The organism is Marinomonas fungiae (assembly GCF_001418205.1).
Lineage (GTDB): Bacteria > Pseudomonadota > Gammaproteobacteria > Pseudomonadales > Marinomonadaceae > Marinomonas > Marinomonas fungiae.
In genome coordinates this window covers 173,015-230,685 of record NZ_LIQF01000006.1, presented here as the reverse complement: position 1 = coordinate 230,685, position 57,671 = coordinate 173,015, and the positions used below count along the sequence as shown (strand labels likewise).

Here is a 57,671-nt window from a genome sequence, read left to right as displayed (position 1 = left end):
TCGTGAGGCATTGTCTCAAGGTCTTAATGTGGCGTTTCTTTGTGAGGGGGATCCACTGTTTTTTGGCTCCTTTACCTATTTGATGGAGCGCTTAAACGGCGAGTGCCAGATTCAAGTGGTGCCTGGCATTTCCAGTATTCATGCCGCAGCAGCAGAGTTACAGCATCCGCTTACCGTATTAAAAGAGTCGTTTTGTGTGGTCAGTGGTCGTCATACGAAAGAGCAGCTTATCGACGCACTGCGTAACCATGGTTCCATTGTGATTATGAAAGCTGGACGAGCTCGGCCTACGATTTTAAAAGCACTTGAGCTAACCGGACGAATGGAAGACGCTAAATACGTGGAATATGTCGGCCGAGACAACCAGTTTGTCGAAAACGATGTACGTCTTTTACAAAACGAGCAGGGTCCATACTTCTCGCTGTTTATTGTCTCCCGTAAAGAGCGTGGTACCCGATGATTCGTATTATCGCTCTGACCGACGCGGGTCAAGCACTGGGCATGCGCTTACAGACGCTGCTGCCGAATAGTGCGCTACATTTTAAGCCCAAGCCATTTGCCGACACTGTGCAGCACTTTTTTCGAGAAGGTGACCCATTGCTGTTTATCTGCGCTACGGGCATTGTGATGCGTACTCTAGCGCCTGTTATAGAAAGCAAGCTACAAGACCCGCCGGTCCTGGTGTTGGATGAGTTAGGACGCTTTGTGATTCCCTTGTTATCTGGTCATGAAGGTGGCGCAAACCAATGGGGCAGTGAGGTAGCTGAGGCGATCAATGCGCAATTAGTGATGACCACGGCCAATGCTTATCTCAATCCCGTTTATACCCTTGGTATGGGCTGTGAACGTGATTGCCCGTTAGAGTATTTGGAAAGTCTGATGCTGGAAGCGATAGAGACAGTTGGCCTGCAGCCAGATCAAATTGCAGGACTATATAGTATCGATATCAAAGCCGATGAAACGCATTTGATTGAGCTGGCTGAAAAATATCAGTGGCCCTTTATGACCTATTCCGCAGATGCCCTGAAACAGGTCGAGCCTTTATTAAGCACTCGCTCAGAATATGTATTTAACACAGTGGGCGTTTATGGCGTAGCGGAATCAGCCGCATTACTGGGGGCGCAGAAACTGACGCATGCTAGCCCTGAGCTATGTTTGAATAAGATTAAGAACCCGAAAGCCACCTGCGCGGTGGCTCGGGCGTATCAGGCTTAAAGTCTAACCAGTTGCTGCGTTGCAGCGCTTAGAGTGGCAGCTTGTTTGGCAAAGCAGAAGCGCACTAGGCGCATGTCCTCTGGTGGTGTTTGATAAAACACGGAAATCGGAATGGCCGCGACACCTGCCGTTTCGATTAGCCATAAAGCAAACTCTGTATCGGGCACATCTTTGATGGCGCTGTAATCCATCAGCTGGAAATAGGTGCCGGGCGAAGGCGTGAAAGTGAAGCGACTTTCGCTCATAGCTTCATTGAAGAAATCACGCTTTTGCTGATAGAAACTTGGTAAAACTTCATCGTGCTCAGGGTGAGCGCTTAGGAAATCTGCTAACGCCAACTGCATCGGTGTGCTAGTACTGAAGGTTAGGTACTGATGCACTTTACGAATTTCAGCCATTAATGGTGCTGGTGCCACACAGTAGCCAATTTTCCAACCGGTAGTGTGGTATGTCTTACCAAAGGATGACACTGCCACACTGCGTTTTGCTAACTCTTTATGGCGTAATACGCTTTGGTGTTTAACGCCTTCAAACACAATATGCTCGTACACTTCATCAGATAACACCAACAAATCATGCTGATCGGCAATAGCGTACAGCGCTTCTAGATCATGGGCGGAAAATACGGTCCCCGTTGGGTTGTGGGGTGAATTAACAATAATGGCTTTGGTGTTTGGGGTGATGGCGTTTGCTACCACTTGCCAATCGACAGCAAAGCTTGGTGGTAGTAAAGCAATATGTACTGGTGTTCCGCCGTTCAAGCGAATGGCAGGATCGTAAGAGTCATAAGCCGGATCAAACACAATGACTTCGTCACCCGGGCGAACGAAGGCTGAAATAGTCGCAAATAGAGCTTCGGTCGCACCGGATGTTACCGTGATCTCGCTGTCAGCGTTTACTTGATGGTCGTAACAGCGGGCAATTTTTTGGCTAATAGCTTGGCGTAAAGAGGGGATGCCGATCATAGGCGCATATTGGTTGGCACCTTGTTGAATATAATGATCGACACGGTTCAACAGCTCGCTAGGCCCATCAAAGTCTGGAAAGCCTTGTGACAAGTTGATGGCTTGATGCTTAGCGGCCAGTTCTGACATTTGTGTAAAAATAGTCGTGCCGGTACTGGGAAGTTTACTGTCGAATTGGCGCATAGGGCGTTCCTTTCTACAACAAGTTAAAAGCGAAGCGCTCATGCTAATGCAGCTCTTACGCTAGATAAAGCGCAGATTGAATAGGTTTGGCGAAATCTTGGTGATGAAATTGAATGACTGCATTCTTTTTACTGAATATGTTGTGAAGCTTTGTTATAACAGTGGGCATAATCGGAACGAAGGAGAGCAGTCATGTCCGAAGAAATGAAAACGAAGGGGCGATTGACGACCCGAACGGTTGCTATGCCTGGCGATACAAACCCGGCAGGGGATATTTTTGGCGGATGGGTGGTCTCTCAGATGGACATCGCCGCGGGTATTTGTGCTGGTCAGCGTGCGCAATCTCGTGTGGTGACCGTAGCGCTCGACAGTATGAGCTTTATTCGCCCTGTCAAAGTAGGGGATATTTTAGGCGTTTACACCTACGTAAAGTCAGTGGGCCGTACCTCTATGAATATTCATGTTGAGGCGTGGGTTCGTCGAGGCCGTATTGGCATTCGTGAAAAGGTTACCGAAGGCATCTTTAAATTCGTATCTATTGATGACGAAGGTAAGCCGAAGCCGATTCCTGCAGAGGAAGATTTGCCAGATTATGTGAATGAATCAATGCATGAATGGTAAAACAGCGTTTTTGTTTGGCCAGTACTAAATATAAAAAAAGCAGCGATCAGCTGCTTTTTTGCTTAGGATGGTTGCCGGATAATTAGAGCATGCCAATAGCAAGCTGCTCATTATCTGAATCAATCATTTTATTCAGATCTAATAGGATAACTAGCTCTTCGTCTTTTTGGTAAACGCCTTGGATGAACATCAGGGCTTCGTCATTACCGACACTTGGGCTCTGTTCGATTTCACCTTGGTATAGGTAGAAAACTTCTTGAACCGCATCGACCAACATGCCGATTTGTTCGCCATCGTGCTCAATGATGATGATACGAGTATCATCGGTGATCGTGCATTCAGGAAGGCTAAAACGTACGCGAGTGTCAATAACCGTTACTACGTTACCGCGTAGGTTAACGATACCAAGTACATAAGATTGGGCGCCTGGAACTGGAGCAATCTCACTGTAACGTAATACTTCTTTGATTTGCATTACGTTGATGCCGTAAGTTTCATCCAGTAACTTGAAAGTAAGGTACTGCAATAACTCGCCTTTTTTGCTTTCAGCTGGCAGTTTTCCTGTTTCTTTGATTGTCGCTAATTCAGACATGGGCTCTACACCTATTATCAATCCGGTGATACGCGCTAATGCGCTGCTCGTTTATTCAAACAAGAATAGACGAAATACAGCGCATTGGCTTGATAAATTAAGTAACAATTAGTTGTCTTGTTGAATACCAACAATTGTCCAATTGCCACGTGCATCCTCTAGGTTTTTCTCAAGGTGCCATACTTCATTGGTTTCACTGGTTTGATCGCCTTCTTTGATCCAACCGGTAAAGCGTAAAGAAATGGATGCCGTTGAGCCGATAAATTCACCGCGAACCAAGTCTACCATTAGGGAAACGACTTCAGTTCGGGCTTTATCAGCACCGTATTTTGCACGCTCTTGACGCAACATATCACAAAGATCTGGACTAAAGTAGTCACTGATCTCCTCGAAGTTATTGTCATCCCAAGCTTTTTGCAAAGTGATGTAGTGATTTTTCGCTTCCGCGATAAAGGCTTGTTCGTTGAAGCCTGGCGGCAATTGGATGTCTGGTTGTGCGCCAAAACCCGACATGCCCGCCATTGGCGAAGGCTGTACGTTATCGCGCGTTGAATTTGGCATTTCACGGTACATGCCTTGCGCACCCGCAGTTTGCGCTGCTTGACGTTTCTTCGCAAAGAACAACTTGTAAATCAAGAAACCGATCACGGCGAACAATAGAATGTCGCCAAACGCAAGACCATCAAATGCACCGCTACCCATTAGCGCAGCAAACAAGCCGCCTGCCAATAGACCACCTAAAAGGCCGCCTGCTAAACCACCAAACATACCTGGTTTTTTAGTGGCACCTGCCGCAGCAGTGCTGGTGCTGTTGGTTGCTGTACTAGAGCTGGTTGGGGTTTTGCTAGTGGAGTAGTTTTTGCCAAAGCTGCCGCCACCGCCCAATTTTTTGGCATGAGCATCGGCTGCAAAGCCGCCCGTACCAATGACTAAAACAAATGCCATTAAAAAGGCATAAACTGCTGATTTCACGTCGTTTCTCCAAAGTTAGACGAAGTTAACCAAACCTACTGCGTTTCGAAGGTCAGAGATCAGAGCTCGTGCTCGGGCACGGGCTTTTTCAGCACCGGCCTGTAAAACTGCTTCGATTTCGGCAGGGTTCGCCATAAGCTCAAGATATTTTTCTCTTGGCTCAGCTAGTTGACCATTGATCAGTTCAAAAAGTTCCTTCTTCGCTTCACCCCAAGCGATGCCATCAGCAAATTTTTGACGCATTTCTGCGGTTTGCTCAGGCGTCGCAAAGGCTTTATAGATATCAAACACGGTAGAATTGTTTGGGTCTTTTGGCTCACCAGGTTCAAGCAAGTTAGTAACAATCTTATTAACACCTTTTTTCAACTTTTTCTCTGTCTCGAACAGAGGAATGGTGTTGTTGTAACTCTTACTCATCTTACGGCCGTCAAGACCTTTTAGAATGGCACTGTCGTCTTCTGCAACAACCGCCTCAGGCAATACAAAGTGGTGACCGAAGAGGTGATTAAATCGAGCGGCGATATCTCGTGCCATTTCGATGTGCTGAGTTTGGTCGCGACCAACTGGTACCTTGTTAGCATTAAAAGCTAGGATGTCGGCAGCCATTAGCACTGGATAGCAGAATAATCCCATGGTGACGCCATAGTCAGGGTCTTGACCGTTGGCCACGTTTTCATCAACACTGGCTTTGTATGCGTGAGCGCGGTTCATCAGTCCTTTCGCGGTCACACACGTCAGTAGCCAGTTGAGTTCAGAAATTTCAGGAATATCAGACTGACGGTAGAAAGTTGCTTTGTTGGTATCTAGGCCACAGGCTAGCCAGGTCGCAGCGATCTCAAGACGAGACTGTTTCACGCGCTCTGGATCCTGACATTTGATCAATGCGTGGTAATCCGCCAAAAAGAAGAAAGACTCAGTGTTGTCTCGTTGACTGGCTTCGATTGCTGGACGGATGGCGCCTACATAGTTACCTAAGTGAGGTGTGCCTGTTGTAGTGATACCTGTTAAAACAATTTCTTTACCCATTTTCCCTTACTCAATCATATAAAAAGGTGTGTGTACCCTATCATAAAAAAAAGGGTAGACGTAGCTTTAAACCTGCAACAAATGCGCTACTCAAATGATGTTGTGCGAATCTGCCGAAAAGTAAGGTTTATACGGGCATTATGAGCTTTCTTAGTGGTTGGAAGAGAGTGAAGCCAGTGGCTTTGTGTGGTGCCTTGCATAACCAACAAACTGCCGTGTTCGAGTTGGATTGAGCGGGTCTCTTGGCTGACTTTGTGTTTGAAAGAAAACTTGCGTTCGACACCAAAACTTAGAGATGCAATCGTGCCGTCTTGTAGCAGCTCTTTTTCGGCGTCACTGTGCCAAGCCATGCCCTCTGAGCCATCGTGGTAAAGATTAAGTAGACAGGAGTTAAACCTAACCTGGGTTAGGGCTTCGACGACATGTCGCAACTCCAGTAGTAATGGCGTCCAAAGCTGGGCGGTCTTAGTGGTTTTGGAATAGGTATAGTGAAAAGGTTGATCTGCATACCAAGCCACTTTACGTTTTGTAATAATGTGCTTGCCATAGACAATGGCTTCATCATGTTGCCAATCAATCTCCTGCCAAAGCCGATGAAAGTAGTCGTCGGCTTCTACTGAGGGCAGCACTTGTCCATAGTAAACCGCTGAACCATCATAGGGTAACAGTTCAAGTAATGGTTGTTGGTCAGCAAATAAATCATTCATGGTTCTGTTCGATATCCGACTGAGCCGCTTCCCAGCCAATCATGGCGGTTTTTCTGGATTTTCCCCACCGGTAATTACCCAGCTCACCTGTATTTCGGATCACTCGATGACATGGAATAAGATAGGCAATGGGGTTTTTCGCAATCGCCGTACCGACCGCACGAGCAGCCGTTGGTTTACCAATATTCTGTGCGATTTGTGCGTAGTTTGACAACTGTCCAGAAGGAATGCTGAGCAAGCTTTGCCATACCTTAAGTTGAAAGGGTGTTCCTGCAAGATGCAATTTAATCGGCTCAAGTGCGGCGTTAGAGTTAGAGAAAATAGCCATCCCTTGCTGATGGTGGGGGTGTTCTTGATGTCTGAGCGTTGCCTGTTCAAACTGTGAAGTGAGCTCTTGTAGTGCACTTTGTCGATCTTCGCAAAACGCCATATGACAAATACCTCGCTCTGTCGCAGCAATCAGTACATCGCCAAATATGGTGAGATAAAAGTGGTAATCGATATAAAGTCCTAGGCCGCCAGATTTATATTGTCCCGGTGTCATGCCTTCAATCGAAATAAATAAGTCGTGTAGGCGGCTACTGCTCGAAAGACCCACTTCAAGTGAGGTCTGCTGTAGCGTGTAGTCCTGTTCGAGTAATGTCTTGGCATGTTCGATACTGATAAATTGCATAAATTTCTTCGGTGATACCCCGGCCCATTGCTGAAACATCCGCTGAAAGTGAAAGGGGCTTAAATGCACGGCATTAGCGATTGCTTCGAGAGACGGCTGTACAGGTGTTTCTTGAACAATAAACTCAATGGCTTGTTGGATACGCTGATAATCGTGGGAATGAGACATCACAATACACACTTTGCTAAAGGACTAAACTTCATACTAGCTTAGCGAAAGCAAAGATCGACCCGAAACTTGCGGGATTTTAGAGTAATACTGAAAAGAGTAATTGGTGGAGCTAAGCGGGATCGAACCGCTGACCTCTTGCATGCCATGCAAGCGCTCTCCCAGCTGAGCTATAGCCCCACAGATGTGGCCGATTAAGCCTGGGATGTAACACGATTGAAGAAATCGGGTGTTGCAGTAAATTTCGAGCTGAATTTTATTTAGCGCACATAAAGCTGTCAATTAATTTTTTAAGTTGTGAACTTTTTTTGCATGGTTTGTTTATTCTTAGACGCTACGCTGATATAAAAGATATCAGATAGTGTTTAGTAGGGATGCTGATACTAAATCGTAGCAATCATTGGCGTGCAGCCAGTGTCATCCTAGGGTAAAAAATGGACTTGGAAAAATATAATTATAACGAGTTGATGATGGCGCAACAGCCTATCTTTGATCGTCATAAAAAGCTGTTTGGGTATGAGCTTTTGTTTCGAGGCGAACATGAAGATAGGGCGAAAGTAGATAACCCAGAAGTAGCGACAAGTCAGGTTCTGGTTAATCTATGCATTGGTATTAGTGAATTTGAAGTTCAGACAAGACGACCTTTCTTTATCAACATGACGTCTGAATTAGTGTTGTCAGATGCTTTTTTTCCGATTTCTCCTGAAACAGTTTACATTGAAATTCTCGAAGATCAGCCCATCACGCCAGAGTTCGTTGCCGCAGTAAAAGGGTGGCATGAAAAAGGTTTTCGCTTTGTATTAGACGATTTTCAGTTTTGTACTACGTATCAGCCATTATTGCCCTTTATGTCTATGGTCAAAGTGGATGTATTAAGTACGCCTCCCAATACCGTACTGAAAGAAATAGAAGCTTTGAAACAGCGTCGTATTAAACTGGTCGCTGAGAAAGTAGAAAATCAAGACATGTTCCAACAATGTTTGGATTTAGGATTTGAATACTATCAGGGCTATTACCTGAGTCGCCCGGAAATTGTAAAGGGTAAAAAAATTGAAGCGGATGTTCAAAGTGCATTGAACCTCGTGAATATGCTGCAAAATGAATCCGTTTGTATCGGAGCCGTTGCTCAATTGGTAGGGCAGCATCCAACCTTGTCATATCAGATGCTGCGGCTTCTTAACAGCCCCGTTGTTGGGCTCACAAAAAACGTTGAGTCCATTAAAGAGGCTGTTGTATATCTTGGCTTAGAGCAATTAAAACGTTGGTCAATGTTGATCACGCTAAGTTCTCAGAAGTGTAGTAATCCTGAAATTCTTAAAATGTTGTTGATTCGCGCAAAATGCTGCGAACTACTTGCAGCCCAGTCTAAGTCTATTTGTGCTGATCAGGCGTTTACCGTAGGTTTGATTTCTGGCATGGATCGAATCTTGCAGATTTCCCAGCAAGAGTTGCTAAAACAAATCGCTCTTAATGGAGAGCTGCAAAGTGCGATTCTGGAATACAAGGGGCCTTTAGGTCGAATTTTATTTAGTGTAACCAGTATCGAAGAAGAGCGTTGGGATCGTATTGCTCAATTACCGAACAAGGTGCGTGGTTACCTAAATGTTGCTTTCTTTGAAGCGTTACAATGGGCTAACAAAATTACTGTTGCGCTAAAATAATTTCAACTAAGCCATTGACAGAAAAGTTAAAAACACTAAAATGTGCGACACAATTTCAAAGCCAGTGTGGTGGAATTGGTAGACACGATGGATTCAAAATCCATTGCCTATAAAGCGTGCCGGTTCGAGTCCGGCCACTGGTACCATATTAAAAAAGCCGACTTCTTTAAGTCGGCTTTTTTATTTCTATCTTGCCCAGTATGCTTGTTCTAAGCTGTCTTCTTGCTCGGGTAGTCCTTTCGAAAGTCTTGGTGAATGTTGGCTTAGTACTTCATAACTGACTCGGTTTGCGTATTTACAAATTTGTGCAAACGAAGAGTAGGATAGGTGCTTGGCAGTGTGCTTGCTACTGTGTGGCAGCTGTTGCAAGTGATAGTAGTTGGCAGCGATGTCATGCAGTAGGGCAGACAGCGCACCATCCCCTGCGCCATTTGTGTTGCAAATGCGTTCTGGACCGCCGAGATAAGGATCAATATGCGAATAGACTTTTATTGGCGCTTCGCAATCTTGTTTATGTTGTGGCCTCGAAAACTCCCATTGGTTAAAGTTGGTAATATCTTGAGACTTGATTGAGTGAGTCGTTGCGCGCTTGTATTGATCATCGCAATAACCGCATAAGTACAATCCTTCCGCGCCAGCTGTAAGGAGTACCATATCGCACCATTCTAGGGTTTTTTCAGCGGCTAACAGCGCTTTCGGTTCTCCTGTTAATGCCTCGGCTTCTTGTTCGTTCATGGCGACGACAGATGCGTATTTCTCGATGATGAGTTGGATTTCATCGCGAAATTCTTCTACCAAGTGTTGTGTGCCTAAGGTAATTATCACTGGTACGTTATATTGTTTAGTAAGCTCTAGACACTTCATAAGTGTTGCTTTGATGGGTTTATCTGCATGACGCAGAGGATAGGCACAGGTGACAAAAGCCGCGGCATTGGCAATCAGCTCTTCGTTTACACTACTTGGCTCAATATCGTCCATGGTATTGGGGGCGATAGCGAAAGTGCGCTCTCCATCCTCTGTAATTAAAGTAATCCCCCGTCCAATGTCTCCAGCAACACCTTGTAAATGATGCATATCGACATTACTGCTTGTATCGCACAGATAATAGTATTCGGGTGAGTTAAGCGTAATCTGGTTTGACATGACCCCTAGAAGCACAGATTTGTCGTCAGCTAAGACAGAGTAGTTGTGTAAGGTGTTGCCAATGGTACCGCCAGCAAAGTGATCCGATATACGGTTTTCAGCAATCAGTTCTTGGTAGATCGCGCTGGCTTGTTCTGGCGTGACTAGGTTTGACAGTCCTTTTCGGATACCATGTTGCGCCAGAAATATGTCATCGACCGTCGCAATCACATCCACAATGGTTTCATCTAGGCCAACAATATAGGTGTCTTGAGTGGGGTGGACTTCTGATTTCGGAAGTCTGTGTTTGCCCTGTGTGGCTGGGAAGTAGTGCTTTATCTTTCTGCGGCCGGGAAATTTCATTTTATTATTCCAGTAATACAATGCCTAGATATTAGCAAAATGCTGATCGATCGGGCAGGATTTATGCTATGAATGAACAATCGTTACTACGCTATAGTCGTCAGTTACTACTTACGAACTTTGACATTGAAGGCCAGATGAACCTATCAGGTAAGCACGCTGTGATTATCGGAGCCGGTGGCTTAGGGAATATTGCGGCGACCTATCTAGTTGGGGCTGGTGTGGGTATTCTGACCTTGATTGATGATGATGAGATCGAGCTAAGTAACCTACCTCGCCAAGTGCTTTACACTGAGCAAGATGTGCACACACCTAAAGTTCTAGCAGCACAAGAGCACTTACAAGCACGTAATTCTGAGGTGCAGCTGTTAGTCCACCAGCTTCGTTTAAATGAAGAGAATATTGAAGCTTGCTTATCTGGTGCAGATGTGATTTTGGATTGTTGCGATAATTTCGCGACGCGTCAAATGGTGCATCGTTGGGCACAGGCTCACAAGATTCCATTGGTTAGTGGTGCGGCAATTCGTTGGGAAGGGCAGTTGGTGGTATTTCGATACGATGAACAGTGCTCGCCTTGCTACGAATGCTTATATCCAGACCTTTCTGATCAGCAACTTAGCTGTAATACCAATGGCATTATTGGGCCTGTAGTAGGGACGATTGGGGTTCAGCAAGCGTTGGTCGCGATCAAGTTGTTGAGTGCTAAAGGTACTGTACGACATGGTGTTCTGCAATTATTTGATGGTCTAAGCGGTGAATGGCGCAGCATGCGTTTGTCTCAAGACCCTGAGTGCCCTTGTTGTGGCGTTTAAAATTCATAGAATACCTCTATTTCCGTAATTAATTTTCTTCGGTGTCTATTTGATAACGGTTTCTTTATCCTATGCCCATAACGAAGCCGTGTTAACCCTCGGCTAGGATATCTAATTTAAGGAGCATTCCAAATGAGCGATGTTAAACACGCTAAATTAATGATCTTGGGCTCAGGCCCTGCAGGCTACACTGCAGCGGTATACGCTGCTCGTGCCAATCTAAAACCAGTGATGATTACTGGCATGCAAATGGGTGGTCAGCTGACGACGACGACAGAAGTAGATAACTGGCCAGGTGATGTGCAAGGCGTTCAAGGTCCAGAATTGATGGAGCGTATGCGTCAGCACGCGGAGCGTTTTGAAACAGAAATCGTATTCGACCACGTCAATAAAGTGGATCTACAAAACCGTCCGTTCCGCTTAGAAGGTGACAGCGGCGTGTACACTTGTGATGCGCTAATCATCGCAACCGGCGCCAGCGCTCAGTACCTAGGCATGGAAAGTGAGCAGAAGTTTATGGGGCAAGGTGTATCCGCCTGTGCGACTTGTGATGGTTTCTTCTACCGTAATCAAGATGTAGCGGTAATCGGTGGTGGTAACACGGCTGTGGAAGAAGCGCTTTACTTAGCTAACATTGCTAAGACTGTGACTGTGATTCACCGTCGCGATAAATTCCGTTCTGAGAAAATTCTTGCGGACAAACTGTTAGATAAAGCTGAGAACGGCAATGTTAAGATCGAATGGCACAGTGAACTAGACGAAGTGCTTGGCGATGACGCAGGGGTAACGGGTGTTCGTATTAAGAATAACCAAACTGGCGAAACCAAAGAATTGGCGGTTGCAGGCTTGTTTGTAGCGATCGGCCACAAGCCAAACACAGATATTTTTGCTGGTCAGCTAGATATGAAGGACGGTTATCTAACGGTTCAGTCTGGTACTCAAGGCAATGCGACGCAAACGAGTGTTGAAGGCGTGTTTGCTGCAGGTGACGTGAGTGATCACATTTATCGTCAAGCGATTACTTCTGCGGGGACTGGCTGTATGGCTGCGTTGGATGCCGAACGCTACCTTGATGGCCTAGAAGGCTAATGTAAATAAACCAAGCCTGTGCCATAAGCGAAAAAGCCGATCCAAATGGATCGGCTGTTTAGATTCAAAGTAATCGTAAGATTACTGAGCGTTGTAAGCTTCTACGCCTTCAACTAGGGCCTTGCGAGCTTCTTCAGCATTCGCCCAGCCTTCAACTTTTACCCACTTACCTTTTTCAAGCTTCTTGTAGTTTTCGAAGAAGTGCTCGATTTGATCACGTAGTAGTTGTGGAATGTCGTTTACGTCTTGGATGTGGCCGTATTCTTTGCTCAGCTTCTCATGCGGTACTGCAACTAGCTTAGCGTCCATACCTGCTTCGTCAGACATGTTTAGTACGCCAACTGGACGGCAGCGAATCACAGAGCCTGGAACCACTGGGTAAGGTGTAATCACTAGCACGTCAACAGGATCGCCGTCGTCTGCTAGGGTGTTGTTAACGTAACCATAGTTAGCTGGATAGAACATAGGCGCCGTCATGAAACGGTCTACCACTAGAGCGTCCATGTCTTTGTCTACTTCGTACTTAACTGGGTTTGCCTCAGCAGGGATTTCGATGATTACGTTGATATCGTTTGGCACATCGCGGCCAGCAGGAATGTCTTTGAAGCTCATTGTTTTATATCCACTTGTGTTAAGTAATGCCGGCAATTATAGAAGTTAGCCCCGTCGGATGCTAGTCATCCCAAAGTCTAAGCAGAAATAATCGTTATAGAAAGCCGAAAAAAGCGAGAATTTTATGCCAAATCTGCGTTAAGTTATTGCTTTCTTTCTAAATTTAGCTAGTCTAAGGGTGTGATCAAAATATAGTCGAGAGGACACTGATGACAAAATCTGAGCTGATAGAAATGCTAATTGACCAGCAGCCTCATCTACCAGTTAAAGATGTTGAGTTGGCGGTTAAGGCAATGCTAGAGCATATGTCCGAAGCGTTAGCAAATGGCGAGCGTATCGAAATCCGCGGTTTTGGTAGTTTCTCTCTACATTATCGTGCGCCTCGCGTGGGCCGAAATCCTAAGACAGGAGAGTCTGTTGAATTAGGGTCTAAATACGTTCCACACTTTAAGCCTGGCAAAGAGTTGCGTGAATTGGTCAACTCTGTCGCAGATACGAAAGAGTTAAGCTAATTTTCTATCGAAATTTTCCCTGCTCCTCGGCATAATAAGTCGATCAACGCAGTATGTGGGTGTTTTATGCTTAAATGGCTGAAGCGAGTGGTGCTACTAGTAGCCTTAGCTTTTTTCTTATTTGTCGGTCTTTTCTTTGCAATTCGCAATGGTCAGGTAATCACCTTAGATCTGGTGCTTTGGCAATCGCCTGAGTTAAGTATCGCTCTATACATGATTATTGCTTTTGCATTAGGCATTGTTTTGGCGCTGGCTTCTTCGAGTGCACTATTGTTCCGATTAGAACGTAATGTTCGCAAGAAAACGAAACAGCTGGTAAGTCTACAGGCTGAAATCGACAACTTACGCAAAGCGTCCCTAACGTCAGAATTGTCGGAGCGGGAGTAGTCCCTTGACCGAGTGGGGCTTATTTGTCGTTCTCTTCGTTGCTTTGTTCATTGGCTGGATGCTAGGTCGACGCCGTACCAAAGAAACCCAAGATCAAGAACTTAAAAAAGTCCCGAATGATTATTTTCGGGGCTTAAATCATCTCCTCAATGGTCAGCAATCAGAGGCCATTGATGCCTTTGTGGATTCCCTCGAGGTCAATTCTGACACCTTTGATATCCACCTAACACTGGGTAATTTGTTTCGCAAGAAAGGCGAAATTCAAAAAGCCATCAACATCCATCAGAGTCTGCTAGCCCGCCCGGATATTTCGCCTCGAGACACTCGTTTAGTGCAACTTGAATTGGCCAGTGATTTTATGTCGGCTGGCTTACTGGATCGAGCTGAGCGACTATTGCTGAATATTGCCGCTCGTAAAACGGAATTTCAGAAAGAAATCTTCACGTTGTTGGTGGACCTATATGAGTTTGAGCAAAGCTGGGAGAAAGCGATCAGTATTGCCCATCAGTTGCAAGCGGATTTCCCGAGTCGCAGGCAAGCCCAGCGTTTGGCGCACTTTTACTGTGAGGTGGCAGAAGAGGCGATTCATAAAGAGCAGTGGACTCAAGCTTTTCAGAAATATAAGTCTGCTATCGAAGTGGATATTGACTGCGTGCGCGCGAGTATTGGCCTAGCTGATATTTTCATTAGTCAAAAACGTTATCGAGATGCAATCAAAGAACTGAAAATGGTCGCTGATCAGGATCATGAGTTCTTGCCAGTTGTTATCTATAAACTGCGTGAATGTTATTTGCAGGTGTGGGGCGGTGGTGGTTACATCAAGTTCCTGCAAGAGCAACTCAAAAAGCATCCTTCCGCTACGTTGATTCGTGCTTTGACAGAACATTATGCGCAAGATGACAAAGAGTTCGCAGAACAGTTTATAATAGAGCAATTACGTGCCCATCCGACGATTAAAGGATTCCAGGAGCTGATTGATATGCAACGCCAGGATTCTGAGGGGCACGACCAAGAAAACTTAAGTGTTTTGTACGAATTAATCGAGCAATTAACTTCTTCTAAGCCTAAGCATCGCTGTCGTCAGTGTGGTTTCTCAGGTCATCAACTACATTGGCAATGTCCAAGTTGTAAGAGTTGGGGTACGGTGAAACCGATTCATGGTTTAGAAGGAGAGTAGACTTTATATTCAGAGGAATTTTCATGACTTGCCAATCTCCAATCGTTGTAGCCTTAGACTACCCAACAATCGAACAAGCTACGGCGATGGCAAAGCGTTTAGACCCAAAATTGTGTCGTGTGAAAGTCGGTAAAGAGCTGTTTACCAAAGCGGGTCCGGCAATTTTGGAAGCGTTGCATAAGCTAGATTTTGATGTCTTCTTAGATCTTAAATTCCACGATATCCCAAACACGGTAGCGAATGCAGTCTCTGTTGCTGCGAAAGAAGGTGTTTGGATGGTGAATGTACACGCCAGCGGTGGCCGCCGTATGATGGAAGCGTCTGCCAATGCCTTGGCCCAGATTCACGATCACAATACTCTGTTGATCGCGGTAACGGTTTTAACCAGTATGGACGAAAGCGATTTGTCTGAAATTGGTATCGACTTATCGCCACGTGATCACGTGATGCGTCTAGCGAAATTAGCGCAATCGTCGGGTATGGATGGTGTGGTATGTTCTGCGCAAGAGTCTGAAATGCTATCAGACACTTTGGGTAAAGATTTTGTCTTGGTCACACCTGGAATTCGCCCCGTAGGTTCTGAGCAAGGTGATCAAAAGCGCATTATGACGCCTAGTGAAGCGATGAAAGCGGGTAGCCATTACTTAGTAATGGGACGTCCTATTACTCAGGCTGCTGATCCTATAGCAGTGTTAACTCAGGTCAATAATGAGTTAGGTGTATTGGCTTAAAGCTTGAGCTGGATAATAGTTATGCTATCCTGAAAACCGATCCTAGAGATCGGTTTTTTATTATCGGCAGGAAGCCGTAACTAAAGCATAAGGAGTATGCCAAATGATATTTTCACTAAAACGCCTGCTAGCGTTATCTCTGTGTATTTTTTCCTTCGCCTGCCTTGCTGCAGAACCGTTAGATTTGAACACGGCGACCGCTGACCAACTTGCTTTGGCGCTGAGTGGTGTTGGCCAAAGTAAAGCGGAGGCCATTGTCGCGTACCGCGACCAAAACGGCCCTTTTATGAATGTGGATGACTTAACGAAAGTAAAGGGAATTGGTCCAGCATTGTTAGATAAGAATCGTATGATTCTGCAGATCAAGCAGCCAAAGTAGTTTAAGTTCAAATATTATGGACCAAAAGAAAGGGTGATCATAGGATCACCCTTTGCTGCGGCAGAGGTCTTCAAATGCTTGATTTTGAGTTAAGTAAATGTTGCCGCTTAGATGAGAGATTAAAGTCGAGCCTTTTAATCGATCCATTACCGGGCCTTTGACTTCTGACAAATGTAAGTGAATGCCAGTGGAATGTAATCGCTCACAAATCATTTCTAAACTTTCCAAGGCGCTGGCGTCGATCATATTAACGGCGGTGCACATTAGAACCACGTCCTTGACTTCCTTGTTCTGGGCAACCAGTTGAGTGATTTTGTCTTCCAAAACTCGGGCGTTGGCAAAGAATAGGCTTTCATCGATGCGAACAGTTAGAACTTCTTTGTTTGTTTCTACTTGAAAGCGCTCCACATTGCGAAAGTGCTCCGTCCCTGCAACGCGACCGACGACAGCAATATGTGGATGGCTGGCATGCCATAGGAATAATAGCAACGACAAGCTCACGCCCGTGATGATGCCAGCTTCTACTCCCGCTAATAGCACAACTGTAAAAGTAGCGATCAATGCACTGGCGTCTTGTTTTGAGTAACGCCACACTTCTAGAAAGCCTTTTACATCAATAAGCTGGACAACTGCCACTACAATCGTTGCGGCCAAAACCGCTTTTGGTAGATAGTAAAATGCCCCAGTTAAAAAGCTCAAAGTGAGTAGAATCAGTAATGCAGTAAATACGCCTGTCATCGGTGTTTTGGCGCCTGCATCAAAGCTCACGACTGATCGAGAGAAGCCACCTGTGACCGGAAAGCCGCCGCTGAATGCGGAGCTTAGGTTAGCAGCACCTAAGCCTACAAGCTCTTGGTTTGGATCAATACTTTGTCTGCGTTTAGCGGCAAAAGACTGTGCTACGGAAACCGATTCTACAAAGCCAACAATGCTGATTAAAATCGCGGCGGGCAGTAAATCCATGATCAGATTGAAATCCATATTTGGTAAAGCTAAAGGAGGAAAGCCACTAGGTACTTCTCCCACCACTTTAACGCCTGTTTGATCTAGCTTCATCATGGCGACGATTAGCGTTGAAATCACCACGACCAGTACGGGCCCTGCTTTCGATGCAAGTTGTGCTTGGTGACTGGACAATCCGAGAGCCATTAGAATGCCCTTAAAATATTTTCGTAGCAGATGAAGGGAAATAATAGCGCCAACACCAATGACTAAGGTTGTGAGGTTGGTGTCCGCTAAGTTGTGCCACATGCTTTCTAGCATCTCGATCAAATTATGACCTGAAGCTTTGACTCCAAGAATGTGTTTTACCTGCCCTAGAGCAATTAAAATGGCCGATGCACTAATGAACCCTGAAATAACTGGGTGACTTAATAAGTTGGCTAAAAAACCCAATTTAAATAAGCCTAATAGTAATAAAAATAGGCCTGACACAGCAGCTAGCAGAATCACAACTGAGAGATATTCGGCTGTGTTCGGTGCGGCAAATTGCAATGCTGCTGTGCCCGTCATCATAGATACTACCGCTACAGGCCCTACGGCTAGTGTTCTACTTGAGCCAAACAGAGCGTAAGCAATCAAGGGTAAAATACTAGCGTACAAACCCACAGCAGGAGGTAATCCTGCTAGCATGGCGTAGGCCAAGCTCTGTGGAATCAGCATGATGGTCACAATAATGCTGGCCATCATGTCGGTTTGCATATCTCCGCGGGTGTATTCCTTTAACCAGACGGTTGCAGGTATATAGCGGTTTAATCGGTTCATAGTCAGCCTTATACCAAGTTAATTGGTGTTTTAAGGTAGCGCGTACCGTTTTCCTCAGCAGGAGGAAGGTCGCCTGCGCGCATGTTGACTTGCACGGACGGCCAAATCAGGCGCGGCATCGCAAGCGTCGCGTCTTTGGAAGTACGCATCTTACAGAAAGCCTCTTCGGTAATGCCTTGATGGATATGAACATTGTTGGCTTTTTGCTCTGCTACAGTAGTTTCCCAAATATACTCTTCTCGTCCTGGTGCTTTATAGTCATGGCACATAAATAGGCGGGTGGGCTCAGGTAAGGCAAAGATCTTTTGAATAGAGCGGTATAATGTTGCGGCATCTCCGCCAGGGAAATCGCAGCGTGCGGTGCCATAATCTGGCATAAATAGAGTGTCGCCTACAAAGGCTGCATCGCCAATCACATAGGTAACACAAGCGGGCGTGTGACCTGGTGTGTGCAGTACTTCAACGCGTTGCTGGCCGAATGTTAGCTCATCCCCTTCATGTACTAAGTGATCGAATTGAGAGCCATCACAAGCAAACTGCGGTTCCACATTAAGCAACTTGCCGAAGGTATTTTGCACCGTTGTAATATTATCACCAATCACAATTTTTCCGCCCAAAGCCTTCTTGAGATAAGGTGCTGCGGAAAGATGGTCTGCATGAACGTGTGTTTCTAAGATCCATTCAACGCTCAGAGCTTCGGATTGCACATAATGGATAACATCGTCGGCAGACTTAGTTGAGGTGTGGCCGGAAGCGTGATCATAGTCCAGAACCGAGTCAATAATGACACAGGATTTTGTGGTTTCATCAGAAACAACGTAAGACACAGTAAAAGTGGCTTCGTCGAAAAAGGCTTTAACGAATGGTTGAGAAGACATGCTGCTACCTCTGTTAAGGTTATAAGGTTATTCTTTTATGCTATATAAATAGTTTTATATTAGCAACTGTGAAGATAGAGCGATTTGTACTAGCTAGTGTGCGCTTTATATTAATTATTTCTAATGTCATATTCTGACTAAGACGTTGCAAAGGAAATTTGTTACCCTTTAAGGCTTATCGCTGGTGAATAGTATAGGGCGTAAAAGTGTCGCAGGAATTTCAAGTCGTTTCGCAGTATCAACCTGCTGGTGATCAGCCGGCAGCCATCAAAAAACTGGTGCAAGGAATTGAAGCTGGTTTAGCCCATCAAACCCTCTTGGGGGTAACCGGATCGGGTAAGACTTTTACCATTGCCAATGTGGTCGCTGAAGTAAAACGCCCAACCATTATCATGGCGCACAATAAAACCTTGGCGGCTCAGTTATATGGCGAATTTAAGGAGTTCTTTCCAAATAATGCGGTGGAATACTTCGTTTCCTATTACGACTATTACCAGCCTGAAGCCTATGTTGCAGCCTCCGATACTTACATTGAGAAAGATGCTTCGGTAAACGAACACATTGAGCAAATGCGATTGTCGGCCACCAAAGCCTTGTTAGAGCGTGAAGATGTCATTATCGTGGCAACGGTGTCGGCGATTTACGGCTTGGGCGACCCTCAGTCCTATTTGAAAATGATGTTGCATCTAGATCGCGGTGATCGCATTGATCAGCGCTCAGTGTTGCGTCGTTTAGCGGAGCTGCAATACACCCGTAACGATATGGTGTTTGAGCGTGGTAATTTCCGTGTACGTGGTGATGTGATTGATATTTTTCCAGCGGACTCTGAGGATGAAGCGATTCGTATCGAATTGTTTGATGATGAAGTAGACAACCTCGCAGTGTTTGATCCGCTGACCAATCGAACTATTCGCAAAGTTCCGCGCGTTACTATTTATCCTAAAACCCACTATGTCACCCCACGCGAAACCATCTTAGAGGCGATAGAAAAGATTAAGAAAGAGCTGGATGTGCGTCTTGAACAGCTTAAATCTTTAAACAAATTAGTGGAATTGCAGCGCCTAGAACAGCGTACCAACTATGACTTAGAAATGATGCAAGAGCTGGGGTATTGCTCTGGTATCGAGAACTACTCACGTTATTTATCTGGTCGACCCGAAGGGTCACCACCGCCAACTTTATTTGATTATTTGCCAGCGAATGCTTTATTGGTCATCGATGAATCCCATGTGACGGTGCCGCAAATTGGCGCCATGTACAAAGGTGACCGTTCCCGTAAAGAAAACCTTGTCGAATACGGTTTTCGCCTGCCTTCAGCGTTAGATAACCGCCCGATGCGTTTTGAAGAATGGGAACAGATTAAACCGCAGACCATTTTTGTTTCCGCAACTCCTGGTAAATACGAAGAGCAACACCAAGATTGGATAGTGGAACAGATCGTTCGACCTACGGGGCTTGTTGACCCTGAGCTAGAGGTGCGTCCAGTCGCGACTCAGGTGGATGACTTGTTATCCGAGATCAATCTGCGTTTACCAAAAGGGGAGCGTATCTTAGTGACAACGCTAACCAAGCGTATGGCAGAAGATTTGACGGATTATCTGCATGAGCACGGTATTCGTGTGCGTTATCTGCATTCAGATATCGATACGGTAGAGCGTGTGGAGATTATCCGTGATTTACGTCTGGGTGAATTTGATGTGTTGGTCGGTATTAACTTGCTGCGAGAGGGTCTCGACATCCCAGAAGTGAGTCTGGTGGCAATTTTGGATGCAGATAAAGAAGGCTTCTTACGCTCTGACCGCTCTCTTATTCAGACCATAGGTCGAGCGGCCCGTAACGTAAATGGTAAAGCGATTCTATATGCAGATCGAATTACTGGCTCCATGCAGCGAGCGATGGATGAAACCATCCGTCGTCGTGCTAAGCAAGAAGCCTTTAACGAAGAACACGGCATCGTGCCAAAAGGCATTACTAAGTCGGTTGAGGATATTCTAGAAGGGGCTTATAACCCAGGCGCAGGCGGGCGCAATAAAGGTAAGCAAACCCGCAAAGTGGCTGAGAAAGTCAAAGATTACCAAATCGAAAATATGGACGATGTGGCTGAAGTGCGAAAAGCCATCGTACAACTTCAAAAAGATATGGCGCTAGCAGCAGAAGACCTGAAGTTTGAGTTAGCCGCGGCTTATCGAGATCAGATCCGTACTTTGCAAAAGAAACTCAAGGACGTCGGCGAGGCTTAGTTGTCTAGAAATTCATCAAGTAAAAACAAACACTTAAATTTTTATTTAAAGTGCTTGAACTGGATTAAGTGCTGCGTATAATAACCAGCACTTTCTAGGTCTATAGCTCAGTTGGTTAGAGCGCATCCTTGACATGGATGAGGTCAGCAGTTCGAATCTGCTTAGACCTACCAGAATTTTAAAGTGTGGTTTTAAATCAAAAATCATGCAACAGAAGCCGAGCCACAAGCTCGGCTTTTCTGTTTTTAACCCTTCATTTTTTTCTGCTCCCGGTTTTAACAATCGAAAGCCTTTGATCCCAGCGTCTCTTTACAAGTGACTTCACCGTCGAACAGGCGGCTTAGAAATGCTCAGTGGTCATCACCACTCAGATAGCTTTGAAATAAGTTCGAGACTTTCTTGATTCGGATTTAGTGAAGTTATGGCTCGATTCTCTTTTAAATGTGCTAGGAGGCCGTAAGGTAGGTGGGGCATGTGGTGATTGAGCTCAGGAACTTTTGCTTTGAAATTCAGAACATTACGACTAAGCTATAAAAAATAATTATAAAATCTTGGTGAGCTAATCTGGATCAATATTTTTATGGGCATCAGATTTCTTAACGGTTTCTAAATAACATGTACGATATTAAACTATCTTTATGATTTGAAGCGTTATGCAGCATTACAGTGCTGGTGTTTCATTTGTCGGTGTTTTCGTGTTTTTTTGTGTTTTTTATGTTGCTCTAAAAGAAAAACTGATTCAAATTAATGGCTTATAAGCATTTTTGTTTCGCTGACAAAGGATGCAATGAAACAGCTTTACCTTATAATGGTTTTAAGGTGCATTAAAAAAGCTAAGGGCGCGAGTTGCATGATGCTCTAGGCGCTCATGAAGGTTTCTAAGGATTGTCTCTATGCTGAAGTTGTCTCTGATACATGTGTTCGCGGTTGCAGTAGCTGGCCTGCTGGGCTTATCTGGTTATTTTTGGCCTGCCTTGTTGGTGTTAGTTTTATCTGGTGCTCTTCTGGTTTTTCTGGCCCGACACCACGCAAGTGACGATCCAGTTTCTCAAAATGAGACATATGAAACGAATGATTTAGTTGATAAAGCAGAAGCCCAAAAATTATTTAATCGCGAATTGATTCCTATCTTAAATGTGTGTAATGCCGATCTAGACAATGTCCTGACCACACAGCAAAGTGCTATTGAGTTACTTAGCTCCTCTTTCGAAGACACTCACCGTTTAATCCGACAGCAAGAAGAGTGTATTCGTTCCTTAATTAACGACAACCATGATGGTTCACGTAGTCACAGTGAAGTGATGCAAAACTTTGCAGATCAGACGGCGAAAACACTGGATCGTTTTATTAACACCACGGTTGAAATGTCTGCCGAGTCGATGGATCTGCTAAGCAAAGTAAACGAAATTCACGAAGAAATGCCGATCGTCACCAAAGCATTAAAAGACATCGATGACATTGCTGAACAGACTAACTTGTTGGCGCTTAATGCTGCAATCGAGGCGGCTCGTGCTGGTGAAGCCGGTCGCGGTTTTGCTGTGGTGGCGGATGAGGTTCGAACGCTCTCTAATCGTTCCGCTGGTTTCAGTGTTGCGATTCAGACGCAACTACAAAAGATTCAATCGCAGGTGGCGGCGTTAACGGCTTCGATGGAAAGTTTAGCGGCTCATGATGTGACCTACATTATGGAGTCTAAGCGAAAAATGCAGCAAGTTCTGGAGCACATCGTCCAGAAAGCTGAAAGCGATTCTAAGGTTACTACAGAATTAGATGAATTAGCCGGTGGTATTGAGAGTGCAATTTTTGCGGCGACTCGTGGATTACAGTTTGATGACATTAACCGCCAAAATATCGAATACACCATTGAAACCTTAAAGTTTATTGCTGAGCATCTGGAAAGTATTAAAACTACCTCTTTTGAGGATCTTGAGCATGTCATGAGAGATAAGCTTGAGCGAATCAAGGCTCACAGCCAAGAGCGTCATAATCCGGTCTCACAACAAGATGTGGGCAGCGGTGATATTGATTTATTTTAAAGATTTTAGGAAAGCATATGTCTCAGTCACCTGTCGTCATTAGTATCCCTGAACGATTCGATTTTAGTACTCATAAATGGTTTACTGAATCCTATGAGCAGGCTTTGTTGAAAAGCAACCAAGTTGTTTTGGATTTTTCTCGCGTAACCTATGTGGATTCTTCTGCATTGGGGATGATGGTTTTGTTGCGTCGTAAAATTAGCGCGTCGGGCGGTAAAGGTTTTGTACGAAACGTTACGGGAACAGCAAAAGATATTTTAGAAATGGCTAATTTCCATACCTTATTCGAGTACGAATAGGCTTAAATTATTATGTCTTTAGAAAATTGCGTTCTCATTCTGGAAGATGATATTAGTACATGCTTGATTGTTTCTAAGTCGCTATCCGCTCAAGGCATTAAAACAATTACTGCAAAGACTATTGCGGAAGCTAAGGCTTTAATTCCTGAGCATGACATTGCGTTGTTTCTTCTGGATGTCCATTTGCCAGACGGTGACTCTACGCAATTAGTGGAAAAACTTCGCGTAAGCCATCCATTAATACCTATTTTGGTGATGACTGGTGATTATGAGCAAAATCGAGTAGCTGAGTTTTTTGATCTAGGTGTTAGGGATTTTATTAATAAGTCTGTGCATCCTATTTTATTGGCCAGTCGTGTGCGAAATTTTATTCGAAACTCAATCACTGAACGTGCCTTATTTGATGCAAACGAAATGTATCAACGCATTGCTCATGAGAAAGAGCAAGAAGAAGAGTTAGCTCATTATGTGTACAACCACATTTTGAAAGTACATACGACTAAAGTGAATGGTCTGAATACCGTCATACGCTCTTCCGGTAAGTTTTGTGGTGACATGTTATTATCAGCCAAAGCCCCAAATGGCAATTTGATTGTTTTATTGGCGGACGCAACTGGGCATGGAATGGCTGCAGCGCTAACGATTTATCCATTGGTGTCTACTTTCGCTGCGATGGTGTCAAAAGGCTTGTCATTGGGAGCCATTCTTAAAGAGCTGAGTGCGAAGCATAGTCAATGTATTCCCCAGAACCGCTTTGTCGCCGCTGTTTTGCTTGAGCTTTCTTTGTCTGATAACACTATTCGCATTTGGAATGGTGGCATGCCCGCGGTTTTGATGTTTGATAATGATGGCAGCCTTCGTAAAGTCACATCGCATCATGTGGCAATTGGTATTCTTCCTGATGACCTTGTTAGCACAAAAATGGAAGTGTTTGAGCTAGATAAGATCAGCAAGATCGCTTTATTTAGCGATGGTCTTATTGAGAATAAAGTGATGGATGGCCGTAGCCTATCATTTGGCGAAACCTACGACATCATTGCCGCTAATTTAGATGATCCAGAAAGCTTGCTATCAATGATGCACAGCTATGAGAACTTTACCAACGATTTGAATGATCACGATGATATGACGTTGGCTGTTCTAGACTTAGCTTTGTTAAGGGAAGAACTTAAACAAGTTGAAGCGTTATCTAAGCCGCTACCTGGTTCTTTTAGTTTTGAATTTGAATTAACGGGTAACGCATTAAATAATGAAAAGTTTGCCTACAATATTGCTGAGTTGCTAGGCACTTATGGGTTCCATAAGGATTTTTGTCAAAAAACATTTACAGTTTTGACAGAGTTATTTGTCAATGCTGTTGACCATGGGATTTTTCATATTCCATCGAAATTAAAAGAAGAAGATTTTATTGCCTATCTCTCCATAAGAGAAGAGAAGCAAGCAACTATCGCGGCGACAGATAAAGTCACAGTGAAGCTTGCTTGGGATGAGACATCTCAAAAGCTCACCGTGAAATTGAGCGATAGTGGCTCTGGTTATGCCATAGAAAAATTAAAAGATTTGGGTAATGACGTAGCTTATGGCAGGGGGTTAAAGTTAATTACTTCTCTTTGTCATACATTCAGTTATGATCAAAACACAAATACGACCCACGTTACTTTAGATTATTAGAGGACTTTATGAGCAAGAAGCTGCTTATCGTTGATGATTCACCATCTGTACGTCAAATGGTTGAAATGACCTTAAAAGGGGCTGGGTACACTGTTAAAGCCGCTAAAGATGGCCAAGAAGCATTGAATTTTTGTAAGACGGAACGCTACGACTTCGTATTAACGGATCAGAATATGCCGAACATGGATGGCATTACTTTAATTAAATCTCTACGTGCTATGCCTGCTTATGCTCGTACGCCTCTTATCGTACTGACCACTGAAGCAAGCGATATGATGAAGCAAAAAGGCAAGGCGGCAGGCGCAACTGGCTGGATGGTAAAACCATTTGATCCTAAAAAACTGCTAGAAGTGGTATCGAAAGTATTGCGCTAACGATGAAAGCCAACGTAGGTCTTTTCGGAGAGTTTGATGGATAACTTAAGTCAGTTCAATGAAGCCTTTTTTGATGAGGCACAAGAGCACTTAGAGACAATGGAAACCATGTTGTTGGACTATGACGTGGTTGAGCCTGATATTGAGGTGCTTAACAGTGTCTTCCGCGCTGCCCACTCTATTAAGGGGGGCAGTGCCATCTTTGGCTTTAATGCGATGACTGGCTTAACACATGTGATGGAAAACATGTTGGACCGTGCTCGTAATGAAGAGCTCGAGTTAACCAATGAGTTGATCACGGTGTTACTTGAAACGGTTGATGTGCTGAAAGATATCCTTCATAGCTACCGTAATGACGAAGAGATTGACTGGGACATCATAGAGTCGAGTAAGGCCCGCTTAGAAACAGAATTGGCACAAGCCATGGCTCAGCAGGGTTCTGCGACCGATGCTTCAGCAGCTAACACTACCGCCAATGATGAAGATGAAGGCTTTGGCTTTTTCGAAGAATCTGAAACGACTGAGGTTTTAGAAGACGAAGGTTTTGGCTTCTTTGATGATGAGGCTGGCTCACCATCGAACTCGGATGATGAACAAGGCTTTGGCTTTTTTGATGAAGATATGGCGGAAAGTGGTGAAGAAGACCAAGGTTTTGGCTTTTTCGACGATGCGCCAGGTACGGTTGCTGCCGATGAGAAAACAACCTCAGAGGAAATTGAAGGCTTCGGTTTTTTTGAAAGTGTAGAGATATCGGATAGTGATGAGGCGGCTCAAAGTCAGCCTCAAGCCCCTGATATTGGTGTGCCTGATGTTAAGCGAACCCAAGAGGGTGAAGGATATGGTTTCTTTGATGAGGCGATGAAGGCTCGTCAGGAACAAGACAAAATCGATGATGCTAAAGGCTATGGGATTTATCCGAAGGATGAAAAAGCTTCGACAGAAGAGTTAAGTACAGCGACAAAAAGTCGAGCAAAACCGGTAAAAGCATCGACTAATGAGACTAAAAATGTCGAAGCGACCAGTATTCGAGTGGAAACCGTTAAGATTGATAAACTGGTTAACTTAGTTGGTGAGCTTGTTATTACGCAATCGATGTTGAATTTGATTGGTAATGAAGTTCAAGAAAGTGTTGCCGAAAAAATGATGGGCGCTTTAGCTGAGCTTGAACGCAACACTCGTGAGATACAAGAAGCGGTAATGTCGGTTCGAATGCTACCGATTTCATTTGTTTTTAACCGTTTTCCGCGCCTTGTTCGGGATTTGTCTACTAAGATGGGTAAACAAATTGAATTGGTCATCGAAGGCGCGAACACCGAAATAGATAAGAACTTAGTGGAGAAAATTTCCGATCCACTTACTCACTTGATTCGCAACAGTGTTGATCATGGGATCGAAACCGCGGAAGTCCGCAAAGCCTCTGGCAAAGTCGAGAAAGGTACTGTGCGCCTATCGGCGATGCAAAAAGGTGGCGAGATTGTGATCTCTATCCTAGACGATGGCGCAGGTTTAAACCGTGAGCGTATTGTTGCTAAAGCCGAAGAAAAGGGCATTGAATTACCTTCTCCACTAACAGATGACGCCGTGTGGCAACTTATTTTTGCACCAGGGTTTTCAACCGCCGCAGAAGTGACGGATATTTCGGGCCGTGGAGTAGGGATGGATGTGGTACGTCGAAATATTGAATCTCTGGGGGGGCGTGTTGAGATCAACTCGTCACCCGGCATAGGTACTGAGTTTGTGATCAGTTTACCGCTGACGCTCGCGATTCTTGATGGCATGTGTGTTGAAGCCGAAGATCAAATTTTCGTCGTACCTTTGGTGAATATTATTGAAAGTATTCAACCAATGGCTGAGCAAATTCGAGTGATCAAAGGCAGCAAAATACTATGGGCACGTGATGAATATTGGCCCTTAGTTGATATTGGTCGGGTGCTTGGCGGTCGTGATGACAGTATTGATAACTTTGATTTGTCCGAGTACATCATTGTGCTTGTAGAAACTTCAAAGAGCCGCTTTGGGTTAGTGGTAGATACACTTGTTGGTCAGCAACAAGTCGTTATTAAAAGTTTGGAACGTCATTATCGCCGTGTCGATGGTGTGGCTGGAGCGACTATTATGGGGGATGGCGGTGTTGCGCTGATTCTTGATGTCGATTCATTGACGCAGTTTATTAGTTCAGATTTAGGAGGCCCATCTTATGCCGTCAGAGCAGCAGGGTAATGTTTCAATTATGCCAACGAGAGAGTTTTTGACCTTTGTTTTAGGCGATGAAACCTATGCACTGGACATTATGACTGTGAAAGAGATTCGCGGTTATGAAGCCACAACTAAAATAGCAAATGCCCCAAGTTTTATTAAAGGGGTGATTAATTTGCGTGGCGATATTGTCCCAATTATCGATTTGCGAATTAAATTCGGTATTGGCGAGCCGACGTATAATGAATGGACCATCGTGATCATGTTAAACATCCATGATCGAATCGTCGGCATCGTGGTTGATGGTGTGTCCGATGTGATGAATCTAGAAGATGAAGAGATCCGACCCGCGCCAGAATTTGGTGTAGCTTTTGACAGCCAGTACCTCCATGGATTAGCTGCGTTAGAAGATAGCATGGTGATTATTGTCGATATTGAAGCACTGATCTCTAGTGATGAATTAGGTATTTTCGAGCCTGCTTGATTGACAGCAGTGTTGCCATTAGATGAACCAACTTAGGTAGGAAGGCTAAATATTATGTTTAAAGGCTTATTTGCTAAACCGTTAGAAGCTGGTCAGGTAATTGTTTCTCAAGATGAGTTGACAAATCTACGTGGCCAACTTGAAGCTCTGTCTAAATCACAAGCTGTCATTGAGTTTGATCTAAAGGGAACGATCCTATATGCCAATGATAACTTCTTAAATGCATTGGGTTATTCGCTTGATGAAGTAGTAGGAAAGCATCACTCCTTGTTTATTGACGATGCTTCTCGTAATAGCAACGAATACCGTGCTTTTTGGGCTAACTTGGCTGCGGGTCAATTCCAAGCGGGTGAGTTCTGTCGTATTACCAAACAAGGTAAGCGTATTTGGATTGAAGCAAGCTATAACCCAATCTTTGATGAAAATGGCAAACCTTTTAAAGTAGTGAAGTTTGCATCGGACATTACTGAAAAGAAAAATCAAGCGGCTGACTATGCGAGTCAGTTGGAGGCTATTTCAAATGCCCAAGCTGTGATTTCATTTAATTTAGAGGGTGTTATTTATGAAGCCAATAATAACTTTCTAAATGCATTGGGCTATACCGCCGAAGAGGTGCGTGGAAAACATCACAGTATGTTTGTCGATGCAAACTTTCGTCAGTCCGAAGAGTACCGAGAGTTCTGGCGAAAACTGAACGCTGGTGAACATTTTGTTGGCCGTTTTCCTCGAGTACGTAAAGACGGCAAGGTGATTTGGATTCAAGCCAATTACAGCCCTATTCGAGATGCGTTAGGTAATATTTACAAAGTTGTAAAATACGCGACGGATATTACCTCGCAAGTAGAAGCAGAGCAGCAATTACAAAGTGCAGTGGAACAGGTGAATGAGGCGATTGAAGCCGCTACTTCAAATGATCTCACTCAACGTGTTCCTCTCGAGGGTAAGTCAGGGTCGCTGTTAAGTTTATGCCAAGGTGTGAATGCTTTACTTGTCACTATGACTGATGTGATTACTCAGATTAAAAGTGCTTCTGACGCAGTTTATTTGGGTGCTCGTGAGATCTCAAATGGTAACACAGACCTCTCGCGTCGAACCGAACAGCAGGCCGCGAATCTTGAAGAAACCGCTTCTAGTATGGAGCAGCTAACCAGTACTGTTCGACAAAACTCTAACAATGCTCAGCAAGGGTCGGCTTTAGCTTCGAATGCGGTATCGGTTGCCACCGATGGCGGAGAATTGATTGATCAAGTCGTCGCAACGATGGCCTCGATTAATGAATCGTCGCAAAAAATTTCAGACATCATTGGTATGATCGATGGCATTGCTTTCCAAACCAATATATTGGCGCTAAATGCTGCGGTAGAGGCGGCACGTGCTGGCGAGCAAGGTCGTGGTTTTGCAGTAGTAGCCTCCGAGGTTCGGACATTGGCGCAAAGATCTGCGAATGCTGCCAAAGATATTAAAGGATTGATTTCTGAATCAGGCTCTAAAATTGCGGTAGGCAATGAGTTAGTGAATAAGTCTGGCGATACCATGAAAGAGATTGTTGGCGCCATTAAGAAAGTTAGCAGCATCATGAATGATATTTCGTCTGCCTCTTCTGAACAGTCTTCGGGATTGGATGAAATTGGCAAGGCTGTGACTCAAATGGACGAAATGACGCAACAGAATGCTGCCTTGGTGGAAGAGGCGGCAGCGGCTTCGGAAAGTCTTTTAAATCAAGCGGACCAACTTGCAACGAATATGAGTCAGTTTGTGATTGATGAGAGCCATACCGCTTCATCATTTAGCTCTAGAGCGGCTTTAACGGCTCCTAAACGAGCAGTCCCTGCTTCAAAACCAGCCTTGAAAAAACGGGAAGTTGTGGAGAAACCTTTAACTAAGCCAAAGGCAGAGGCGCAAAAAATACCTGCGCCGAGCAAGCCTTTGCCGAAGCCAACTGTTCAGGATGATGATGGCTGGGAAGAATTTTAAGGAAGAGATTTAAGGTTATTAATCGTTGAATAGCTGTCCTTAACGGGCTTGCGTAGGTGAACTATTTTGAGTACTAAGTTGTCTGTGAAATTTATATTACTGGTGTTGGTAACGGTCTTTGCTATTGGCTTGCCTTCTTATAGCTTATTCAAAGGCAGTAATGGCTCTGATGTCAGTGTGTCAACCGAATTACAGGCTCGATTGGATGAGTTAGCCATGACTTATCAACTTATCCAATCGCGAGCGGCGACAGACTCGATCTCTGCGGCTCAGGCGTTTCAGCAACAAAGCGCAGTGGTAGATGGCTTGTTTGCTGATGTACTGCCTCAATTAGTAAATGTCCAAACGGAAGAGCAAGGTGCTTCTAGTGCTTATCTTGCTATCGGGGCAGGTATTATCGCGATATTGTTGATTTTGTGGATTGCTACGAGTTTCACAACTTTAGTTAGCCAAATCTCTACCATGGTTTTAGCGATCTCAGCGGGACGCTATGAAGATGTCGCTAGGCTTAACAGTGATGGTGCTTTTGCAAGTTTAATTAAGCCATTACAGAAAGTAGCTATGGATCTTAAAAGTAAACAGGCTGAATTAGATCAGGCCAATCAAGCGAACCTAGCTCGCGAGCTTGAGTCAAATCGTATTCTTCAAGCGCTGAACGCAACTTCTACCAACGTCATGATCGCGGACTCTGAACGCAAGATTGTTTATATGAACAAATCTGTGGAAACAATGTTGCGCGGTGTAGAGGGTGAACTACGACAAGTTTTACCGCATTTTAACGTTGATACCATTGTTGGCTCGACGATGGATATCTTCCACAAGAATCCATCACATCAGGCAGATCTTTTGGCTTCTTTGGAAAAGGTCCACCAAGCTCAAATTAAAGTGGCTAATCTACATTTTCGCCTTATTGCCAATCCAATTTTTGATAGGAATGGACAGCGCATTGGTTCAGTTGTTGAATGGGCTGATCGTACGAGCGAAGTGCAGTCTGAGAAAGAAATTAGTCATCTTGTAGAAGAGGCTGCTGCAGGTAACTTTACGATTCGAGCAAAAGAAGAGGACAAGAAAGGCTTTATGCTGTTCATGGCGAAGGCTCTAAATCAATTGATGAGTACGGCCGATCACGGACTTGCAGACGTGGGTCGAGTATTGATGGCTATGTCTGAAGGTGATTTGACACAGCGAATCACAGAAGATTATCAGGGACAATTTGATAACTTAAAACGTTTCTGTAATGAAACCTGTGAAAACCTGACCAGTATGATTGCTGAAATTCAAGATGCTGCGGAAACTATTAACCATGCAGCGTCTGAGATTGCGCAAGGTAACTCTGACCTATCAGCTCGAACTGAAAGTCAAGCGTCAAGCCTTGAAGAAACGGCTTCGAGTATGGATCTAATGACAGGCAATGTGCGCCAAACATCTGAGAATGTGCGTAGCGCAAGTAGCTTGGCAAATGATGCATCGAAAGTGGCGAAGCAAGGTGGTGAGCAGGTTAAGCAAGTCGTCGCGACTATGTCATCGATAAATGATGCATCACGCGAGATTGCCGACATTATTAGCATTATCGACGGCATTGCTTTCCAGACCAATATTCTAGCGTTAAATGCTGCAGTAGAAGCGGCTCGCGCGGGTGAACAAGGGCGCGGTTTTGCAGTGGTGGCGTCAGAAGTTCGTACGCTTGCTCAACGTTCTGCAAATGCTGCGAAAGATATCAAAGAATTGATCTCTGACTCGGTATCGAAAGTGGAAGACGGCAACAAGCTTGTCAATCAGTCAGGTCAAATCATGGAGCAGATCGAGTCGGCAATTATGCGTGTTAACGATCTGATGTCACAAGTAGCGTCAGCATCCACTGATCAAGCAACTGGTTTGGATGAAATTAACCAAGCCGTGGTGCGGATGGATGAGATGACACAACAAAACGCCGCACTTGTTGAAGAAGCTGCCGCCGCCGCGGACAGCATGCGTTCGCAAGCTTTTAATTTGCAGCAGAACGTTCAGCGCTTCAATATTAAGCGTGGTTCTGTACCGACGCTTCAGCTGACGCAAGGGCATTAATTAAAGCGGCTTTCCCACCACTATTGCACAGGTCGTCGTCACTATGGCTCGTGAGTTTGGTTACACGGATGCGGACTTTAATAAAGTCCGCTCAGAGCTTCGTGCTCTAGCAGGAATTAATCTTGCCGACAGTAAGGAATCTATGGTTTACAGTCGGCTTGCTCCTCGTATACGTAAATTAGGCTTAAAGGAAGTTAAGCAGTATTTAAATTACCTAGAAACTCATCCAAATGAGCAAGAACATTTTATTAATGCGTTAACGACCAACTTGACGTCATTCTTCCGAGAGCCTCATCATTTTGACATGTTGCAAGAGTTTATCCATTCGGGGGAGCGTTGTGAGCGTCTATGGTGTGCAGCCTCCAGTACAGGAGAAGAGCCTTACTCTATCGCGATGACTTTAGTAAAGGCCTTTGGGCGCTTTGATATTTCCAGTCGTTTGATCGCCTCGGATATCGATAGTAATGTACTAACAAAAGCCAGTATGGGGGTCTACCCAATTGATAAAGTGGATCCTATAGAAAACAAGAAGAACTTTTTTCTACGCGGTAAAGGGGCAAATTTAGGGCATGCCAAAGTGGTGCCTCAGTTGCGTGATTTAGTTGAGTTCAGAAAAGTAAACTTGCTCGATAATAGCTATCCCATTCAACCAGGGTTGGACGTGATATTTTGTCGCAACGTGATGATTTACTTCGACAAAGATACACAAGTACAGATTCTTGAGAAGCTGCTTGAAAAGTTACGGCCCGGCGGACTGTACATCGCTGGTCATTCAGAAAACTTCAATCATTTGGGGCACCTGATGAAACCAGTTGGTCGTACTGCATATCGCAAAGTATAAGGAGGCTCAGTATGGCATTAAAAGAAGCTGCACAAGAGCACTTGGCGACTAGACGTTACTTTGATCGTCAGTTTGAAAGTGACGCAATGAAGGTGTTGCCGGGAGAATATTTCGCCACATCTGAAAGCATGATGATCACCACTTTATTGGGGTCATGCGTTGCTGTTTGTTTGTATGACCCCATTTCTAAAGTCGGTGGTATGAATCATTTTTTGTTACCTGAAGGTGATCCAAATGATCTTTTATCTGCATCTGGCCGTTATGGTGTATACGCTATGGAGATGCTGATTAACCATCTTGTAAAGTTGGGCGGACGCCGTGATCGCTTCCGTGCTAAGATTTTTGGTGGTGGGGCAGTGATTCGCGGTATGGTACACAACAATGTTGGTAAAAATAACGCTGAGTTTATTCAGTCATATTTAAAGAACGAAGGCATTCCTGTGGATGCTTCTGATTTGCTGGATATCTATCCTAGACGCATAAACTTCTTTCCTGTCTCTGGCAGAGCGTTAATGAAAAAACTGAAGAATCACTATGACGATGAGTTAATCGACAACGAGCTTCGCTACAAGCAGGCGGTTGTTGAAAGCCAGACTGATTCAGGTGATATTGATCTATTCTGATTAAGGTAACAAGTTGTATGTCACATCAACCCATTCGAGTATTAGTCGTTGATGACTCTGAACTTATTCGAAGGTTGTTAACTGAAGTTCTCAACTCTGATAAGGATATTTCTGTCGTTGGGGCTGCAAAAGACGCTTTTGAAGCCAAAAAACTAGTGAACCAACTCGCTCCTGACGTCATTACTTTAGACGTAGAAATGCCAGAAGTAGATGGTATCCGCTTTCTCGAAGTGTTGATGAAAGCCAAGCCCACACCTGTGATTATGATCTCTACACTGACGCGTGCTCGGGCGGAAATTACCTTGAAGGCCCTTGAATTAGGTGCGGTTGATTATATTGCAAAGCCTGTGATCAACGATATTTCCATGTTCCAGCAATATTCGACTACGCTGGTTAGTAAAGTCAAGATGGCCGCTCGAAGTCATGTTGGTCATGCTCGCCGCGAGCCAAGAAAGCCAGTTTCTTCTGCTGTAGATGTTAATCGAGTGATTGCTATCGGCGCTTCTACTGGTGGGACGGAGGCGATTAACAGTGTTTTACAGCAGTTGCCTGCCCAGAACTTCGCTGTGGTCATGACTCAGCATATGCCCGCAGGCTTTACTACCACTTATGCGGATCGCTTAAGTCGCACGACGGATTTCACTGTAATTGAAGCGCAAGGTGGTGAACAGCTACGACCAGGTTATGCTTTTTTAGCACCTGGGGGCTTCCATATGCGTGTGGTTCGAAAGGGCAATCTTCTTTATACCGATGTCTTTAAAGGAGAGAAGGTCAGTGGTCATTGTCCCTCTGTCGATGTTCTGTTTGATTCCGTTGCTACGGAAGTAGGGAAATTTTCCTTAGCCGCCTTGTTAACGGGGATGGGCAAAGATGGTGCGGAGGGGATGAAGAAAATCCATGATAATGGCGGTTTTACCGTTGCCCAAGATGAAGAGAGCTGCGTTGTATTCGGTATGCCGAGAGCTGCTATCGCGTTGGATGCAGTTAATCAAGTTGCAGCACTCGAAGATGTTGGGGCAGCGCTTATTTCAGGGTTGAAGCACCATAAAGCTGGATTGCCTTCTTAATGCCTCTATGACACGATTTATTGATAAATGTTAAATCCACCTTCTGAGCTTTACCGTCAGCGAGTACAAACGGGAGAGATCGAAAATGATGCTTTTCAGGCCGATGCACTCGCGGCACTCGATACTTTATGGCAACAGCTAAGCCATGAGGGCATCCCGCACAATCCTAGCTTAGGGGTCTATTTATGGGGCAGTGTAGGACGTGGTAAAACCATGCTTATGGATCTTTTTTTCCAGTCCTTACCTGACGGAATCGGGCGGCGCCAGCATTTCCATCATTTTATGAGTGACCTGCACCGAGAGTTGAATACAACTTTCGGTGTCGCAAATCCATTGCGTCATATCGCTGCGCGCATGGCCCGTGAGGTCAAAGTTATTTGCTTCGATGAGTTCTTTGTCTCTGATATTGCGGATGCCATGTTGTTAGGAAATTTAATTCAAGGGTTGTTTGATGAGGGGTGCTATTTGGTTGCTACCTCTAATATTCCAATCTCAGGGCTATTTCAAAATCAGCTGCAGAAGGACCGCTTCGCACCAACCATTGATGTGCTGGAATCTCGATTGTTAAGTTTTCACTTCGCCGGAAAAAAAGACCATCGCTTTCGCCTACCGGCGGACCAAAAGATATTTTTTACCTGCCAGTCTGAGTTCAATACATGTATGAGTAGCTTATTTGGAGAGCGCTCAAGTTTGCAGGGTACAATCCGAGTTAATCATCGCGAGCTACCTTACCTGCAGCAATCGGAATCCATTTTATGGTGTGACTTTAAAGATTTGTGTGTCAGCCCACGCTCTGCCCAAGATTACATCCGCCTAGCACAAGAGTATAGCTGTATTGTTGTTTCTAATATTCCTGAATTGAGTGGGACACCGTTCGAGCACATCAAAGCCCGTGGAACCGAAGACGGAGCCGTTGGTTCTGGTCAGACAGGAGAGCGAGAAGTGTCTCAAGGCATTCATGATGATGCCGTGAGGCGTTTTATTAGTCTGGTAGATGAATGCTATGATCAGCGTATTAAAATGCTGTTTCAGTCGGATGTTGCCTTAGAGAGCTTATATAGCAACGGTATCTTGTTATTTGAATTTCAGCGGACATTCAGCCGTATTTCTGAAATGCAAACGGCTGGTTATATATACTGATAAGGCACGCGTCTTATTTAAAAGATGAGTCGTCATCTCACTATACTGATGAGATGGTTTACACTTGTACTTGTGAACGCTCGACTGGTTGCTTAGCGCGTTATTTATATACGCACAAAATGTCAGGCGCGAGTTTACGGGCGAAAGTTCCGAAGGCGAGGCGTTCTAACTGATTCAAGCGTTGTTGTGGACGCAGCAATGCCAACCGAATTACGAGTATTAGATGTTGCTATTACGATATGTTCTTCGCGCTGATTTGCGTCGATTGATTCTTCTTTTAACCGTTGGCAGTGTTTTAGTAACATTAGGCAATAGTTATTTAGCGATATATAACGTGCAGCGTACGCTACTTGTCGAGAATACTCTAATTGCAAATCAGCGCTATGCATCGAAAGTCGCGGAGTCGGCTCAGATGATGCTAAATACCGCGCAACATTCGATTGCTTTTAGTGCGAGCTTATTCGCTAAAGAGCCTCTAACAAGTGTTAAAGCCGATGAGGAAGTGTATCGGTTGGTCAATCAGTTAGACGTGTTTAACTCTGCGATTGTGGTGAACAGTAAAGCTGAAGTGATGGCGGTTTATCCTGAAACAACCATCAGTAAAGGATACGTGCTGCCCGAAAATACTCGTCAATCATTTTATGAACGTAAACCTTTAATCAGTAACCCTTTTCATTCTATATCTGGTCATACGATTATTAGTATTTCTCACCCTATTTGGAACGAAGATGGCCAATATTTGGGCTACATCGCTGGCACGATCTATTTAGATAAGAATGGCTCTCTATCCCGCCTGATGAGAGAGCATTACTTTACCGATCACTCTTACTTGTATGTGGTTGATCAATACGGAGAGTTACTGTTCCACATCGATCCTGAGCGCGTTGGGGAAAATGTGGCGCAGATGCCGCTTGTGCAGAAAGCCATGACAGGTTTCGAAGGCAGTGCAGAAGGTCGTAATTCTAAAGGGATCGATATGTTGGCAGGCTTTGCACCAGTACGTGCCGCCAATTGGGGCGTTGTGGTGCAGAAGCCAAGAGAGCAGGTATTGGCTTCTTTGGATGAGCATTTAATGAGGGTGTTTTGGCAAAGTTTGCCACTTGCAATACTGACTTTAATCGTGATCTGGTTTTTGGCTTTGCTCATTTCCCGACCGCTACGACAACTTGCTCGCAATGCTGAAAGAGTCAATGAGAAAGATGTTCAGCAAAGTATTTTGGCCATTCGTTCTTGGTATTATGAAGCGTCCCAATTAAAAATGGCGGTGTTGAATGCTATTGGTTTGTTGAACGATAAAATTCATCAACTTGATACGGTTAGTCAAACTGACCCGTTAACCAATTTGTATAATCGGCGCGGTATGCAGCGATTACTGGATGAGTTTGAAGCGAACAATGAACCTTTCTCAGTGCTAGCATTAGATATTGATCACTTTAAGGCCGTGAATGATCGCTACGGTCATGATGTGGGGGATCTAGTGATCCAGCAGCTAGCGTTTCAAATGAAAACTTTTATACGTGAAGGTGATATTGCCTGCCGTGTAGGAGGGGAAGAGTTTTTGGTGTTTTTGCCGAACACCAATGCTGAAAAAGCGTTTAATCTTGCACAATCTCTACGTGAGAGCATTGCCAGTACGCAGATGCCAAAAGTTCAGCGTATTACGGTATCCGTTGGCTTAGGATGCGTTCATGAGAGCGTGACCATGCAGAATATTGATCTGGCGATTAAACAAGCGGATAGAGCGCTGTATAAAGCTAAAAACGCGGGCAGAAATTGTGTTTGTTTCTCGGATCACGTTTCTAGCTCAAAGTCTTCCGATCATTAGTTGTAATAACGTGGTGTTGCTTGCCTAGGGATATGAATGAGATGAAGGCCGTACTGTTTCGCTTGAGCTACCGCCAAGGTGCTTGGAGAAGCGAGATGACCAAGGCTAGCTACTTTGGCTCGTACTGCTTTTAGAATTAATTCGGTACTACAACGACTGCTCATTAATATATGCATATCTGCTAGCGGTATCTGATTTAAAAGTGCTTTACCAATTAGTTTGTCTAAAGCGTTATGACGGCCAATGTCTTCTGCAAAACATAGAAATTGACCTTCGGCGTCCAGCAACATAGCGCCATGAATAGCGCCAGATATACCGCCGACTTCTTGGTGTTCAGAGAAATGTTGTTTGGCTGCAAGCCATTGCTGATCTTTTAGAGAAGGGCTGGCTGTAAGGGGAGCGAGTTGTGGAAAGCTTTGTTCGATGGCTTCTATACCACAGAGCCCGCAGCCGCTGGTTCCTTTTCGTTGGCGCATGATCCCGGAGGAGCGATGTTGAGCACGGCCAGTCAGTTTTATGTTGGCATCAATGTGTGTTGGCACATCTTCAAGTTCGCTGGTGACATGGTTAATATCAATATCGAGTATTTCATTCGCTTGGATAATTAAGCCTTCAGAGTAGGCGAAGCCGACGATAAAGGCTTCCACGTCTACGGGTGTAATCATAATGACAGCGTAGTTGAGGTCATTGATGCTGATTGCAATAGGAACTTCTTGTACAAGTTCTATCTCAAACTGACCGTCTTGATTTGAGTAAAACTGAGTTTGGGTGCCAAGCTGCTTCATGGAAAAGTAACGCCTACTAGAACGAGAAGAGAGCCTCCAATGTATCCTAAAATTAGGTGTTAGAACATGTCTGATTAAGACAGCTAACTGACTTTGCTAGTTATTCTGTAAGGCTTGCTTACCTTTACCTAGTTATAGTGCGAGCTGACGTGATCATAGCTATTGTCGTGTATCAAGATCGTGTAATGGATACGATTTCATGCTCCTGCTTGGTCTGATGGACTGTCATTTTTAATGAGACTCAGGCAAGATGTGGCAGACTTATAACAAGCTCGGGTATATTGCCTGATTAGAATGATATTAATAATTTATTTTGGCAGCAGAGAGCTGCCCTGGAATGAAGTTTACTCTCTATGGTTCAACCGAAAAGGAAACTAAGTTGGCTACCTCGTGGCCCGCGACTTTGGGCTCTGGTCTTAGTATCAGTCTTTGTATTATTTTTAATTATTTATGAAGGGACTGTTGAGGACGACGAGCGGGCGGCTAACTATGAGGCGTTGCCTAACAGTCGCATAGTGCTGACGCCTATTACAACCCAGATAGCTAATGTGCCGCCGCCTCCCTCGCTGGATTCTTTAGCACCGCCAGAGATTGGCGTACGCGAAGGCGAAGAGGTTTCCCTAGTGGATCAAGTGGCTCAATCAGTACCAAAGCCTCGTCAGGTGGAGCATTTGATTAAATCTGGCGATACCTTAGAAGGCATCTTTCAAAGCTATGGCTTTCCGATTGCAACGCTTTACAACATATTAGAGGCAGATCAGGAATACTTGGTATTAGAACCTCTTCAAGTTGGGGACAGTCTGCGCTTTGAAACCAATGAAAAAGATGAATTAGTGCGAATCTCTCGTAAAATTGACCCCAGTAAAACGATTGCGTACGTTCAGCATGACAATGGTGGTTTTGTTTACAAAGAAGAGCTCAAGCCTATTAGTTGGAGCCAGTTTACCAAGCATGGTTCGGTAGAGGGCAGCTTTTATTTGTCTGCAAAACGTGCGGGATTGTCCGATGCTAACGTCATGACAATTAGTGACTTGTTAAAAGGGCGGCTTGATTTTCGTCGTGATATTCGCGCAGGGGATGCCTTTGATGTAGTTCTTAAGCAAGGTGATGTCGACGGTGAAACGGTTGGTTCGGAGCAAGTGGAAGCCGTGCGTATTAAGGTGCGTGGACAGTTTTATCAGGCGTTCTTAAATAGCTCTGATGGCCGTTTTTATGATGAAAATGGCAACAGTTTAACGCCAGCTTTACGTCGCTGGCCCACAGCGGCAAACTATAGAGTGAGCTCGGGCTTTAATCCAAATCGGTTGCACCCTGTTACCGGAAGACCCGCGCCACATAATGGCACTGACCTCGCTACGCCAAATGGTACGCAGGTGCTTGCGACTGGAGATGGTGTGGTGACGCGTACAGCAAATCACCGCTATGCTGGCAAGTACATCGACATCGATAACATTGGTAAGTACAGCACGCGTTTTCTGCACTTGAGTAAAATTTTAGTGAAAAAAGGGCAGCGAGTGAAACGGGGCCAGGTTATTGCATTATCTGGCTCTACTGGCCGTGTAACAGGCCCTCACTTGCATTATGAGCTGCATATTGGCGGTCGACCAGTTAATCCTATGACAGCCAAAATTCCGACCATGTCATCGATTCCAAAAGCTGAAAGAGGCGAGTTTGACCGCTCAATTGCGGCTTGGACTGAAATGATGAATGCCAAAGAGTTATTGTAAAGCTAGACGGTATTAGGGGATATAAAAAAACCTGCATGAAGCAGGTTTTTTTATATCAAAGGATTACTCAGTAATGCTGTGCTTCCGAGCACGTGCGTCTGAGTGAGCACTACGATGGAATTTATCGTGAGGCTTAGATTTGGATGAGCTATCTTCATCATAAGAGAAATTCGCACGTTTAAAAGCTTTCACGCGTTGCTCTTCAACTTCACCGTCATCCAGTGCTTTTCTCACCGCGCAGCCTGGCTCATTGCTGTGTGTACAGTCATTGAAACGGCATTTCTCAGCAAGCTTAGCAACCACTTCAAGTCCTGATGCAGAGCTCATCGCCTCACTCGCTTGTAGTTCTCGTAACTCTGGGGAGTCTAATAGAACGGAGCCATTTGGAAGGCGGAATAATGAGTCTTGCGCAACGCTAAAATGAGTGTTGGCATCATCTAAATCAATTAGGCTACGCACTAAACGGGACTTACCCGCACCCGGTGCACCAAGAATAGCGATTGTCTTACCTTTCTTAAAGAAGCTTTTTAGCGCTTCCACAGGCTCTGCCGACTTGGTATTAACAGTTTCTATCATAAGTAAAGGGTTGAGGCGCTGAACGCGATCCCGCTTCTCATCCACTTCCGTTTCGTCACACAAATCAGCCTTGGTTAACACGACAATTGCGTCAGACTCTGCTTCATGTACTAATTCAAGGTAGCGCTTAATCAGTTCAATATTAAAATTGTCATCAAGTGCACTTACGATCAATACCGTATCAATGTTGGAAGCAATAAGCTTTTGCTCTTGATTGAAAAGGGCGCTGCGATCCAATTTACGGACGAACTGATTATCAGAGTTAACGATCACCCAATCACCGATTGTCATATTCGGTTGCGAGGGTTGTACTGCTAAACTGATGAGACCTTGCTCAGAAAGTAAGGTGTAATTGGACGGTTCCACTCGGCAAACACGTGCAATTTTATGCGCTTCTAGGTCATCCAATGACAACTGCTGTTGGAAATAGGTTTGCCATCCTAGTTCAAACAAAGAGATAGATGCATCCATTAAGATAACTCCAGGTGCAAAAGCACCAACGAACTTGATAAAGAAAAGCCACTAGAATGCAAAAGTCGCTCTTCCCGTGAACAATTGGCTATGGTTAAAGAATGGTCAATAACTTCTAGCCAACAAAAATCGAGATTAGCACAGTGTTTAATCAGGAAAAATGTATTTTTGGTGTTTTTTATAGGCTTTCTTCTTTGTCTCTAAAATGCATAAAAATAGCGATATCCTCAGCAAAGATTTACGAATGAATGTCTTATGGTTATGGTATTGAAGGAGAAGCCGACCTTTGTAAAAGGATAGTCGGATAAGTTAGCGGAGTAGGAGGAGCCAAATATGCTGTTGCATACGAATATGTATTTTTTACTTGCCCTAGTATTTGTACTGTTAGGGATAACAACCGCCGACTTATATTTTCGCAGTGCTTGGGGGTGGGCGGCACTGTCTTTCTTTGTGGTGAGTTTAGCGTACATCTTTAATAACCCTTCCATTTTCAGAAAGCGGGCCGATGGTTCTATCCCTTTGTCTGTTCGTTGGACGCTTTGGCCATTTTTATGGGCGACACAATGCTTTAACGCCATCGCCCGCAGTCGAGATAAAGAACCTGCAATCCAAGAAGTCGAGCCCGGGCTGTTCTTAGCTCGACGCTTATTTCCGTCGGACATCCATTTTTTGAAAAGCCACAATATCTGTGCTGTGTTAGATGTGACGGCCGAGTTTAACTCCCTTAATTGGACTTTACTTGGAGAAGGGATTGACTATCTAAATGTGCCGATTCTAGATCATTCCACACCTTCTGAAGTACAGGTGAAACGCGCTTTAAATTGGATTCATACCCATCGTAAAGGAGGACGAAGCGTAATTGTTCACTGTGCCCTTGGGCGAGGGCGTTCGGTATTTATGATGGCGGCCTATTTATTGAGCCAGCACTCAGATCGAACTGTGGCTGGAGTGATCAAGCAGATTAAGAGTGTGCGCAAAAGTGCTCACCTAAACAAACGCCAGTTTCATAAGTTGTCGACAATGCATCACAAAGGAGCCTTGAGAGTCCATAACACCGCTTGGCTGATTGCTAACCCTGTGGCGGGGACTCGACAATGGCAACAAAGTAAAGAGCAAATAATAGAGCTTCTGTCACCTTATTACGACCTGACTATCCGCACTACATCGGAAAAGCATAATGGCAGCTATTGGGCGCAGAAAGCCTTGCGAAAACATCCAGATGTTATTATTGCCTGTGGTGGTGATGGCACCGTCGCTGAAGTTGCTCAGGAGCTAGTGAATACGCAGGTGAAACTTGGGATCATACCATTGGGCACGGCGAATGCTTTGAGTTATGCCCTTTGTGGTTTTGGGGTCAAAATTAATCCCGTTAAAACAGCGTGTATGGCGCTGATAGAAGGGGTTGAAAGCCGTATTGACACGGCGATCTGTAATGATGAAGTCATGCTCCTGTTATGTGGGGTAGGGTTTGAGCAGCAAATGATTGAGAAAGCAGACCGCGCGAAGAAAAACAACAGTGGGCAGCTGGCCTATTTGCAAGGACTGTCTGAAGCCGTAGGTGACAATAAAAGTACCGTATATAAAGTGCAAATGAATGATCAGGAAGTGACCGAGATTAATACGCCGAGTCTAACTATTGCCAATGCTGCGCCAGTAACCACCTTGCTTGCTCAAGGTCGAGGTGCACCAGACTTAATGGATGGGGAGATGGATCTGACTTGGTTGTCACCTGATCGAGCACAAATTTTAAATCTTTTGGAACTGGTTGGACACGGATTAACTAATCGTTATGAAGCCCACGATTACGAGGGGGTTCATCATGCGACTGCTTATCGCGTCAAACTTGAGGCTAAAAACGGAGAACTAGTGTCGTATGTATTGGATGGGGAGAATCGGGAAGCCGAGCAACTAGTAGTGGAAGTGATGCCAAAGTCTTTATCGGTTATGGTGCCAGCAAAATCAGCTTCTGTGAAAGATACGAAAGAGGAAAATGAAGAGGAAGCCCTATAGGCTTCCTCGACTCATGATGTCAATCCGGAACACGAATCTTTAATGTGCCAATAATCTGGCCTTTTTGGTCAGATGTTGGTGCATCAAATTCAAGTTCGTATTTGTCTCGATTTGGTCCAAATGTACCGATTAGCTTCTCATTCATGATGATTTGGTACGTTTCCGTATACGTTAAGTTAAGCGGCTCCGATGTCGCATTTCCCATTAGAAAGTTTTCGTTTAAACGAACCACTCTTGATTCGCCACGAATCCAATTACCAACTAACGGTTGCGCCTTAAATGAGGCTTGATTATCTACTTCCAATGCTGATAGATGAACTTGTAGCTGATCGCCTTTCTTGGGTTGATCACGACGTTCCATGACACGTTTATCTAGCGCCACGATCTGCGTTGTTAACTCACTCGTGAAACTTTGTAGCTCGCTCACCTTGCTCTTGAGTAAAGCGATATCATTTGTTGAAGGAATCGACAAGCTTGGTTTGTTTATGGTTCGTCCAAGACGCGACTCAAGTTCTTGAATATTCTGTTCAGCAAGCGTTTTCAACGATTGATACTGCGCCAACAGCTCCTGATTCGAAAGTTCAGTTTTTGCTGTCTTGTCCTCTTGGATAGACTGTGTTTCTGATGTTTGCTCAGCCTCTGTGTTGTTGGGTATACCTACTTCGTTTGCAGTGGAGTCAGAGGAAGTCGGTTTTGTCGGCAAAGAACATGCCGCTAACAACAAAGGAATTAGAACAAAACCAGTACGAATGATCCTCATAGTCGAAATGTTTCCTAATGTAAATAAGATGTGCGCCAAGTATGCGGTAATGAGGCTTAGATGTCGAGTCAGCGAATGCGCAACAAATCGAGGACCATGTAAAGAACCCCCGATTTAATTGAGATTTTACTGCTGATGGTTCCAATTGATGCAATCTTCAAGAATGACGCCTTTGCCACCAAAGATATCCAAAGCGCTGCCGATGGTTAAATCGACTTGACCATTAGACAGCTCATGCACACGCTTAAGATCTGCTAAGGATCGGGCTCCTCCTGCATAAGTCACATCAATTGGACAGCCCTGTCCTAACAGAGTGACTAGCCTTTCATCAATGCCAGCTTGTAAGCCCTCAACATCTGCCGCATGAATTAAGAATTCATCGCAATGGTTAGCGAGCTCGATTAAGTTGTCTAGGTTCACTTCTGTAGAGGTAATGGTCTGCCAGCGATCCGTTGCAATAAACCAACTGTCATCAACACGACGACAACTCAAGTCCAGAACCAAACGTTCGGTCCCTGTTTCGCGCTTAATTTGATCAAGGCGATCCCACGAGAATTCGCCGTTTTCGAATAAGTACGACGTAACTATAACGTGAGAGGCACCAGCTTTTAGGAATTCTGCTGCGTTTTTAACGGTCACACCACCGCCATACTGAAGTCCATTAGGGTAGGCTCGAAGAGCACTTAACGCTTCTAGTTTATTCTCGTGATCCTTGCCCAGTGCAATGACATGACCACCTGTTAAACCATGCTCACGATATAGGTTGGCGTAATAGGCCGCGTCGTAGTCGCTAATAAAGTTTTCTTTAGCGCCAGTGTCATTCAAGCTCCCCCCTACAATCTGTTTCACTTTGCCTTGGTGTAGGTCGATGCATGGACGAAATAGTGTCACTGATGGCTCCAGTCTTAAATCAAAAAGGACGTTGATTGTAACGAACTTGTCAAAAGATGCGAAGTAACATTATGAAAGCTAAGTGACCTGTTACAATATTGCCACGACAAACAGCAATTGAGCGAAGATATGGCGTTACAGGTCTCGAATACCGTAGAAATACCGGATCATGAAATTGAAATGAGTGCGATCCGAGCACAAGGGGCGGGCGGGCAAAATGTGAATAAGGTTTCTAGTGCCATCCATTTACGTTTTGATATCGTGCAATCTTCACTTCCTGAGCGCATCAAAGAGCAACTTTTAGCTTTGCAAGATAGCCGTATTTCTAAAGAGGGGGTGTTGGTGATTAAAGCCCAGCAATTTCGCACTCAAGAAGCCAACCGTGAGGATGCGTTAGCGCGTTTATTAGCGCTGATCCTCGACGCTTGCCGACCGCAAAAAGCGCGCCGAGCCACCAAGCCGACTAAGAGTTCGCAACGTAAACGCTTAGACAGCAAAAAGCAGCGTGGGGCGATTAAAAGCCAACGCCAAGCAAAATGGTAAAGAAAACTAATCATTATTAGCTATTGTTATATTGAGATTATTTGTATTGCCAAATGGTATAAGCTTATTACTATTTGTGTTGACTCATGTAAATAATAAGAATCTAATATGCCCCGAGCATTGCTTCTGGGTGTTATGCCACTTCGTGTTGAGAGTTATTATCTTACTTCCTTATTGTAAGGATTGTGTAAGTTGAACGAGAGTGAAGTTATTAGCGTTATTTATTGATCTAACGCAATGACCCATAAGCCTTGCTAATAAATAATTCACGTGTATGCCAGTCATACATTTTGTGAATGTTTTGGCATTTGTGGCGACCAAAAGAAATAAGAGCATTTCAGTGCCTAGGAAGAGCCGCCGTTTTCTTACGTTAGACATGGGTTAAGATCATGATTAATGAAGCAGTTGTAGAGCTCTCGCGGTTACAGTTTGCGCTAACGGCCATGTACCACTTTTTGTTTGTACCTCTGACCCTCGGCCTCTCTTTCCTTCTCGCGATTATGGAGTCCGTGTATGTCATTACTGGCAAACAGGTGTACAAGGACATGGTGCGCTTTTGGGGTAAGTTATTTGGTATTAACTTCGCCCTAGGTGTGACAACCGGTTTGACTATGGAGTTCCAATTTGGAACTAACTGGTCTTACTACTCGCATTACGTAGGCGACATCTTCGGTGCGCCATTGGCAATCGAAGGGTTGATGGCCTTCTTCCTAGAATCCACCTTAGTTGGCTTGTTCTTCTTTGGTTGGGACCGCCTAAGCAAAGTGAAGCACTTAATGGTGACCTGGTTGGTGGCTTTAGGTTCTAACTTATCTGCTCTATGGATCTTGATCGCTAACGGCTGGATGCAAAACCCTGTCGGATCTGAATTCAACTACCAAACCATGCGTATGGAATTGGTGGACTTTGGTGCCTTGCTATTTAACCCAGTGGCGCAGGTGAAATTTGTTCACACTGTATCAGCAGGTTATGTAACTGGTGCCATCTTCGTATTGGTTATCTCCAGCTACTACTTACTTAAAAATCGTGACCTTGCCTTTGCTCGTCGTTCTTTCGCTATTGCATCGGCGTTCGGTTTAGCGGCAACGCTAAGTGTAATCATCCTGGGTGACGAGTCTGGTTACGAGCTAGGTGAAGTGCAGCGTGTGAAACTAGCGGCTGTTGAAGCAGAGTGGGAAACTCACGAAGCACCAGCACCGTTCACAATCATTGGTTTCCCGAATCAAGAGCTTGAAGAAACTGAGTATGCCTTGCGCATGCCAGGCTTAATGGGCTTGATTGCAACCCGTTCCCTTGATGAGGAAGTGGTTGGTATCAAAGAGCTGAAAGAATATCACCGCCAGCGCATTGTTAACGGCATTTATGCTAACCAACTGCTAGCGGAACTTCGCAGTGGTAATGAAGACCCTCTATTGAAAGAGAACTTCGAAAAAGTGAAAGATGACCTTGGCTACGGTCTATTGGTAACAGCTTTTACGGATGACATTAATAATGTCACACCAGAGCAACTCGATATGGCTGTGGATTACTCGATTCCGAAAGTTGCGCCGCTGTTCTTTGCCTTCCGCATCATGGTGGCGGCAGGGTTCTTGATGTTGGTCGTGTTTGCGGTTGCGTTCTATCAAAACGCTCGTCGTCGCATTGGCCAAAACCGATTGTTCTTGAAAGCCATTATGTTGACGTTGCCGTTGCCTTGGATTGCCTGTGAAACTGGTTGGTTTGTTGCTGAATATGGACGTCAACCGTGGGCCATTGGTGAGGTGTTACCGGTTCACGTAGCAGTGTCGAACCTAACAACAGGTCAAATCTGGCTATCACTTGGCTTGATGACAGCTTTGTACACTGTGTTCTTGATCGCAGAGATGTACTTGATGATCCGCTTTGCTAAGCAAGGTCCTTCAAGTCTGCATACTGGCCGTTATGCGCTAGAAAAAGAAACAGACCAGCTTAAAGCGCAGGAGGTTTAAGATGGATTACGAAATGTTAAAAGTCATTTGGTGGGTATTGGTTGGCGTATTGCTAATCGGTTTTGCCATCACCGACGGCTTTGATATGGGCGTTGGCTCACTTTTGAACGTGATAACAAAAGACGACTCAGAGCGCCGGATTATGATCAACTCGATTGCGCCGCACTGGGATGGTAACCAAGTATGGTTTATCACCGCAGGTGGTGCCTTATTCGCAGCTTGGCCTGTTGTTTACGCTACGTCGTTCTCCGGCTTTTACATGGCCATGATCTTAACCTTGGCGGCGTTATTCTTCCGTCCAATTGGCTTTGATTACCGTTCTAAGCTTGAAGGTACGAAATGGCGTAGAAACTGGGATTGGGGCATTGGCTTTGGTTCGGCAGTTCCGCCAATCATCTTTGGCGTGGCGTTTGGTAACCTATTGCAAGGCGTACCATTCCAGTTTGACGAATACCTACGTGTGACTTACACCGGCTCATTCTTTGCTTTGCTAAACCCATTTGCGATTCTTTGTGGTTTGGTCAGTTTGCTGATGCTTGTGACACAGGGTGGTGCTTGGTTGCTATTGAAAACGGAAGGCAACTTATTCGCCAAAGTGCGTAAAGCAACGATGGTGTCTGGTGTGTTAACCGCTGTCTTGTTTGCACTGGCTGGCGTTTGGCTGGCCTATGGCATCGATGGTTACGTTATCACTAGCGAGTTTGATGGTAACTCTGTTATGACGCCTCTGATGAAAACAGCGGAAGTCCAAGCAGGTGCTTGGTTAGCCAACTACAGTGTTTTCCCTGCGCTAATCCTTGCTCCAATCGTTGGTATTGCTGGTATGTTATTAGCTGGTCTAATGGGCGCGGCGGGTCGAGGTGGCTTGGCATTCCTACTGTCTTCTCTAGGTATTGCTGGCATCATTATGACTGCGGGTGGCTCTATGTTCCCGTTCCTAATGCCGTCCTCGTCTTTCCCAAACATGAGTTTGACTATGTGGGACGCGACTTCGAGTGAGACTACCATGATGATCATGTTTGTTGTGGCGTGTATCTTCGTACCGATTATACTGCTTTACACTCTATGGAGTTACTTCGTGATGTTTGGTCGTTTGAGTAAAGAGCACATTGCTAAAAACTCACATTCACTTTATTAAGATGCAAAGGGGCAGGGGAACCTGCCCCGCTATAAGGAGTCATTATGTGGTATTTTGCTTGGGTGTTGGGTGTACTATTAGCGTGTTCATTCGGCATCATTAATGCTGTCTGGCTTGAATTCTCCGGCTATGACGGCGAATCTCCAGAAGATTCAATGTAATACTATTAGGGTTTATTACCTTATGATTTAAGGCTTTAGCGATGCGTAAACGGGTTAAGACACCAGAACATCAGTTTCTTTTCGACTTGCAACAAGCTGAAAAAAGACGCTTTTTAGCAGTGAAATGGTTAGGGGTCTTAATCGCGCTAGCGATCGTGGCACAAGCCTTAGGGTTAGCCTCTGTCTTTGCTAATCTTGTACTTGAGGGGGATCTCCCCCTCAAGTCAGCCGCCTTAGCTGGTGGTGCCTTTCTATTCAAAGCTGTGTTGCAGTTTGTACGTGAGCAACTCAGTGCAACAGCCAGCCGCAATATCCGCTTTTCTTTACGTAAACGCTTAATCCGTCATCTTGCCCATCTGGGGCCGAAACGCCTTGAGCTAGATGAAGATGCAGGGCTGTCTACTCGTGTTTACGAACAGGTTGATGCGTTGGATGATTATTACAGTCGTTATGTCGGCCAAGTATTTCTTGTGACCTTTGTACCTTTGACCATATTAGTGTCAGTATTGCCTGTGTCTTGGGTCGCTTTTTTTATCTTTGCATTGACCGCGCCTTTGGTGATCTTTTTCATGATTTTGGTTGGCCACAAAGCGGCCAATGCTAATCGTAAACAGTTCAAGGTGTTATCGTTGTTATCCAATCAATTCATGGATCTCAACCAAGGTATGGCGGAGCTAAAGCGTCTGGAGCAGGTTGATATTGCCCGCGAGCGCTTGGCTCTGACGGCCAGCGAGTATCAAAAGAACACCATGGGAGTGCTACGTTTAGCATTTCTATCAACAGCAACGCTTGAATTGTTCTCTTCTGTCGCGATTGCCATGGTGGCACTGTACTTGGGATTGGGTCTATTAGAGCAGTTGCCTTGGCAAGCTGGGGTGGCACCAGTGAGTTTGTTTGCGGCCTTTTACTTATTGCTATTGGCGCCTGAGTTTTATTTGCCTCTACGTCAATTGGGCAATGACTACCATGCTAAACAGAAAGCGGAAGCTGCTGCTACGCAGATCGCTGAGATCTTGTTGTTAACCGAGTCAGATCAAGAGGATTCGGCTGCCGTTTTAAATCCCCATTCCCTTGGCAAGCAATCTGCCTGTTTGATTGAGTTTCAAAATGTACATTGGGCTGACGCGGGCCGCATTCGATTAGCTAACTTAAGCGCGCAAATTAAGGCTAAAGATCGCGTTTGGTTAAGGGGGCGATCTGGCGTCGGTAAGTCAAGCTTGATGGCGATTTTGTTGGGCTTTGAGCAACATTATGAAGGCGGGCTTTTAATAGAAGGAGAGCCGTTAAAAGCAAGCAACTTATCAGCTTGGCGACGTCGTCTGGCCTGGTTGCCGCAAACACCAGAATGGGTGCAAGGCACGATTCGGCAAAACTTGGAGCTCGGCTTAGGGCATTGTACCGATGATGCGTTACGCAATGCATTAATGAAGGCTCAATGCTGGGATTTTGTTGGTAGCTTACGCTTTGGTTGGGACACTGCCATCAGTGAAGCGGGAACCGGATTGTCCGGTGGTCAAATGCAGCGTTTGTCCATTGCCCGCGCATTACTAAGCCAAGCGGATATCTGGTTATTAGACGAACCTTGTTCAAGCTTAGACAGTGAAACAGCAGAGCTGGTTCTGAATACATTAGATGAAGCCAGTTATGGCAAAACCGTTTTAATCATTAGTCATGATACGCATCCGGTGATTTGGGCGAATCAGCAGTGGCTTATGACCGAGGAAGGTGTCCATGTCGAAGCGCAAACCCCCATCTCTTACGTTTAAATCTCTGTTACTGGATAACCCTGTTGGCTTATTAGTGGCGACGTTAATTGGCATCATTGCCAGTTTGGCGGCGGTGGCATTACTTGGCATATCAGGGTGGTTTCTATCGGCGGCAGGCCTTGCCAGTGCGATGGGCACGGCATTGGTGTTTAACTTTTTTACACCAGGCGCTTTGGTGCGATTGATGGCGATTCTTCGGACTGCTGGTCGTTATGGTGAGCAAGTTTTTTCTCATGACCATCTCTTAGGTTTATTGCGAAGTTTACGGTTGTGGGTGTGGGATCAGCGTGTCAAAACACCATTTAGCCATGTTTACCAACAGACACGAGGTGATCTGTTGCAGCGCTTGGTGGGTGATGTGGACATGATCATCAAGTGGCCGCTGGCCGTTATCATGCCTTGGATATATGGCCTGCTAGGCTGTCTGGCTTTGTTGCTATTGGCGCTGTCGATCAAAATGGAGCTTGTTTTTCCTATTTTGATTTATGCTGTGTTACAGCTATTTGGGATGATTTGGCTTGCCAATCGCTTGGCGTTGCCCGCCGTTTATCGAATGCAGGCTTTGGCCGTTCATCGCCGTAGTCGTTTTATGTCGTTTTTTTCTGCTCTGATTACTTTGACGATTCGTGGTCATTGGCAGCATTACGGTGATCGCTTAGGGATGCTCGATGAGCGACAAAAGACTTTGCAGCAGCGTTTGCAGCGTGTTGTGTCATGGCAAAAGCTCGTCAGTCATATATTCACCATCGCTTTAATTTTTGCTTTATTGATGCTCTGTGTTTCCTGGACGGAGCAGGGAGCTACGCTAGATACTGAGATTGATGGAGCTTGGTTGGTGGCGTTAATCTTAGCAGTACTTGGTGTAAATGAATTAATTCAACCTCTAGCAAATGCGGTATTGTCCCAAGGGCAGTCCCAGGTCGGGTTAAGACGCTTAAATCAATTAGCTGTGATTGCTGCCAGTGAGACTGGCGATAACATACCTGTTCCTAGTGTTGAAGCCATTGAATTAAGTAAGTTTGTTGGTTTTTATGATCCCCATTCCGTATTACGCCTGCCGAAAGTGACACTTCAAATGCAAAGTGGTCAGCGTCTTCGTATCACCGGATCCAGTGGCGCAGGCAAGAGTACTTTCCTTGCCGCTTTAGCTGGAGACTTGCCGTATCGTGGAGAGGTCTTTTTAAACGGTCACAATGTGTGCCTGACGGATCAACCAAAGTGGCGTAGTCAGATTGCGTATTTGTCGCAGCAATCGGTTATCTTTCAGCAGAGTTTAGGAGCAAATCTACGGCTAGGTAATCCTCAGGCGAGTGATGCGCAGCTGATGGAAGTGTTGAATCTGTTAGGTCTGAAAGAATGGGCCGAAGCTTTGCCCAATGGCTTGAATACCTTGCTTGGTGCGCAGGGGCGCGATATTTCTGGTGGGCAGGCTCGACGTCTTTGTCTTGCGAGATCCTTATTGCGTGGTGCGCCTATCATGATTTTGGATGAACCCTTCGACGGTTTAGACGGTTCGAGTATCCAGCGTGTATGCGATGCCCTAGAGCACTATGCGTTTAGACCTAAAATGCTTATTTATGTTAGCCACATTGATTCGCCGCTTGATCGACGCTCGCGACAGCTTGAGCTGCTTTAGTGGGGGGATTTCAAAGACACAAAAAGCCCACTAACAATGAGTGGGCTTTAGGATTGGGCGAATGGCTTTTTAAGCGGTCTTTTCCGCATCCTTTGCTTTTTGTAGCATGCCTACAAGTGTGTCTTTCAGATGCAGGCGTCGCTTTTTAAACTCTTCTTCTTCCATTGTGCTGGCGAGCACAATCTCTTTTTCGATGTTTTCAATTTCATGAGTTAAGAAGTTGTATTCTTCGAATAGACGACGAAAGTGGTCATCACTCATTTTTAGTTCGTGAATTTGCTCTTTGTACTCAGGTAGTTCGTTAACTAGACTATGGTTTTCAATTGGCATTGTCGTATTCCTTGTTCGTTCTTTGTACCTCTAGATTACGCCTCTTACGCCGCAGGTAAATTGATTTCTGTCACTTATAGATTAAATGCATATTCTTGACGTTTTTTGGCCACTTGTAGATTAAATGCATAATTGTGCCGTTTTCAGGTAACTATTACCCGTTTAAACAATATTAAACTGAATCACTAGTTCATGTATTGAATTGATGTACGGCATTCTCTAAAGGCGAGCATCTGTTAGATTCGAGAGCGTTGACGCAGGCGGAGCGGTATGTTTCGGCGTAAAGCAGATAAGTGATTGAACTGACAGAAAAAAATAATACGCCAGTACGTATGCATTTTAACTATCTTGCAGGTAACACGTTTATGACTTCAATTGAGCAAATTAAAGCCGCTCGCGAAAGCGCGCTTTCACTCACTCAAAACGGCGCTCCACAGGCCACTAGCAACCAATTCTTTGGTGTAGGCCCTATCACAGACATGACATTAAACGAAGTTGATGCTCGTCAACTACGCTTTGAATTTGATGCATGGATCGAAGAGAACTACCCGAAACTGGATGATAAAGGCAACCGTATTGGTAGCTTTACAACGGCTGAAATCGGTCGCGGCATGCACCGTGGTTACCCTGCAGACAAAGTCCTAAACGACATGATGCGTGAAATCCACCGTTACTTTGGCTTCCCTAAATCTAACAGCATGGCTGTGGGTCTTGGTGGTGGTCACAGTGGTTTCACAGCTGCAGCTCTACACCTAATGACTGCTAACGATCCATCTCAGATCGTTTTCGTTGACACACCTAAGCCTGAATCTGCTGAAGGTAAAGCGGGTGGTTTCTTCCGTCAGTCTTGGGGTACTCAGCTAACTGAGCTTCAACGCTACGCTACAAACGGTGACGAAAGCCGTATCATCTTCGCAGAAGGCGAAGGTGCGATTCCAAGCGCGTCTTTCCTACTAGAAAAGGGCGTTAAACTATTCTTCGGTGTAGGCCACGAAACAACGGGTGCGACGACTTACACTGAACAAGAAATCCGCAACCTACTTGAGTGGGTTGATGCGAACCCAGAAGAACACCACGCAGTCATCGACGCGACGTCTCTTCTAGGTGCGATGCCATGGGCGCAAGAACTTGTAGATGGCGTGTTGGCGAAATGTAACATGTTCATGCCATTCCAAAAAGCAATTGGCGGTATCTCTGGTTACTTCATCGTTTCTCTAACAAAGCCAGCGCTTGCGCGTATCAATGCGAACCAAAAAGATCCTTCTTGGGCGATTCCACGTCAGCTTAAAATTGCTGTGCCACGTGATGCAAAAGCGCCTCTATCAAGCGAAAAAACCACTGATCTTGGTCCTATTTACGATGCTGAAAAAGACCAAATGTTGGGTGGTATCATCAACACATTCAGTACACTTGCTTTCGCTGAAACAACTTTCGCAGTGCTACGTAACGAGCGCATGATCGGTGACGTATACACTCTAAACGCACGTTCTAAAGCAAACCGCGATCTAGTAAACCAGTGGATTGAAAACAACGATCTATTCGAACTAGGTGTATCTAATTCTGATTCTCGCGGTGCAGCAGTTACACTTCTTAAAGTCACTGACAAAGACATCACTGATGCTGACGTACATAATCGTATTATCGTGAAATCTAAGCAAATGCTAGGCTACGAAGGTATCACTCACACTGATGGTGCTCACGAGAAAGGTCTAGATGTAGCTCGCTATGTAAATGCCTTCCCAGGTTCTCCTGGTGACTACCGTGCTTGGATCGGTGGTATTCGTCCAGCGCAAGACATCACTGCACTACTAGATAACATCCAGTACTGCTACCTACGTGCGAAAAACGCTGTACTAGAAGAAATCCTAGCTGAGAAAGGTGAGTCTTTCGAAAGTGCTGTTTCTGCATCGGGTGCTGCTGACGTTCGTGTAGACGACGCTGACCGAGCATACAAGGTACTAATCGCTGACCTAGTAGGCATGGTATTCAACGCTGATGGCGAAGCTGACTGCTCTGAAGTGGCTGCTTACATTAAGTCTCAAGGCGGTGAGTTCCACTTTGGTTCTGTTTCTGAAGCGGGCGACCTAGAGAAAGGTAAAGTACACTTCTTCTACCAGCCAAGCCTAAGCCGTGAAGACGAGCTACTAGCAGAAACTGGCGAAGGTCAATATGACGCAGTGATCGCTGCTGCGACATTCTTCCCTGCAGAATCTAAATTCGAGCTAGGCGGTGTACGTATCGGTGCGGGTACTGGCAACATGGGTTCTGCTAGCTGGGGCGGCGGTAACGGTGAAGGTGGTGTTGCACCACTAATGAACACGCCAAGCTTCAACTCCCGTGCAACAGCACAAGCCGCTATGAAAGCACTACTTAAAGTGCTTCCAGATCTACAAGTTTCTGCAATGCACGATCGCGTTGTTGCTGGTGACTTCGACACAGGTAAGAACCTTGCTGAATTCCCAACCACTAAGCTTGAAGGTAAGAAACTAGCGGTTGTGGGTTACGGTAACATCGGTCGTGAAGTAGCGAAACTAGGTGCTGCATTCGGCATGAACGTTTCTGTTTACGCGCGTCCTGCTCACCAGAAATGGATCGAATCTGAAGGCTTCACTTACGCTGCAAGCATTGTTGAAGCAGCACAAGGCGCTGACGTTCTTAGCCCGCACACTGGTCTAGGTGCATTCAACGCTGAAACTGGCAAGTTCGCTAACTCTGACATCATCAATGCAGATGTATTCTCTGCCATGAACCAAGGTGCCGTGTTGGTAAACTACGACCGTGGTGAAGTAGTGGATATCGAAGCGCTTGACGCAGCACTAGCAAGCGGCCAAATCCGCTACGCTGCCATCGACGCTGACCTATTCAAAAACCCAGAAACGGGTGAATTGTCTGGCCCAATGGTTCCATACCGTAACATCTACGAGAAACACGTAGGCAAGATGGAGCTTCTACCACACGCTGCAGCGGACACTGAGCACGTATCTCGTGTAGAAGGTGCTAAGCAAGCAGTTGACCAAATTCTATCTGTTATCAAGTACCGCAAAGTAGTGAACCTAAAAGGCGACCTACCAGCTGGTTATACGGATGGCGGTGCGAAGACAGTTAACGGTGTAGGTAAGGTTAACTCTAGCTCTGTTGCGAATCTATCTGACGAGCAGATCAAGCAATTGGCTGACAGCGCGACTCAATTGGCTGCATTCTGGGGTGCGATCAACGCCACTCAAGACGCAGACAAGCGTGCAGCACTAGTTGCTGAGTACACTGAAATGATGGTGTTGAACTCAAATATCTACGGTACACTACTAGCTCAGAACGGCCTGCAAGGTCCATTCGGCAACTAATAGTTAGTATCTAGTTACATAGATATCTCGATAAGCCGCATCAACGCCGTGACGAAAGTCCTGTTGATGCGGCTTTTTTATGTAATAAGCCGGTAGGCAAATAAGGGGAATAGGTTTGCATTCAGTAGATAAAGAATCAGCCGTCGCTATTTTTGAAGCCGCTATTGATGCCGTCGCGGGTTTTAATGCTACACATCGCGCGGTCTCTGCATTTGACGGTTTTCAACCAGATCAAATCATCGCCGTGGGCAAAGCGGCAAGTGGCATGTGTGCAGGTGCTTTGGCGGCACTTGGCACAAATTGCCCAGCATTATTGGTAACTAAGTACGACCACACCGAGCAAGCAATGTGGGATGCGGAAAATGTGACTGTGATTGAATCTGCGCACCCAGTGCCAGACCAGCATTCATTGGACGCGGGTAAACAGATGCTAGCGACTGTTGCAGCTATGCAGCCTGGTAGCCAATTACTACTGCTGGTTTCTGGCGGAACGTCGGCCCTGTCTGAAGCGTTACCTGACGATGTGACATTAAAAGACTGGCAGCAACTGACCGATCAAATGTTGGCAGCAGGTTACAACATCGGTCAGATCAACACTCGTCGTAAAGAAACGTCCTTGATCAAAGATGGTAAGCTACTAGAAAACTTCAAAGGCGCAGAAGTGCGTGTGTTGGCGATATCTGATGTGGAAGGTGACAGCATTAGCACCATCGGTTCAGGTACGGGTGACACCAAGCGTTGCCCATCCAATTCGAGCATCGATTTGATCGCTACCAACGAAGTGGCGCGTATGGCCGCTGCAGCGAAAGCCAAGCAACTTGGTTTCACTGTGAATGATAACCAAGAGTGCCTATACGATGACGTGGCGGTGCTATCGGATCGTATCGGCCAAGAGCTTGCGAAAGCGGCACCTGGCGTATATATCTATGGTGGTGAGCCAACGGTAAAATTGCCAGAAAATCCAGGCAGTGGTGGCCGTAACCAAGCGCTTGCTCTTGGTTTGGCACAACATATTGTTGGTCGCAAGGACGTTCTTATCCTAGTTGCGGGTACCGATGGCAGTGATGGTCCAACTGATGCCGCGGGGGGGATTGTTGATGGTTCAACGGCTGCGGATATTGAAGGTGCTCGCGATGCATTGAAACGTGCGGATGCGGGGACTTATCTGCGTCAGCATGGTGGTATTTTTATCACGGGGCCAACCAATACAAACGTAATGGATATTGTCGTTGCGATCATTCGTTAATTAGATCGAAGCGCAGAGTTCTAGAAAAGCCTCGACTCTGAAAAGTGTCGAGGCTTTTTGTTTGCCTGCGCCAATTTATTGCTTTGCTTAAAACGTAAAGGTTACGTGTGGTAAAGCATTTTTATCTTTATCAATTGAAGGTGAGCACAAGAACACTCGCGAAGATGGAATGTCATGATCCACAAGATAGCGCTTCAATGACTCAGCACGGCGGTTGGCTAAATCCAGTAAATAGGCTCGATCCTCTTCGCTTAACTGCTTATAAGTGATTTCATCGTTGATATCACGCACCACAGAGACCCCGCAAGCCTTCAGTTCTGAGCCTTTACGGTCTTTCATTAGCTTAATCATTTGATCTAAAAAGGCCTCCTGCTCGGGGGCCGTGATGTTTTCTTCATCTAGGGCGTATTGCAAGGGTTCAACGCGCAAACGTAAGGCTTGTTCACCCGCGAACTGTACCAGCGTGATGACGTTGGCGTAGGGGATAAAGGTTTGCATCAAATAAGTGCTTGATGCTTTGAACAGCCCTTGGCGAATTGGCAATAAGAAAAAGTTTTGCCACTGGAACTCAGGATTGTCGATGTCGCCTTTCATCGGTAGATCTAAGACAATGTTATTGTCTCGGTTCTTCAAGGCGTCTACGGCAAGATCCAGCGGCACGGCGCCAGCCTTCAATAGGGCGTTGCTGTCGGTTTGTCCGCCTAGATCAAATTGACGTAACACAATATGAGAGTTGCCATCCAATACACCTTGTTTAGCCTTTAGGTTTAAGTCCATATTTAGCTGACCGGAATGTATTTGATACCCCAATGCACTGGAAACATAGGGTGAAACGGGGGGGAGTTCTATTTCTCGAATGGTAGCTTGTGCTTCCATTGTC

General features: G+C 45.2%; 50 protein-coding genes, 3 tRNA genes and 1 pseudogene (2 of these 54 running past the window's edge). 37 read left to right on the top strand and 17 right to left on the bottom strand.

What is annotated here, in order from left to right:
• Both cobI and ASC49_RS11215 read left to right on the top strand, forming a co-directional pair.
• On the top strand, positions 1 to 460 hold the 3' portion of the coding sequence (gene cobI, locus ASC49_RS11220) for a precorrin-2 C(20)-methyltransferase (RefSeq protein WP_245624697.1). 257 nt of this gene lie to the left of the window's left edge; only the last 460 of its 717 coding nucleotides appear in the window; its start codon lies beyond the left edge, outside the window; it ends in the stop codon at positions 458 to 460.
• Complete coding sequence (locus ASC49_RS11215) at positions 457 to 1,215, top strand: cobalt-precorrin 5A hydrolase (protein ID WP_055463326.1); 759 nt, start codon at positions 457 to 459, stop codon at positions 1,213 to 1,215. Before cobI ends, ASC49_RS11215 begins: the two co-directional genes overlap by 4 nt.
• Here ASC49_RS11215 and ASC49_RS11210 read toward each other — a convergent pair.
• Positions 1,212 to 2,363 carry a pyridoxal phosphate-dependent aminotransferase gene (locus ASC49_RS11210; RefSeq protein ID WP_055463325.1) on the bottom strand — a complete coding sequence of 384 codons (1,152 nt, stop codon included), beginning with the start codon at positions 2,361 to 2,363 and terminating at the stop codon, positions 1,212 to 1,214. The two genes, ASC49_RS11215 and ASC49_RS11210, sit on opposite strands and share 4 nt — an antisense overlap.
• A 192-nt stretch (positions 2,364 to 2,555) precedes the next feature.
• Between ASC49_RS11210 and ASC49_RS11205 the strand changes: the two genes are divergently transcribed.
• Positions 2,556 to 2,984 (top strand): acyl-CoA thioesterase, encoded by a 429-nt coding sequence (locus ASC49_RS11205; RefSeq protein ID WP_055463324.1) that lies wholly within the window; start codon positions 2,556 to 2,558, stop codon positions 2,982 to 2,984.
• Positions 2,985 to 3,066: 82 nt separating this feature from the next.
• On the opposite strand, the gene ASC49_RS11200 is transcribed toward ASC49_RS11205, so the two are convergent.
• The 6 genes from ASC49_RS11200 to ASC49_RS11175 form a co-directional block, all read right to left on the bottom strand.
• On the bottom strand, positions 3,067 to 3,576 hold the full coding sequence (locus ASC49_RS11200; protein ID WP_055463323.1) for a chemotaxis protein CheW: 510 nt from the start codon (positions 3,574 to 3,576) through the stop codon (positions 3,067 to 3,069).
• A 108-nt stretch (positions 3,577 to 3,684) separates the two neighbouring features.
• Positions 3,685 to 4,548 carry a Tim44 domain-containing protein gene (locus ASC49_RS11195; protein WP_055463322.1) on the bottom strand — a complete coding sequence of 288 codons (864 nt, stop codon included), beginning with the start codon at positions 4,546 to 4,548 and terminating at the stop codon, positions 3,685 to 3,687.
• Between the two features lie 15 nt (positions 4,549 to 4,563).
• Positions 4,564 to 5,574: a tryptophan--tRNA ligase gene (locus tag ASC49_RS11190; RefSeq protein ID WP_055463321.1), complete on the bottom strand. Its 1,011-nt coding sequence runs from the start codon at positions 5,572 to 5,574 to the stop codon at positions 4,564 to 4,566.
• Positions 5,575 to 5,660: 86 nt separating this feature from the next.
• Positions 5,661 to 6,281: an alpha-ketoglutarate-dependent dioxygenase AlkB family protein gene (locus ASC49_RS11185; protein WP_055463320.1), complete on the bottom strand. Its 621-nt coding sequence runs from the start codon at positions 6,279 to 6,281 to the stop codon at positions 5,661 to 5,663.
• Positions 6,274 to 7,122: a methylated-DNA--[protein]-cysteine S-methyltransferase gene (locus tag ASC49_RS11180; protein ID WP_055463319.1), complete on the bottom strand. Its 849-nt coding sequence runs from the start codon at positions 7,120 to 7,122 to the stop codon at positions 6,274 to 6,276. The genes ASC49_RS11185 and ASC49_RS11180 overlap by 8 nt, the downstream gene beginning before the upstream one ends.
• Positions 7,123 to 7,226: 104 nt before the next feature.
• A tRNA-Ala gene (locus tag ASC49_RS11175) sits at positions 7,227 to 7,302 on the bottom strand.
• 254 nt (positions 7,303 to 7,556) lie between these two features.
• On the opposite strand from ASC49_RS11175, the gene ASC49_RS11170 reads away from it, so the two are divergent.
• Together ASC49_RS11170 and ASC49_RS11165 are read left to right on the top strand one after the other, a co-directional pair.
• Positions 7,557 to 8,783, top strand: coding sequence for an EAL and HDOD domain-containing protein (locus ASC49_RS11170; protein WP_055463318.1), 1,227 nt, complete (start codon positions 7,557 to 7,559; stop codon positions 8,781 to 8,783).
• 60 nt (positions 8,784 to 8,843) lie between these two features.
• A tRNA-Leu gene (locus ASC49_RS11165) sits at positions 8,844 to 8,929 on the top strand.
• A gap of 40 nt (positions 8,930 to 8,969) precedes the next feature.
• On the opposite strand, the gene ASC49_RS11160 is transcribed toward ASC49_RS11165, so the two are convergent.
• A complete protein-coding gene (locus ASC49_RS11160) occupies positions 8,970 to 10,268 on the bottom strand; it encodes an inosine/guanosine kinase (protein WP_055463317.1) in 1,299 nt (432 codons plus the stop codon).
• 68 nt (positions 10,269 to 10,336) lie between these two features.
• On the opposite strand from ASC49_RS11160, the gene ASC49_RS11155 reads away from it, so the two are divergent.
• Both ASC49_RS11155 and trxB read left to right on the top strand, forming a co-directional pair.
• The gene (locus ASC49_RS11155) at positions 10,337 to 11,080 is read left to right on the top strand and encodes a HesA/MoeB/ThiF family protein (RefSeq protein WP_055463316.1); all 744 of its coding nucleotides are present in this window, start codon (positions 10,337 to 10,339) and stop codon (positions 11,078 to 11,080) included.
• Positions 11,081 to 11,212: 132 nt separating this feature from the next.
• Positions 11,213 to 12,169: a thioredoxin-disulfide reductase gene (gene trxB, locus ASC49_RS11150; protein ID WP_055463315.1), complete on the top strand. Its 957-nt coding sequence runs from the start codon at positions 11,213 to 11,215 to the stop codon at positions 12,167 to 12,169.
• Positions 12,170 to 12,250: 81 nt separating this feature from the next.
• Here the strand turns inward: trxB and ppa are convergent, their stop codons facing one another.
• Positions 12,251 to 12,781, bottom strand: coding sequence for an inorganic diphosphatase (gene ppa / locus ASC49_RS11145; protein ID WP_055463314.1), 531 nt, complete (start codon positions 12,779 to 12,781; stop codon positions 12,251 to 12,253).
• 209 nt (positions 12,782 to 12,990) lie between these two features.
• Here ppa and ihfB point away from each other — a divergent pair, with 209 nt between their 5' ends.
• The 5 genes from ihfB to ASC49_RS11120 all read left to right on the top strand — a co-directional run bounded on the left by ihfB (position 12,991) and on the right by ASC49_RS11120 (position 15,967).
• Positions 12,991 to 13,293, top strand: a complete 303-nt coding sequence (ihfB, locus tag ASC49_RS11140; RefSeq protein ID WP_055463313.1) for an integration host factor subunit beta — start codon at positions 12,991 to 12,993, stop codon at positions 13,291 to 13,293.
• A gap of 66 nt (positions 13,294 to 13,359) precedes the next feature.
• A complete protein-coding gene (locus ASC49_RS11135; protein ID WP_055463312.1) occupies positions 13,360 to 13,680 on the top strand; it encodes a lipopolysaccharide assembly protein LapA domain-containing protein in 321 nt (106 codons plus the stop codon).
• Positions 13,681 to 13,684: 4 nt separating this feature from the next.
• Positions 13,685 to 14,857, top strand: a complete 1,173-nt coding sequence (lapB, locus tag ASC49_RS11130; RefSeq protein ID WP_055463311.1) for a lipopolysaccharide assembly protein LapB — start codon at positions 13,685 to 13,687, stop codon at positions 14,855 to 14,857.
• Positions 14,858 to 14,880: 23 nt separating this feature from the next.
• Entirely contained in the window at positions 14,881 to 15,588 is a 708-nt protein-coding gene (gene pyrF / locus ASC49_RS11125) for an orotidine-5'-phosphate decarboxylase (protein ID WP_055463310.1), read from the top strand.
• A 103-nt stretch (positions 15,589 to 15,691) separates the two neighbouring features.
• Positions 15,692 to 15,967 carry a ComEA family DNA-binding protein gene (locus ASC49_RS11120; protein WP_055463309.1) on the top strand — a complete coding sequence of 92 codons (276 nt, stop codon included), beginning with the start codon at positions 15,692 to 15,694 and terminating at the stop codon, positions 15,965 to 15,967.
• Between the two features lie 45 nt (positions 15,968 to 16,012).
• Here ASC49_RS11120 and ASC49_RS11115 read toward each other — a convergent pair whose 3' ends face one another.
• Positions 16,013 to 17,731 carry a SulP family inorganic anion transporter gene (locus ASC49_RS11115; protein WP_055463308.1) on the bottom strand — a complete coding sequence of 573 codons (1,719 nt, stop codon included), beginning with the start codon at positions 17,729 to 17,731 and terminating at the stop codon, positions 16,013 to 16,015.
• Between the two features lie 8 nt (positions 17,732 to 17,739).
• Entirely contained in the window at positions 17,740 to 18,609 is an 870-nt protein-coding gene (locus ASC49_RS11110; RefSeq protein WP_055463307.1) for an MBL fold metallo-hydrolase, read from the bottom strand.
• Between the two features lie 206 nt (positions 18,610 to 18,815).
• Between ASC49_RS11110 and uvrB the strand changes: the two genes are divergently transcribed.
• The 15 genes and pseudogenes from uvrB to ASC49_RS11035 all read left to right on the top strand — a co-directional run bounded on the left by uvrB (position 18,816) and on the right by ASC49_RS11035 (position 37,443).
• The gene (gene uvrB, locus ASC49_RS11105; protein ID WP_055463306.1) at positions 18,816 to 20,849 is read left to right on the top strand and encodes an excinuclease ABC subunit UvrB; all 2,034 of its coding nucleotides are present in this window, start codon (positions 18,816 to 18,818) and stop codon (positions 20,847 to 20,849) included.
• A 96-nt stretch (positions 20,850 to 20,945) separates the two neighbouring features.
• Positions 20,946 to 21,022: transfer RNA gene (locus ASC49_RS11100), tRNA-Val, on the top strand.
• Between the two features lie 1,266 nt (positions 21,023 to 22,288).
• Positions 22,289 to 22,885: pseudogene (locus ASC49_RS20315) on the top strand (methyl-accepting chemotaxis protein); the annotation flags it as partial.
• A gap of 17 nt (positions 22,886 to 22,902) precedes the next feature.
• Complete coding sequence (locus ASC49_RS11090; RefSeq protein WP_055463304.1) at positions 22,903 to 23,184, top strand: STAS domain-containing protein; 282 nt, start codon at positions 22,903 to 22,905, stop codon at positions 23,182 to 23,184.
• A 12-nt stretch (positions 23,185 to 23,196) separates the two neighbouring features.
• The gene (locus tag ASC49_RS11085) at positions 23,197 to 24,855 is read left to right on the top strand and encodes a fused response regulator/phosphatase (protein ID WP_055463303.1); all 1,659 of its coding nucleotides are present in this window, start codon (positions 23,197 to 23,199) and stop codon (positions 24,853 to 24,855) included.
• A gap of 8 nt (positions 24,856 to 24,863) precedes the next feature.
• A complete protein-coding gene (locus ASC49_RS11080) occupies positions 24,864 to 25,229 on the top strand; it encodes a response regulator (protein WP_055463302.1) in 366 nt (121 codons plus the stop codon).
• Positions 25,230 to 25,265: 36 nt separating this feature from the next.
• Entirely contained in the window at positions 25,266 to 27,449 is a 2,184-nt protein-coding gene (locus tag ASC49_RS11075) for a chemotaxis protein CheA (RefSeq protein WP_055463301.1), read from the top strand.
• On the top strand, positions 27,427 to 27,909 hold the full coding sequence (locus tag ASC49_RS11070) for a chemotaxis protein CheW (protein ID WP_055463300.1): 483 nt from the start codon (positions 27,427 to 27,429) through the stop codon (positions 27,907 to 27,909). Before ASC49_RS11075 ends, ASC49_RS11070 begins: the two co-directional genes overlap by 23 nt.
• 54 nt (positions 27,910 to 27,963) lie before the next feature.
• Positions 27,964 to 29,883, top strand: coding sequence for a methyl-accepting chemotaxis protein (locus ASC49_RS11065; protein ID WP_055463299.1), 1,920 nt, complete (start codon positions 27,964 to 27,966; stop codon positions 29,881 to 29,883).
• Positions 29,884 to 29,949: 66 nt separating this feature from the next.
• A complete protein-coding gene (locus ASC49_RS11060; RefSeq protein WP_055463298.1) occupies positions 29,950 to 31,947 on the top strand; it encodes a methyl-accepting chemotaxis protein in 1,998 nt (665 codons plus the stop codon).
• Between the two features lie 43 nt (positions 31,948 to 31,990).
• Complete coding sequence (locus ASC49_RS11055) at positions 31,991 to 32,788, top strand: CheR family methyltransferase (RefSeq protein WP_055463297.1); 798 nt, start codon at positions 31,991 to 31,993, stop codon at positions 32,786 to 32,788.
• 11 nt (positions 32,789 to 32,799) lie between these two features.
• Positions 32,800 to 33,411: a chemoreceptor glutamine deamidase CheD gene (cheD, locus tag ASC49_RS11050; protein WP_055463296.1), complete on the top strand. Its 612-nt coding sequence runs from the start codon at positions 32,800 to 32,802 to the stop codon at positions 33,409 to 33,411.
• Between the two features lie 17 nt (positions 33,412 to 33,428).
• Positions 33,429 to 34,478 (top strand): protein-glutamate methylesterase/protein-glutamine glutaminase, encoded by a 1,050-nt coding sequence (locus tag ASC49_RS11045; RefSeq protein WP_055463295.1) that lies wholly within the window; start codon positions 33,429 to 33,431, stop codon positions 34,476 to 34,478.
• Positions 34,479 to 34,505: 27 nt separating this feature from the next.
• A complete protein-coding gene (gene zapE, locus ASC49_RS11040; RefSeq protein ID WP_055463294.1) occupies positions 34,506 to 35,618 on the top strand; it encodes a cell division protein ZapE in 1,113 nt (370 codons plus the stop codon).
• 223 nt (positions 35,619 to 35,841) lie between these two features.
• Complete coding sequence (locus ASC49_RS11035; protein ID WP_055463293.1) at positions 35,842 to 37,443, top strand: sensor domain-containing diguanylate cyclase; 1,602 nt, start codon at positions 35,842 to 35,844, stop codon at positions 37,441 to 37,443.
• Here the strand turns inward: ASC49_RS11035 and ASC49_RS11030 are convergent.
• The gene (locus tag ASC49_RS11030) at positions 37,440 to 38,228 is read right to left on the bottom strand and encodes a formate dehydrogenase accessory sulfurtransferase FdhD (protein ID WP_055463292.1); all 789 of its coding nucleotides are present in this window, start codon (positions 38,226 to 38,228) and stop codon (positions 37,440 to 37,442) included. The genes ASC49_RS11035 and ASC49_RS11030 overlap by 4 nt on opposite strands.
• A 353-nt stretch (positions 38,229 to 38,581) precedes the next feature.
• Between ASC49_RS11030 and ASC49_RS11025 the strand changes: the two genes are divergently transcribed.
• On the top strand, positions 38,582 to 39,955 hold the full coding sequence (locus tag ASC49_RS11025; protein ID WP_055463291.1) for a peptidoglycan DD-metalloendopeptidase family protein: 1,374 nt from the start codon (positions 38,582 to 38,584) through the stop codon (positions 39,953 to 39,955).
• A 63-nt stretch (positions 39,956 to 40,018) separates the two neighbouring features.
• Here the strand turns inward: ASC49_RS11025 and rsgA are convergent, their stop codons facing one another.
• Positions 40,019 to 41,002: a GTPase RsgA gene (rsgA, locus tag ASC49_RS11020; RefSeq protein WP_055463290.1), complete on the bottom strand. Its 984-nt coding sequence runs from the start codon at positions 41,000 to 41,002 to the stop codon at positions 40,019 to 40,021.
• Positions 41,003 to 41,335: 333 nt separating this feature from the next.
• On the opposite strand from rsgA, the gene ASC49_RS11015 reads away from it, so the two are divergent.
• Positions 41,336 to 43,012 (top strand): diacylglycerol kinase family protein, encoded by a 1,677-nt coding sequence (locus tag ASC49_RS11015; protein WP_245624696.1) that lies wholly within the window; start codon positions 41,336 to 41,338, stop codon positions 43,010 to 43,012.
• Between the two features lie 19 nt (positions 43,013 to 43,031).
• On the opposite strand, the gene ASC49_RS11010 is transcribed toward ASC49_RS11015, so the two are convergent.
• Positions 43,032 to 43,772, bottom strand: a complete 741-nt coding sequence (locus tag ASC49_RS11010; protein WP_055463289.1) for a hypothetical protein — start codon at positions 43,770 to 43,772, stop codon at positions 43,032 to 43,034.
• Between the two features lie 126 nt (positions 43,773 to 43,898).
• Entirely contained in the window at positions 43,899 to 44,663 is a 765-nt protein-coding gene (gene hisA / locus ASC49_RS11005; RefSeq protein ID WP_055463288.1) for a phosphoribosylformimino-5-aminoimidazole carboxamide ribotide isomerase, read from the bottom strand.
• Positions 44,664 to 44,792: 129 nt separating this feature from the next.
• Here hisA and arfB point away from each other — a divergent pair, with 129 nt between their 5' ends.
• The 6 genes from arfB (at position 44,793) to ASC49_RS10975 (ending at position 51,874) form a co-directional block, all read left to right on the top strand.
• Positions 44,793 to 45,206 carry an alternative ribosome rescue aminoacyl-tRNA hydrolase ArfB gene (gene arfB / locus ASC49_RS11000; RefSeq protein WP_055463287.1) on the top strand — a complete coding sequence of 138 codons (414 nt, stop codon included), beginning with the start codon at positions 44,793 to 44,795 and terminating at the stop codon, positions 45,204 to 45,206.
• A gap of 389 nt (positions 45,207 to 45,595) precedes the next feature.
• Positions 45,596 to 47,173 (top strand): cytochrome ubiquinol oxidase subunit I, encoded by a 1,578-nt coding sequence (locus ASC49_RS10995; protein WP_055463286.1) that lies wholly within the window; start codon positions 45,596 to 45,598, stop codon positions 47,171 to 47,173.
• Position 47,174: 1 nt separating this feature from the next.
• The gene (cydB, locus tag ASC49_RS10990; protein WP_055463285.1) at positions 47,175 to 48,311 is read left to right on the top strand and encodes a cytochrome d ubiquinol oxidase subunit II; all 1,137 of its coding nucleotides are present in this window, start codon (positions 47,175 to 47,177) and stop codon (positions 48,309 to 48,311) included.
• 44 nt (positions 48,312 to 48,355) lie between these two features.
• Entirely contained in the window at positions 48,356 to 48,472 is a 117-nt protein-coding gene (gene cydX, locus ASC49_RS10985; RefSeq protein WP_055463284.1) for a cytochrome bd-I oxidase subunit CydX, read from the top strand.
• A gap of 41 nt (positions 48,473 to 48,513) precedes the next feature.
• Entirely contained in the window at positions 48,514 to 50,238 is a 1,725-nt protein-coding gene (gene cydD / locus ASC49_RS10980) for a thiol reductant ABC exporter subunit CydD (RefSeq protein ID WP_055463283.1), read from the top strand.
• Positions 50,204 to 51,874, top strand: a complete 1,671-nt coding sequence (locus ASC49_RS10975) for an amino acid ABC transporter ATP-binding/permease protein (protein ID WP_055463282.1) — start codon at positions 50,204 to 50,206, stop codon at positions 51,872 to 51,874. Before cydD ends, ASC49_RS10975 begins: the two co-directional genes overlap by 35 nt.
• 69 nt (positions 51,875 to 51,943) lie before the next feature.
• On the opposite strand, the gene ASC49_RS10970 is transcribed toward ASC49_RS10975, so the two are convergent.
• The gene (locus tag ASC49_RS10970) at positions 51,944 to 52,204 is read right to left on the bottom strand and encodes a YdcH family protein (protein WP_055463281.1); all 261 of its coding nucleotides are present in this window, start codon (positions 52,202 to 52,204) and stop codon (positions 51,944 to 51,946) included.
• A 293-nt stretch (positions 52,205 to 52,497) separates the two neighbouring features.
• Here ASC49_RS10970 and ASC49_RS10965 point away from each other — a divergent pair, with 293 nt between their 5' ends.
• Positions 52,498 to 55,545 carry an NAD(P)-dependent oxidoreductase gene (locus tag ASC49_RS10965; RefSeq protein WP_245624695.1) on the top strand — a complete coding sequence of 1,016 codons (3,048 nt, stop codon included), beginning with the start codon at positions 52,498 to 52,500 and terminating at the stop codon, positions 55,543 to 55,545.
• A 115-nt stretch (positions 55,546 to 55,660) separates the two neighbouring features.
• On the top strand, positions 55,661 to 56,791 hold the full coding sequence (locus ASC49_RS10960) for a glycerate kinase type-2 family protein (RefSeq protein ID WP_055463280.1): 1,131 nt from the start codon (positions 55,661 to 55,663) through the stop codon (positions 56,789 to 56,791).
• A gap of 87 nt (positions 56,792 to 56,878) precedes the next feature.
• On the opposite strand, the gene ASC49_RS10955 is transcribed toward ASC49_RS10960, so the two are convergent.
• Positions 56,879 to 57,671 carry the 3' portion of a DUF748 domain-containing protein gene (locus tag ASC49_RS10955; RefSeq protein ID WP_055463279.1) on the bottom strand. It continues 2,552 nt past the right edge of the window, so 793 of the gene's 3,345 nt are visible here — the last part of the coding sequence; its start codon lies off the right edge, out of view — the gene reads right to left on this strand; it ends in the stop codon at positions 56,879 to 56,881.

Bases quoted from the DNA above. Each gene is read 5' to 3' on its own strand.
- ASC49_RS11215 (WP_055463326.1), top strand. From the start codon at position 457: ATGATTCGTATTATCGCTCTGACCGACGCGGGTCAAGCACTGGGCATG.
- ASC49_RS11210 (WP_055463325.1), bottom strand. From the start codon at position 2,363: ATGCGCCAATTCGACAGTAAACTTCCCAGTACCGGCACGACTATTTTT.
- ASC49_RS11205 (WP_055463324.1), top strand. From the start codon at position 2,556: ATGTCCGAAGAAATGAAAACGAAGGGGCGATTGACGACCCGAACGGTT.
- ASC49_RS11200 (WP_055463323.1), bottom strand. From the start codon at position 3,576: ATGTCTGAATTAGCGACAATCAAAGAAACAGGAAAACTGCCAGCTGAA.
- ASC49_RS11190 (WP_055463321.1), bottom strand. From the start codon at position 5,574: ATGGGTAAAGAAATTGTTTTAACAGGTATCACTACAACAGGCACACCT.
- ASC49_RS11185 (WP_055463320.1), bottom strand. From the start codon at position 6,281: ATGAATGATTTATTTGCTGACCAACAACCATTACTTGAACTGTTACCC.
- ASC49_RS11180 (WP_055463319.1), bottom strand. From the start codon at position 7,122: ATGTCTCATTCCCACGATTATCAGCGTATCCAACAAGCCATTGAGTTT.
- ASC49_RS11170 (WP_055463318.1), top strand. From the start codon at position 7,557: ATGGACTTGGAAAAATATAATTATAACGAGTTGATGATGGCGCAACAG.
- ASC49_RS11160 (WP_055463317.1), bottom strand. From the start codon at position 10,268: ATGAAATTTCCCGGCCGCAGAAAGATAAAGCACTACTTCCCAGCCACA.
- ASC49_RS11155 (WP_055463316.1), top strand. From the start codon at position 10,337: ATGAATGAACAATCGTTACTACGCTATAGTCGTCAGTTACTACTTACG.
- trxB (WP_055463315.1), top strand. From the start codon at position 11,213: ATGAGCGATGTTAAACACGCTAAATTAATGATCTTGGGCTCAGGCCCT.
- ppa (WP_055463314.1), bottom strand. From the start codon at position 12,781: ATGAGCTTCAAAGACATTCCTGCTGGCCGCGATGTGCCAAACGATATC.
- ihfB (WP_055463313.1), top strand. From the start codon at position 12,991: ATGACAAAATCTGAGCTGATAGAAATGCTAATTGACCAGCAGCCTCAT.
- ASC49_RS11135 (WP_055463312.1), top strand. From the start codon at position 13,360: ATGCTTAAATGGCTGAAGCGAGTGGTGCTACTAGTAGCCTTAGCTTTT.
- pyrF (WP_055463310.1), top strand. From the start codon at position 14,881: ATGACTTGCCAATCTCCAATCGTTGTAGCCTTAGACTACCCAACAATC.
- ASC49_RS11120 (WP_055463309.1), top strand. From the start codon at position 15,692: ATGATATTTTCACTAAAACGCCTGCTAGCGTTATCTCTGTGTATTTTT.
- ASC49_RS11115 (WP_055463308.1), bottom strand. From the start codon at position 17,731: ATGAACCGATTAAACCGCTATATACCTGCAACCGTCTGGTTAAAGGAA.
- ASC49_RS11110 (WP_055463307.1), bottom strand. From the start codon at position 18,609: ATGTCTTCTCAACCATTCGTTAAAGCCTTTTTCGACGAAGCCACTTTT.
- ASC49_RS11090 (WP_055463304.1), top strand. From the start codon at position 22,903: ATGTCTCAGTCACCTGTCGTCATTAGTATCCCTGAACGATTCGATTTT.
- ASC49_RS11085 (WP_055463303.1), top strand. From the start codon at position 23,197: ATGTCTTTAGAAAATTGCGTTCTCATTCTGGAAGATGATATTAGTACA.
- ASC49_RS11080 (WP_055463302.1), top strand. From the start codon at position 24,864: ATGAGCAAGAAGCTGCTTATCGTTGATGATTCACCATCTGTACGTCAA.
- ASC49_RS11075 (WP_055463301.1), top strand. From the start codon at position 25,266: ATGGATAACTTAAGTCAGTTCAATGAAGCCTTTTTTGATGAGGCACAA.
- ASC49_RS11070 (WP_055463300.1), top strand. From the start codon at position 27,427: ATGCCGTCAGAGCAGCAGGGTAATGTTTCAATTATGCCAACGAGAGAG.
- ASC49_RS11065 (WP_055463299.1), top strand. From the start codon at position 27,964: ATGTTTAAAGGCTTATTTGCTAAACCGTTAGAAGCTGGTCAGGTAATT.
- ASC49_RS11055 (WP_055463297.1), top strand. From the start codon at position 31,991: ATGGCTCGTGAGTTTGGTTACACGGATGCGGACTTTAATAAAGTCCGC.
- cheD (WP_055463296.1), top strand. From the start codon at position 32,800: ATGGCATTAAAAGAAGCTGCACAAGAGCACTTGGCGACTAGACGTTAC.
- ASC49_RS11045 (WP_055463295.1), top strand. From the start codon at position 33,429: ATGTCACATCAACCCATTCGAGTATTAGTCGTTGATGACTCTGAACTT.
- zapE (WP_055463294.1), top strand. From the start codon at position 34,506: ATGTTAAATCCACCTTCTGAGCTTTACCGTCAGCGAGTACAAACGGGA.
- ASC49_RS11035 (WP_055463293.1), top strand. From the start codon at position 35,842: ATGTTGCTATTACGATATGTTCTTCGCGCTGATTTGCGTCGATTGATT.
- ASC49_RS11030 (WP_055463292.1), bottom strand. From the start codon at position 38,228: ATGAAGCAGCTTGGCACCCAAACTCAGTTTTACTCAAATCAAGACGGT.
- ASC49_RS11025 (WP_055463291.1), top strand. From the start codon at position 38,582: ATGGTTCAACCGAAAAGGAAACTAAGTTGGCTACCTCGTGGCCCGCGA.
- rsgA (WP_055463290.1), bottom strand. From the start codon at position 41,002: ATGGATGCATCTATCTCTTTGTTTGAACTAGGATGGCAAACCTATTTC.
- ASC49_RS11015 (WP_245624696.1), top strand. From the start codon at position 41,336: ATGCTGTTGCATACGAATATGTATTTTTTACTTGCCCTAGTATTTGTA.
- ASC49_RS11010 (WP_055463289.1), bottom strand. From the start codon at position 43,772: ATGAGGATCATTCGTACTGGTTTTGTTCTAATTCCTTTGTTGTTAGCG.
- arfB (WP_055463287.1), top strand. From the start codon at position 44,793: ATGGCGTTACAGGTCTCGAATACCGTAGAAATACCGGATCATGAAATT.
- ASC49_RS10995 (WP_055463286.1), top strand. From the start codon at position 45,596: ATGATTAATGAAGCAGTTGTAGAGCTCTCGCGGTTACAGTTTGCGCTA.
- cydB (WP_055463285.1), top strand. From the start codon at position 47,175: ATGGATTACGAAATGTTAAAAGTCATTTGGTGGGTATTGGTTGGCGTA.
- cydX (WP_055463284.1), top strand. From the start codon at position 48,356: ATGTGGTATTTTGCTTGGGTGTTGGGTGTACTATTAGCGTGTTCATTC.
- cydD (WP_055463283.1), top strand. From the start codon at position 48,514: ATGCGTAAACGGGTTAAGACACCAGAACATCAGTTTCTTTTCGACTTG.
- ASC49_RS10975 (WP_055463282.1), top strand. From the start codon at position 50,204: ATGTCGAAGCGCAAACCCCCATCTCTTACGTTTAAATCTCTGTTACTG.
- ASC49_RS10970 (WP_055463281.1), bottom strand. From the start codon at position 52,204: ATGCCAATTGAAAACCATAGTCTAGTTAACGAACTACCTGAGTACAAA.